Here is a 54488-nt window from a genome sequence, read left to right on the forward strand (position 1 = left end):
GATGCTCCGTGAGGTTATGTACCTAAAGGAAATCAATATAGCTGAAAATGGCCGCGATCGCCTTGGGATTCGTCTTATTTTGACAAGTATTGCGTGTCCTGGCCGCCCTGCCCCGGGGGCGTGGAAATGAGGAACAGGCCAGCCAGCACCAGGGCGCCGTTCAGGATCAGCAGTTCCAGGCCGATGCGGTAATGCTCGAACAGCCGCGCCTGCTCCCCTTCGATCAGCGCGCACAGCAGCGGCCCGGCCAAGGCCACCAGCGGCACCCAGCGGTCGCGCACGCCACGCCGGCTCAGCAGGCCGAAAGCGAACAGACCCAGCAGCGGACCATAGGTATAGCTGGCCAGCTTCAGGATCACGCCTATCATGCTGGGGTCGTCCAGCCATTTGAAGGCCATGATCAATATCAGGAACAGCACGGCGAACCCCAGGTGCACACGGCGGCGCCAGCGCATCTGCGCGGCCGCGCTCAAATCCTGCCTGCGCTGCACGCCCAAAATATCGATGCAGAAGGTGGACGTGAGCGCCGTCAATGCCCCATCCACGCTGGGAAACAGGGCGGAAATGAGCGCGATGAAAAAAATCAGCTGCACCACGGCGGGAAAGTGCCCCAGCACGACGGCGGGAAACAGTTTATCGCCTGTCGCGCTGATGCCGGCCAGCGGCGCATACAGGTGCAGCAAGCCGCCGAGGAAGAGGAACAGCAGCAGCACGCCCGTCAGCACCACGGTCAGGCTGAGCATGTTCTTTTGCGAATCGCGCAAGGTGCGCACGGAAATGTTCTTTTGCATCATTTCCTGGTCCATGCCCGTCATGGCGATCGTGATGAACATGCCGGCAAGAATGTGCTTCCACACATAGGCGGGGCTGTCCGGATCGACGGTGAAGATGCGCGTGAGGCCTTGCGCGCGCATGCGCTCGAGGCTGTCGATGAGGGACAGGTCCATTGCGCGCAGCAAAAACACGCTGCAGATGACGAGGCCGGCCAGCATGCACGCCGTTTGCAGGGTATCGGTCCAGACGATGGTCTTCACGCCGCCCTCGTACGTGTAGAGCAGGATCAGCAGCAGCACGACGCACGACGTCAGCCAGAACGGCACGCCCAGGCTGTCGAGTATGGTGGCTTGCAGGATATTGACTACCAGATACAGCCGCGCCGTGGCGCCCAGCAGGCGCGAGACGATGAAAAACGCCGCCCCGCTCTGGTAGGAGCGCCGGCCAAGGCGCACTTCCAGGTAGAGGTAAATGGAAGTGAGCTGCAGCCGGTAGTACAGCGGCAGCAAAATAAACGTGATAGCCAGGTAGCCGAGCACGTAGCCGATCATCAGCTGGATGTAGCCGAAACCGTTGCTGCCCACGGCGCCGGGCACGCTGATGAAGGTCACGCCCGTGAGCGTGGTGCCGACCATGCCGAAGGCCACCAGCATCCAGTTGCTGTCCTTGTTGCCGATGAAGAAACTCTCATTGGTGGCGTGGCGCGAGGTGCGCCATGCCACGCCCAGCAGGATCAGGAAATACGCGAGGACGACGGCAAACAGGATCGCTGGGGACATGGCAGATACGGTACTGAGCTAAGGTGGGCGGCAATATACACCGGATTGCCGCGCCCGTTGCTGGAGGCGGCTAAAAGCGCCCCCCCCCCCCAGCCAGCCGCCACACTAGCCGCCCGAGGCGCGCCGCGCGGCATGCAGCGCGGCCAGCGCCGTTCTGAAGTGCACATTCGGCGTTTCCTGGCAGAAGTTGTCCGCCGCGCCGCTGCCGCCCAGCAGCGGGCTCACCAGCGGCGCATAATGCATGCCCTGGCGCAATGGGCCAAGCTGGCTTTCGACGGCCTGCAGGCGACGCGCATCGACCAGGGCAAAGCGTTCGGTCAGCACCTGTGCAAACAGTTCCTGTGCGCTATGCGCAAGCACGAACGATTCGAAGGTATCGATGGCGAACAGCAAATAGAGCACGCTGTCGCCATCATGGCGGTAGCCGAGCTGATCGCCAAAGCAGGTTTCGGCAAAGAACACGGGACCGCCCTCTGCCGGGCACGGGAAAATCTCCGTCCAGAAATCTTGACGGTTCCACTCCTGCAGGCAATCGCGCGGCGCCGGCGTTGCGCCGTCACCAAAAAAGTACAGATCGTTGCGGCCGAAATAGCCGCCGCCCACCTGCCGCAGAAATGCCGCGAGGTCGTCGGGCAAGGCCACGCCCAGTACGTGCTCCGTAAAGGCAGCCAGCTTGCCGGCATCGGCGCTCACGCGCTGCGCCGGGGGAAACGCGTGTAAAAACGCCTGGTACTCGACATCCATGCACATTGCTCCATTAGTTTTCGGTACGGTCATTGACGGTGGATAACTCAGCAGCCGGTCGGTTTGACTTTCTCCACTTCCAGGCCGAACCACGGGCGCAAGCGCGTGCCGATGACGTTGCCCAGGAAAGCGCAGACCAGCCACAGCCAGCCGTGCAGGCTGCCCGAGATGATACCGCTGAAATAGGCGCCGATGTTGCAGCCGTAGGCCAGGCGCGCGCCGTAGCCGAGCAGCAAGCCGCCGACGACGGCGGCGATGATCGAGCGGCGCGGGATGCGCCACACGGGCGCGTAGCGGCCGGCCAGGGCCGCCGCCAGCATGGCGCCCAGCACGATGCCGATGTCCATCACGGAAGTCTTGTCCTGCGTCAATGGCGCGGCCAGCGCGGCCGCGTTGGCCTTGGACGACCAATAGGCCCAGCTGGCAGTATCGATGCCGATCGCGGATGCCGCTTTCGCGCCCCACAGGGCGAACGCGGACGTCACGCCCCACGGACGGCCCGACAGCGCCAGGGTGATGAAATTGAGTACGACGAGCGCGATGGCGCCCGCCACCAGCGGCCAGGGGCCGTGCAGCCAGGGCGACGCCTGCGACGGGCGCAGCGGTGTCGCGACGAGCTTGCCATGACGGCGTTTTTCCACCAGCACCGTGATGCTGGCGATCATTGCAAAAACGAGCCAGTTCAGCGCCAGCGCGGGTACCAGGCCCAGGCTTGTGACGAGGGAAATGGGTTTCAATTGCGGCAATGCCGTCCAGAACGGCATGTGCGCCGTGCCGATCACGGAGCCGACGATGAAGGCGGCCAAGGTGATGAGCATGCGCGTGCTGCCCCCGCCCACCGTGTACAGGGTGCCGGAGGCGCAGCCGCCGCCCAGCTGCATGCCGATGCCGAAGATGAAGGCGCCGAAGATGACGGACGTGCCGGCGGGAGACACCAGGCCCGCCACGGGCGTGCCGAACAGGGTACCGGCCGACAGCGCGGGGAAGAACAGCGCCACGCCCACGGCCAGCATCAGCATTTGCGCGCGCAAGCCGTCGCCGCGGCCATCGGCAATGAAGACGCGCCAGGCCGATGTAAAACCGAAGGCCGCGTGATACAGGGTGATGCCGAGCAAGGCGCCCACCACGTACAGCGCGGACTGGGTGGCGCCCACCGTCAGCGCCAGGTACCAGGCGCCTAGCACGATGAGCAACAGGGCGACGCCCAGCGGTTTCGGGTTGATGGCGGCGCGCAGGCGCAGCGGTGACATTGCGGTATCGGACATGGGGAATATGGGCGAGAGAAAGGGAAACACCATTGTAAACCCTGCTCTCGCCCGTGCCAGCAACTTGCTTGCAGATCAAGCAGGCTTAGTGCCCCACCGCATGCAGCGATTTCTCGCCGCCGCTGCGCACGGGAATCGGGTTCAAACGGTCCATCCGGCCGCTCAAGGCCGTCAAGCCGAAGGCGCCCAGCACGACCAGCGCGCCGATCCAGCCCGTGTGCACGAGACCCAGGTGTTCCACGATCAAGCCGCCGCCCCAGGCGCCGCCGGCGATGCCCAGATTAAAAGCGGCGATATTCAGGCCGGAAGCGACGTCCACGGCGCGGGGCGTGAAGTGTTCCGCTTGCTGCACGACATACACTTGCAAACCGGCCACGTTACCGAAGGCCACGGCCCCCCACAGCAGCACGGTGATGACGACGAGCACGGGATGCGGCGCCGTGAAGGTCAGCAGCAGCAAGACGGCGGACAGCAGCAAGAAGATCAGTTTCAGGGCGCGCACTGGCCCCTTCTTGTCGGCCAGCTTGCCGCCCCAGATATTGCCGAACGCCACGGACACGCCATACACAAGCATCACCGCACCCACGGCGCCGGCGCTGAAACCCGACACTTGCTGCAGGATCGGCGCCAGATAGGTAAAGGCGATGAAGGAACCGCCATAGCCGACGGCCGTCATGGCGTACACCAGCAGCAGCCGGGGCTGGCCCAGCACCTGCACTTGCTGCAGCAGCGAGGCGGGCTTGCTGTGCTTGATGGTCGACGGCACGTACAGCAGGCTGCCGATGAACGCCACCAGACCCAGGGCCGAGACGGCGAGGAAGGTTTCGCGCCAGCCGAAATGCTGGCCGATGAAGGTGCCCAGCGGCACGCCCGTCACCAGGGCCACGGTCAAGCCCGTAAACATGATGGCGATCGCGCTGGCCGCCTTGTCCTTCGGCACCAGCGAGGTGGCGATGGTCGAGCCGATGGAAAAGAACACGCCATGCGCCAGCCCCGTCAGGATGCGGGCGACGACGAGGGTTGCATAGCCCGGTGATTTCCACGCCAGCAAATTGCCCAGGGTGAACAAGACCATCAACGACAGCAACAGGGTTTTGCGCGGAATCTTGCCCGTCAGGGCAGTCAGCACGGGCGCGCCGACGGCGACGCCCAGCGCATACAGGCTGACCAGCAGGCCGGCCGACGGCAGGTTGACGCCCAGGTCCGCGGCGATGGTGGGCAACAGTCCCACGATGACAAACTCGGTGGTTCCGATGGCAAAGGCGCTGAGGGTCAGCGCGAGCAAGGCAATGGGCATGGCAAACTCCGATAAATGATGTTGGCATGCAGTATCGGGGTTTTCTTTATTCCGAAAAATACCTGATCGGGAAGAAGATAATTGCGCCCAACTCAACAATGCAATGGTCTGCTACACTGGCCGCATCAACACGGGGTCACCACCATGAATTCAGAAAAACTGGCGCTGCTGGTCACGCGCGAAATGCCATACGGGAAATATCAGGGACGCTTGCTGGCCGACTTGCCGGGACATTACCTCGGCTGGTTCGCGCGCGAGGGCTTTCCCTCGGGCGAACTGGGCAGTTTAATCGCGTTGATGTACGAACTCGACCACAACGATTTACGCAGCTTGCTCGACCCCTTGCGCACGCGCAAGTCGCCGTGGCGGCCGGGCGAGTAAGGAACAGGTCAGAACTGGCGCAGCTTCTTCGCCAGCATGGCGCTGAACTCGCCATTTTCCACGAGCTTTTGCAGCTCGCTGGCGCCGCCGATGAGCACGCCGTTGACGAAAATCATGGGAAACGTGGGCCAGCCCGTCCACATTTTCAAGGCATTGCGGCAGTGCCACTGGTTCAGATAGCTGCCGTATTGCAGGTACTGATAAGGCGTGCCCAGCACGTCGAGTATCTTGCGCGCCTTGCGCGGGAACGGGTTGAGCGCCATGCCGACCACCACTACCTGGTGCGCGGCGATGGCCGCCTGCACCTCGCGCACGATGTCCTGGTGCTTGCTGCCGATCAAAGGGCGGGCGGCGGGATGGATCTGGGCTTCGTCGAGGATGGCGCGGGTCATGAAAGTCCTGGGGTCAGTGGCACGTGGCGTGCGGATCACGCATTGTGCCACGCACACGGACTGGCGTGGGCTACACTGCGCTTCTTCTCCCCTACACGTCAATATATGCAAGCAATCCCTCCCATGGCTGAGTGGCGCCGCACCCGCCGCCTGATCGGCTCGCTTTTTCTCGCCGCCTGCGCCTCCAGCGCCCTGGCCGCTGCCGATCCCGGGCTTGAAAGCGGTCTGATCCAGGCGCTGCACCTGAAAAAGGGCACGACGCAAAGAGTGGGCACCTCCGGCAAGGCCATCGCCGCCTACATGCGCGAAGGCTACATCGGCAAGCACCCGGACCAGCGCTTCGACTACACCGATTATTACCTGTTGAAAAAGCCGGCCGGCTTCATGGGGCATGCACTGGTGCTGATCGAGGAAGAATACATCACGCAATACATCGGCTGCTGCGTCAGCCCCGGGGCGGGCGTGACGCTCAAGGTGCAGGGCAGCACGCAGAAGCTGCAGGAGTTCGCCATCGCCCAGCGCTGCACCTTGACCGACCCCGTCGATATCGGGCATGCACTGAGCGAGGTTGCCATCCAGGCCCGTCTGCCCCAAGGCCATTACGCGTCCTTGAGCTGCCGCGAACGCGATGCGGAGCGCGAAAAGCCTTGATGGCTGACAACCGTCAAAACAGCTCGTCGAGCAGCAAATGGAATGCCAGCTTGCCTTGATCGATATCAAGGAGCCCATATTGCTCAACAAACCTTTGCTGTAGCGCGGGATCCAACTCACCGAGAGCACGCCAGGCGATGGCCAGGTCCTGATAACGGTCGGCAATGCCCGCCCGTCCCACGTCGAGGCAGCCGAAGACCTGTTCTTCGTGCAGGAGGATATTTTCCAGCGAGAAGTCGCCATGCGTGACGACGAGGTCGGGCGCGACGGGCTGGCAAACCTGCAGCGCCGCCCACACCTGCTCCGCCGTCCAGCCTTTCCGTTCAGCATCGAAATCATCGGTGTCGACCAGGCCCGCATCGATGCGCTGGCGCGCCTGGGCCAGCCGGACGGCAGGGCTGGCGTCGAACGGGCAGGCATCGACGGGCAGCGCATGCAGGCGGCGCAGGAAGGCTGCCAGCGCGTCGGCCACGGCGGGGCCAATCTCGGGATTGGCTTCCAGTAATTCGTGCGCCGTCTTGCCCGGCAGCGCCGCCGTCAGCAGCCATGCCTGCTGCGGGTCTGCCGCCTGGGCGAACTGGAGCACGACCGGCACGGGCAGGTATTGCGCCAGCCAGCGCAGCCGCGCCAGTTCATCGGCCAGCTCGGCGGCGGCAACACCCTTGCCATGCTTCAAAAACAGGTCCGGCGCGCCGTCCCTGCCCTGCAGCCTATAGACGGCAGCGTCCGATTCACCGGCGCTGTCGCGCACCCATCGATAGCCGGCCACGGCGGCGCGCAGGCTGGCGGGCATGGCTGCCGTCACGGCCGCTTGCTTCTTGTTGGAGATCGTCATCCGCCCGATCCTATGCCAGCGGCACGTGCAAGCCCATCTTGAGGCAGGTCAGCGCCACCGAGGTACGGTAGCGCCGGATATTGTCGTCGCCGCCGAACAGGCGTTCCGTCAGTGCCTCGTATTCGGCCATGCTGCTGGCGGTAATGATCAGCAGGTAATCGGCCTCGCCCGTGATGCCGTAGCACTGCTGGATGGCAGGCTCGGCCATGATGCGCGCGCGCATGCCGGCCGTGCGCTGCGGGTGCTCGTCGTGCAAATGCACTTCCACCGTCAAGATCAAGGGACGGCCCAGGCGGCTTGCGTCGAGCACGGCCACTTCATGACGGATCACCCCGCTCTCGCGCAGGCGGCGGATGCGCCGCTGCACGGCCGGCGCCGACAAATGCACGGCCTGGGCGATTTCACGCTGCGAAGTCGTGTTATCGCGCTGCAGGATGTCGAGTATCGCTAGGTCGAAGGCATCGAGGTCGGGCGAAGGCGTGAGCGAAAGTTGCGTCATGGAGGTCAAAATGCAGTGCAAATATCGGAGCAGACACAATAAACTTTCACCATTCCGATATCAAGCCTTTTATCACCATGCCATTACGCCGCTATTCCTCGTTCATTCCCCTGCTCGCCATCCTCGGCTCCGTCACCGCGCTGGGGCTGGGCACCTCATGGGCCAAGCACAGCCTGTTCCCGCTGGTCGGTGCGCAAGGCACGACGGCCGTGCGTGTGGGCTTTTCCGCGCTGCTGCTGTTGCTGTTCTGGCGCCCGTGGCGCTGGCAGCTGAGCCGCGCCGACCTGCGCACGGTGGCCCTGTACGGCGCGGCGCTGGGCTTGACCAACCTGTGCTTCTACATGGCCTTGCGCACGATCCCGTTCGGCATCGCCGTGGCCATCGAGTTTTCCGGCCCGCTGGCCGTGGCGCTGCTGGCCTCGCGCCGCCCGCTCGACTTCGTCTGGGTGGCGCTGGCCGTGGCGGGACTGGCGCTGCTGTTGCCGCTCGGCCACGACATCAGCAATCTCGATCCCACGGGCGTGCTGTTCGCCCTGGGCGCGGCCGTCTGCTGGGCCTCGTACATCGTCTTCGGCAAGCGCGCCAGCCATCTGCATGCGGGCCATTCCGTCTCGCTGGGCCTGGCCATGGCCGCGCTGGTGGTCGTGCCCGTGGGCGTGATGCACAGCGGCACCGCCCTGCTCTCGCCCGCCGTGCTGGGCATCGGCCTGGGCGTGGCCCTCATTTCCAGCGCCATCCCGATTTCGCTGGAAATGGTGGCCCTGAAGCGGCTGACGCCGCAAGCGTTCGGCATCATGAGCAGCATGGAACCGGCCGTGGCCGCCATGCTGGCCTACATCCTGCTCGACGAGCGGCTCGGTGCCGGGCAGTGGCTGGCGATTGCCATGATCATGGCCGCGTCCATGGGCAGCTCGTACATGGCGCAGCGGCAGAGACGCGGCGCGGCAGCGCTCAGGCCCGAATACAAATCGTGAAGCGCGCGCCGCCCAGCGGCGAATCGTCGATGGCGATGGCGCCGCCGTGCAGCGCGACGGCCCTGGCGGCGATGGCCAGCCCCAGGCCGTGGCCTGCGGCCGCATGGTCCTGCTCGCGCTCCAGGCGGTAGAACGGGGCGAACACCCGTTCGCGCTGGTCGGCGGGAATGCCGGGACCATCGTCCTCGATAACGATGCGCAGCGCCTCGCCATCGCGGAAGGCCGACAGCGCCACGCGCGCCACGGCATATTTGGCCGCATTGCCCAGCAGGTTGCCGACGGCGCGCGCCAGCAGGCGGGGGTCGCCGCGCAGCTCGCCCAGGTCGGTGGCGATGCCGGCGTCCACCTGGCGCGGCAAGGCCGCCGCCAGGCAGGCGTGCAGCAGGGGCGCCAGGGGGAACGACTGGCGCGGCAGCGCCTGCGCATGATCGAGCTGCATCAGGCCCAACAGCTCATTGACGAGGGTTTTCAGTTCATCGACATCGGCGCCCATGGCGTCGACGCGCCGCTGCAGGTCGGGCTGGCCGTCCGCATGCCGCGCGGCCAGCAGTTCCAGGCCGAATTCCAGCCGGGCGATCGGCGTGCGTAGCTCGTGCGAGACCGACAGCAGCAAATGCTTGCGCGCCTCCAGCAGGGAGCCGATGCGCCCGGCCATGTCGTTGATGCGGCCCGCCAGCGGCGCGATGCTCGACGCGGGGCTGACCCGCGCCCGCGCGGCCAGGTCGCCCTGCCCGAAATCGTCGGCCATGCGCGACAGCGCCGCCAGGCTGCGGCCGTGTGCGCGCGTACACCATCCGAGCGGCAGCAGCAGGCATAGCGCGATGACGGCGAAACGGATCGCTTCCATGCGCAGCGCCTGGCCCACGTCGATGGGCAGCTTCTGCGCGTGGAGCACGTCGTCGTCGCTGCCGGCATAGCGCGCGCCCGTGACGTCGACGCGGCGGTAAAAGCCCTTGCCGCCCACGTCCATCACGACAGCGCCTTGCAGCAGCGGCGCGCGCCGGGCCGCCGGCAGCGCCGCCAATACCGTGGCCAGCGGCTGCAGTTCCAGCGTGACGTCCGACACTTCGCGCACCTTGTTCAGGCGCGGCAGCCATTCGTCGGCGGGTGCCTGGTCGATGTACTGCTCCAGCAGGAAGATCTGGCCGGCCGCCTGGTCGCGCGCGATGTGCTCGAGCGGATCGCCGAACAGGCGGCTGAAGGTGAAGTAAATGACGCCGCTGCCCAGCGCGATGGCCAGCAGCACCAGCAGCGCGAAACGCCAGAACAGGCGGTTCATTCCCAGGCCGAGGGCGTGAGCAGGTAGCCTTCGCCCCACACCGTCTTGATGCGCTCGGCGGCGGTGTCGTCGAACTTGCGGCGCAGGCGCGAGATGCAGTTGTCGATGCTGCGGTCGAGGCCATCGAATTCGATGCCGCGCATCTTGACGAGGATGTCGTTGCGCGACATGACCTTGCCCGCGGCATCGGCCAGGATGGCGAACAGCTTGAATTCGGCGCTGTTCATGGCGATTTCCTGACCGCGCCAGTGCACGGCGCGGTTCTCGCGCGACACGCGCAGCTGGCCGATGACGATATCGCTGCCGGCCGCCGCGCTGCCGCGCCGCTGCAGCGCGCGCAAGCGGGCCAGCAGCACGCGCGGCTGGATCGGCTTGTTCACGTAGTCGTCGGCGCCCTGCTCCAGGCCCGAGACTTCGTCGAAGGTGTCTTCGCGCGCCGTCAGTATCAGGATGGGCACGGCGCTGAGCTGGCGCAGCTGGCGGCACACCACCAGGCCGTCGACGCCGGGCAGGGTCAGGTCGAGTATCACCAGCTCGGGCTGGGTATCGCGAAAACGCGCCAGGGCCTGGTCGCCGCGCGTGACCACGTCGACCGCATAGTCGTATTGCTCCAGGTATTCCTTGACCAGCGCGGCCAGCCGCGCATCGTCCTCCACCAGCATGACACCTTGCATCGCTCCTCCGCGCCGCCATTTTTGTGGCGTATTGTAGTGGAGCGCGGCGCGCCTGTGGCAAATTCGACAATCCGGTACACATTGCTACACTTTCTATACAAATGCGGCCTACAAATTGAGGACAATTCGAAGACAAACACGGGCGGATTCCGGGACGCTGTTTGCCTAACATTCATGGCTCTTACCTCAACCGGAATCCGAACATGAAAAAATTTGCATGCAGCACCCTGCTCGCCGTCGCCGCCACCTCGCTCGTCCACGCCGAAGGCCTGTACGTGGGTGCCAACATCAGCCCGGCCAGCGACGGCAAGATCCAGTATGCGGCTGGCGGCGCGACAAGCCAGCGCGACGCGAGCGGCAAGGCGCTGCCTTTCGGCGTCTTCGCCGGCTATGAACTGACGCCGGCCTGGGCGCTGGAGGGCGGCTACCGCGCCAGCGGCGGCGCGACCCGCTTCGACCTCGACCCCGGCTACCGGCTCAGGGTGCGCCCCAGCGCCGCCTACCTGGCGGCGCGCGGCACCTGGCGTCTGGACGAGGACTGGTCGCTGTTCGCCAAGGCGGGCATGGCGCGCAGCCGCGTCAAATTCTCCATCGACGGCAGGAATGCGCCGCCCGGTGAATCGGCCGGCAAGACGGGCCTGTACGCGAGCGCGGGAGCGGCTTACCAGATCAACAAGGACGTGGCGCTGCAGCTCGAATGGGAGCACGCCCCGACAGTCAGATACGAAGGACTCGACAGCACGATGAACCGCATCGCGCTCGGTGTCCGTTTCGGTTTTTAAAGGATGGCATGCACAAGTTCGCTCCCCGTTTTTCTCCCCGGTTTTCTCCCCGGCTGTTGCTGCCGGCGCTGCTGCTGGCCGGCGGCGCCGGCGCGCAGATGATGCCCGACGGGAGCCGGGACATGTACGTGGGCGCGGCCGTCACGGGCAGCTCCGCGACGGACGATGGCGCGCCGCGCGCCGCCGTCCTGCGGCCGCTGCTGCAGGTCCAGTGGAGCAATGGCGTGTTCGTCTCGGCCAGCGGCGTGGCGGGCATGCACCTGTCGGCCACGCCGGGCATTGAATACGGCCCGCTGCTGGCCGCCAGCAATGCGCGCGATCCGGAAGATGGCTGGCGCCTGCGCGGCACGCGGAGCATCAAGGGCTCGCCCGACGTGGGCGGCTTTTATGGCTATTACCTGGGCGAGCAGATGCGCGTCACGTCGAACCTGGTGTACGACACGAGCGCGCACGGCTGGCGCGCGCAGCTCGCCGTGCAAAAGACCCTGCCCTCGCTGGCGGCCCATCATACGGTGACCCTGTCGGCCGGCGTGTCGCTGGCCAGCGGCGCCGTGATGGAGGAGCGCTACGCCGTCAGCGTTGCTGCCGGCGGCGCGCGCGACTACCGCCCGGCCGGCGGCGTCACCGCCATCGAGGCAGGCGTCAACTGGAACTGGGCGCTGAGCAGCAAGTGGCTGCTCAACAGCGCCGTCACGGGCACGCGGCTGGGCAGCGGGCCGGCCGGCAGTCCCGTCATCGAACGGCGCAACGTCATCAGCTGGTCCACCGGCCTCGGTTACCGGTTTTAAGCGGCATGCGCACATCCCTGCTTCTCGGCCTGGCATTGCTGCCCGCGTTCGCAGGCGCCCAGGAAGGCGGCGACTGGATCGCGTATCGCGACGCCTACCGCCACATGATCTGGTTCGAGAAGTACGGCAAGCCCAAGCAATTGCTGCAGCAGCATCTGCGCTTGCGTCCGCGCGACGCCAGCGTGTCCACGGATGGCTTGCGCCTGACCTTGCACGGCAAGGACGCGCAGCTGGCGCTGCCGCTCGATGCTTTGGGGCGCGCCGTTTTCCCGTTTTCCAAGGCTGCCTATGACGACAACGCGGAGCTGACCTGGAACCGCAAGCCGGGGCAGATCTCGTCAAGCGCCTGGGTCTCCATCGTCACGCGGCCCGATGGCGTGTATGCGGCGGCCGACCTGCGCGCCGCCTGCGAACAATTCCTCGCCTATACGCGCTACGCCGGCAGCGCTGGCGGCAAGCGCTGCGCCGGCGTGCAGTTTGCGTATGCGAGGACGGATGCGGCGCAAGTGCGCTATCAGGGCGGAGATGGCGCGGCGTTCCCGCTGGCGGCGCAGGACGGCCCCGCCTTTCCCGGCGACGCCGCCAGCGGCTTTCGCGTCTACGCCTTCCGTTTCCATGCGCATCCGGACGGGGGCCAGGTACTCACCGGCGGCACGCCGCTGGCGATCGCCGCCCTGCTGGAATAAGGCGGACCGCGCTCAGTGCGCGGCCGCCCCCGCCACGTGGGCGGCCCGGTTCCTGCGCGCCAGCCACGCCAGCGGCAACAGGGCCAGCAAGGCAGCCGCCACCCCGGCCCATGGCGACGACGCCATCAACTGGCGCGACACCATCAGCGCACCGAGCATGGAACCGAAGGAAATGCCGAGGTTGAACGCGGAAATATTCAGGCCCGAGGCAAAATCGACGGCTTGCGGCGTGTAGCGCTCGGCCGTGGCCAGCATGCCCGCCTGCAGGGCCGGCGACAGGCCGAAGGCGAACACGCCCCAGACGAACAGCATCACCGTCATCAGCCACTGGGACGTGATGGCCAGCGCCACGCCCACTTGCGTGGCGGCCAGCAACAGCAGCATCGATCGCAGGGCGTTTTGCCAGCCCAGGTGGCTCGTCAGGTAGCCGCCCGCCAGGTTGCCGGCAAAGGTGGCGACGCCGAACACGATCAGCAGGGCGCTGGCCATGGTGGCGGAAAAGCCCGTCACATCCGTCAGGATGGGCGTAATAAACGTGAACGCAGCAAAGCTGCTGCCGAAGCCGAAGGTGGTGACCGCCATCATCGTCAGGATGGGGCCGCTGCCGAGGGCCGCCAGCTGCGTCATGGCCTTGCCGCCCTTGCCCTGCTGCAAACCGGCCGGCAGCCAGCGCGCCATGGCGCCCAAACCCAGCGCAGCCAACACCACCACGGCAAAGAAGGGCAAGCGCCAGCCCATCAGGTTGCCGAGGAAGCTGCCGAACGGCACGCCGATCACCATGGCCAGCGTCAGTCCCGCAAACATCACGGAAATCGCCCTGCCCGCCTGCGCCTTGTTCACCAGGCTGGCGGCCACGGTGGCGCCGATGGCAAAAAAGGTGCCGTGCGCCACGGCCGTGATGACCCGTCCCGCCAGCAACAATTCGAACGTGTGGGAAAAGGCGGCCAGCAAATTACCGGCCAGGAACACGCTCATCAGCCCCAGCAAGGCCGCCTTGCGCGGCAAACGCGACATCAGCAGCACCAGCAGCGGCGTGCCGATGGCCAGCGCCAGCGCGTACAGGCTCACCAGCGAGCCGGCCGATTCGATGGAAATGTGCAAATCTTTTGCAATGGCGGGCAAGATGCCGACGACGATGAATTCGGTCACGCCGATGGCAAAGGCGCCGACGGCCAGCGCCAGCACGCCGGGCGGCATGGTGCTGGCTGAAGGGGAAACAGGGTGTGCGGTGGTCATGATGGCTCCAAAAAATAGTTCAAGCGGGCCAGTGTATCGAGATAAATACTTTTGATATAGACTCTAATAATGGAAACACCTGTGAAATGGATTCAATAATGGCCAGGCAAGACATCAACCGCGCGTTCGAGATGGCCGTGTTCGTGGCCGTGGTGGAAACGGGTGCCTTTTCCGCCGCCGCGCGCCGCCTGGCCCTGACGCCGTCGGCCGTCAGCAAGCTCGTCAATCGCCTGGAAGCGCGGCTCGGCGCCCGTTTGCTCCAGCGCAGCACACGCCAGCTGCATACGACGCCCGAGGGCGACGCCTTCTTCGTGCAGTGCAAGCGCATCCTCGACGATATCGATGGCGCCGAGCGCGAAGCATCGCAGGGCGCCGCGCCGCGCGGACGCCTGCGCATCAACTGTTTCGTGCCGTTCGGCGTGCGCCACCTGCTGCCCATCCTGCCCGAGTTCGCGCAGCGCTATCCCGACATCGTGCTCGACGTCGTCGTCAGCGACGCCATCGTCGACCTGCTGGAAGACCGCACCGACATCGCCATCCGCACGGGCACGCTGAAGGCATCGAACCTGGTGGCGCGCAAACTGGGCGAAGACACGATGGTCGTCGTCGCCTCGCCAGCCTACGTGGCGCGCCACGGCCTGCCGCGCACGCCGCAGGAATTATCTGAACACAATTTATTGGCCTTCAACTTCCGCTGCCAGAACGAAACGTGGCCCTTCCTCGACGGGAGCGGCGGCACCTTGCAGGTGGCGCCGCAGGGCAATACCTGCGTCAGCGATGGCGAAAGCATGCGCCAGCTGGTGCTGGCGGGCATGGGTCTCGGGCGCTTTTCGCGCCAGCACGTGCAGCGCGACATCGAGCAAGGCCGACTCATGCCAGTGCTGCAGGACTACAATCCCGGCGACAAGGAACTCGTGCACGCCGTCTTCGTGGGACCGGGCCTGCAAGTGCCGGCCAGGGTGCGCGTGATGCTCGATTATCTGCTGGAAAAAGTGCAGCTGGGATGAGCGCCGCCCGCCGGCATCGCGTCTTATAATCGGCCATATCGCTGAACTTCCAGGGAGCCGCGCCATGCATGATGACTTGATCCGCACCTTGCAAACCCGCTTCAGCCGGCACATGCACCGCCATCCGGGATGGACCTGGGACAAGGTGCTGGCGCGCTTGAACGCCGCTCCCGCCAGCCTGGTGGCATTGCAGAAAATGGAAGACACGGGCGGCGAACCGGACGTCATCGGGCACGCCGGCGAGACGGACGCCGTCACGTTTTGCGATTGCTCAACAGAAAGCCCGATCGGCCGGCGCAGCCTGTGTTTCGACGCGGCGGCCCTGGCTGCGCGCAAGGCCAACAAGCCGGCCGGCAGCGCGCTCGCCATGGCGCAGGCGATGGGCATCGCCTTGCTGACGCAGGCGCAGTACCGGCAGCTGCAAGAGCTGGAACCGTTCGACCGCAAGACCTCGAGCTGGATCGCCACGCCGGACAGCATCCGGGCGTTGGGCGGCGCCCTGTTTGGCGACCGCCGCTATGACCAGGTCTTCGTCTATCACAACGGCGCCGAATCGTATTATGCGAGCCGGGGCTTTCGCGGACTGCTGCGCGTCTGAGCGACGCCGGTTCAGACCGCCTCTTCCAGGCGCAATTGCCGGCCTTCATCGAGCATCAGCTCGAATTCGGCCGCCGGCACGGCCGGGCTGAACAGATAGCCTTGCAGCTGGTCGCAGCCGAGTTCGCGCAGGAAGCGCATCTGCTCGGCCGTTTCCACCCCTTCGGCGACGATTTCCTGGCGCAGCTGCTGCGCCATGGTGACGATGGCGCGGGCGATGGCGCAATCGTTTTCCTCGAAGGGCAAGCCGATGACGAAGGAGCGGTCGATTTTCAATGTGCTGATGGGGAATTTCTTCAGGTAGGCGAGGCTGGAATAGCCGGTGCCGAAGTCGTCCAGCGCCAGCGCCAGTCCCATGGCCACCAGCTGGTTCATGATGCCGATGACCTTGTCGGCGCCGCGCATCAGCAGGCTTTCCGTGATTTCCAGCATGATCTGGTCGGGCCGCACCTGGTAGCGCTCGAGTACGGCCGCTATGCGCGCCGGCAACTGTTCATCGAACTGGCGCGCCGACAGGTTGACGGCGATGGCCGGCATGTGCAGGCCACGGTCTTCCCAGCTGCGGATCTGGCGGCACGCCTCGTCCAGCACCCAGGTGCCCAGCTCCAGAATCAGACTGGTTTCCTCGGCGACGGGGATGAAGACGCCGGGCGAAACCATGCCGCGCATCGGATGCTTCCAGCGCAGCAAGGCTTCCGCGCCTACGATGCGTCCGCTGGCCAGGCTCACTTTCGGCTGGTAATGCAATTCCAGCTCCTTGTCGCCGAGCGCCAGCCGCATTTCGCTTTCCAGGCGCAGATGCTCCTTGGCCCTGCGGTTCATGTCTTCGCGGTAGAACAGGAAGGTCGATTCGATGGTCTGCCCCGCCTTGGCCACGGCCACGTCGGCAAAGCGGAACAGGGCCGGCGCTTCCAGGCCGTCTTCCGGATACACGGTGATGCCGATGCTGGCGCCCACGTGCAGCGCGTGCGCGTCGATATTGATCGGCGCCTCGAGCAGGTTGAGCAGCTTTTGCGCCACGTTGGCCGCGTGTTCGCGCTTTTCGATGTGCAGCAGGGCCACGACGAATTTGCTGTTGTCGACGCGGGCCAGGATGTCCGCGTCGCGCAGGGCGCCGCGGAACAGCTGGCCGATGGCGATCACCAGCTGGTCGCCCACTTCATGGCCCAGCGTGTCGCTGATGGAACCGATGCGGCTGATGTCGATGACCATCAGCGCGCCATGCGTGCCTTGCCGTTTCGCTTCGGCCAGACCCTGGTCGACCAGCTGGTTCAGCAGGCAGCGGTTGGGCAAGCCCGTCAGGCTGTCGTAGTTGGCCATGCGCTGCATGCGCGCCTCGGCATCCTTGTGCACCGAGATATCGGAAAACAGGGAAAATACATGGCTGATTTCGCCGAATTCGTCGCGCACGACGCTGATGGTGACGTCTTGCGGGAACAGTTCGCCATTCTTGCGCTTGCCGATGATTTCGCCGCGCCAGGAGCCGTGACCGCGCATGGCGGCGCGCACCTTGGCGCGGAAATCCGGATCGTGCACGCCCGAGCGCAGCAAGTCCGGCGTGCGGCCGATGGCTTCGGCCGGCGAATAGCCGGTGATGCGGGAAAACGAGCTGTTGATCGAGACGATGCGCTCTTCCGCATCCGTGATCAGCACGGCTTGCTCGCTGTCTTCGATGATGCGGGCGTGCAACCGGACCTTGTCCACGTCGGACAGCGGCTCGCTCATGGCCGACAGGCGCACGGCCATGCCGCAGCCCTTGCCCGCCTGGTCGTGGATCACATGGCGGTGCATGCGCAGCCATGTCACCATGCCCGACTTCTTGCGCCGGCGCACATCGGTGGCCACGTCGCCCTGCGTGAAATGCAGTTCCAGCACGCTCGCTTCCGCGTCGTCTTCCGGATACAAAAACAGGATGTGCTGGCCCAGGGCTTCCAGTTCGGAATAGCCGAACATCTGTTCGGCGCCATGGTTCCAGCCGATCAAAAAGCCGTCGGGATCGATTTCCAGCAAGGCGTCGGGGGGCGCCACGCGCACCACGGGCCGGCTGGCGCCGCGCAGCCGCTCCAGCTCTTCCTCCAGCCGCGCCAGGGTGGCGGCCTGCTGCGGGCCCGCCTGTTCACGGGCATCCTGGGCCAGGCGCAGGCACAGCGCGACCTTCGCCTCAAGCATGGCAACCCCACTCTTGGACCAGGTCAGGGGAAGGTATCAGGGGCGCTGCGGTGTGTGTAATCATCAAAATCCCACTGTGGGGCGTGGAGGTCGGGCGGGAAATACTGTGAATATGGTAACTTAAAAGTGTTGGCGTATGTCAACATTTTAAGGCCTACGCCGAATGGCCGGGCAGATGTTGCGCCAGGCGAGCAAACACATCAGGTTCGCGCATGCGCGCCATCCACCAGCGCAGCGCGGCGCCATCCTCGCCCACTCTCCAGGCCAGGTAAAACGTTTCCGACGGTTTCGGCTCTTCCACGGCCTTTTCCACCAGCAAGCCACGCGCGATGGCGGCGCGCGCGCACGGCCCCGGCAGGAAGCCAAAGCCCAGCCCCAGCACCTGGTAATCGAACTTGACCTGCATGTTCGGCACGCTCAAGGCATCTTGCCCCAGCAGCAGCCCCACCGTGCGCGGCGCCATCTGGCGCGCCGAATCGGCCACCACCACGGCCCGGTGCTGCTGCAAATGGCCGCGCGACAAGGGTTCGGCCACCTGCGCCAGCGGATGCGTGGGCGCCACGGTAAAGACGAAGTCGAGCATGCCGATCGGCTGCGCGATATAGCCGCCGCCCGCCGGCCCGTCGCCTGGCGCGCCCACCAGCAAATCGGCGCGCCGGTCCAGCAACGCCTCCCAGGTACCCGACAGGGTGTCTTGCGACAGGCGCAAGCGCGTCTGCTGCGCCACGTCGTAAAAGGCGCGCACGTCGTCGGCCAGGGCCACGGCGGAAAACATGGAATCGATGCCGATGGACAATTCCGTTTCCCAGCCGGACGCCACCCTGCGCACGCGGTGTTCGAGGTCCTGCGCCGCCTTCAGCAAATACCTGCCCTCTTTCAGCAATTCCTGGCCAGCCGCCGTCAACATGACTTTCGGGCCATTGCGCTGGAACACCTGCACGCCCAGGTCGTCCTCGAGCTTGGCCACCGTATAGGAAATGGTGGACGGGACTTTATGCAACTCCTTGCCGGCCGACGAGAACGATCCACGGCGGTCGATGGCGTCGACGATTTGCAGCGCTTCCAGGCTCAGTCTTAACATTCGATTTTTTCGATCATAGGTCGCAAGATTTTCCGTTTTTCTTTCTCTTCTGAGGCGCCTATACTTTGTTCATCGTACAGCGAAGGGCAGAGAGAAGCCAAGGCATAGCGCCAGGCAACGGTCCTTCGAAATTATCGCACATTAACCTTTAGAAACGGAGTTCACCATGTTACAGATTCGTCATAGCGAAGAACGCGGCGCCGCCAACCACGGCTGGCTCAATTCCCACCACAGCTTTTCCTTCGGCAGCTACCACGATCCGCTGCACATGGGCTTTGGCCCCCTTCTGGTGATCAATGAAGACCGGGTCACGCCAGGCCAGGGTTTCGGCACGCACGGCCACCGCGACATGGAAATCATTTCGTATGTGCTCGACGGCGCGCTCGAGCACAAGGACAGCATGGGCACCGGTTCCGTGCTGCACTACGGCGATGTGCAGCGCATGAGCGCCGGCAGCGGCGTGCGCCACAGCGAGTTCAACCATTCAAACACGGATGGCTTGCACTTCCTGCAGATCTGGATCCAGCCGAACGTGACGGGCATTCCCCCCAGCTATGAAGAGAAACACTTCACGCCGGAAAGCAAACGGGGCAAGCTGCGCTTGATCGCCTCGTCCGACGGCCGCCAGGGTTCCGTGCTGATCCACCAGGATGCGGCCATCTACGCCAGCATCCTGCAGGAAGGCGAGCAAGCCGAACATGCGCTGGAAGAAGGCCGCCTCGCCTACGTGCACCTGATCCGCGGCAGCCTGGTCGTCAACGGCACGCCCTTGAAAGCGGGCGATGCGCTGAAACTGACGCAGGAAGCGGCCGTGATCCTCACGCAAGCAGAGGACGCAGAGTTTCTGGTCTTCGATTTACCGAAATAATTGATAAATACAAAGAAAGAGAAAATCATGGAAAACAGAACCAACGTATTGCTGCCCCTCGGCCGTGCCGCCCTTGGCGTGCTGTTCTTTGTCTCGGGCCTGCTGAAAATCGGCGGCTTTGCGGGGGTGGCCGGCTACATGGCCAGCCAGGGCTTGCCGATCGCCAATATCTTGCTGGTGGGCGTGATCGCCCTGGAAGTGGGCGGCGGCCTGCTGCTGATCACGGGGTGGCAGGCGCGCTGGGCGGCGCTGGCCCTGGCGCTGTTCCTGATTCCGACCACCGTGATCTTCCACGCCTTCTGGAGCGCCGATGCGGCCCACTTCCAGGACCAGCTGACGAATTTCCTGAAGAACCTGTCCATCTTCGGCGGCATGCTCTTGCTGGTGGAGCGCGGCTTTCGCCAGGCCAAGTGAGGCCAAGGCTGCCTGACCGGACGGACCCGTCATCGACGCGTCCGGTCCGGCCGGCAGCCTGTCATCGTTTTGTCATCAAGCTGACATGGCGCTGTCACATACGCTGACTATCATGCGGTTGCCTTTAAATCACGCAACCACAGGACATCGCAGCCCATGAACAAGCCCAACGATCTGGCCATCCGCGCCACCGATCTGAACGACATCGACAGCAACGCGTCCCACGACAACCATTTCAACAGCATCCTGAACGCCCGCCTGAGCCGCCGCAACTGGCTGCGCGGCAGCGCCGTCACGGCCGCTACCGCCGTCATGGGTTCGATGGGTCTGTCCGCCTGTGGCGGCGGCAGCGATGCGGCGGCCGTCACACCGACGCCAACGCCGGCACCCGAAAAACTGCTGGCCTTCACGGCCGTGCCGAAAAGCCTGGCCGACGTCGTGTCGGTGCCGGCCGGCTACACGGCCACCGCGCTGTATGCGCTGGGCGACTCGCTGCGCGCGGCCACGCCAGCCTACAAGAATGACGGCAGCGATACCGATTTCGACAACCGCGCCGGCGACCACCACGACGGCATGGAATACTACGGCCTGTCCGCCGCCGGCGCGCCGCTGGCCTCCGGCGCCGAACGGGGCTTGCTGGCGATGAACCACGAAGCGACCACGGACGAAAAACTGTCCTCGCACTTCCTGCACGTGAATGGCGGCACCACCACGCTGCCGCGCCCCGCCGCCGAAGTCGACAAGGAAGTGGCCGTCCACGGCCTGAGCGTGGTGGAAGTCAAAAAGACGGGCAGCGCCTGGGCCACCGTCAACGATTCCGCCTTCAACCGCCGCGTCACGCCGCTGACGGACATCGAGCTTGCCGGCCCCGTGCGCGGCAACGCCCTCGTGGTGACCAAGTATTCGCCGACCGGCACCAAGACGCGCGGCACCATCAACAACTGCGGCACGGGCAAGTCGCCATGGGGCAGCTACCTCTCCGGCGAAGAAAACTGGGCCGGCTACTTCACGCGCTCGGCCACCGACAACGCGGCGCGCGGCGACAAGTCCGTGGTGTCGCTGAACCGCTATGGCCGCAGCCAGGGCGGCGCCTCGCGCCACGGCTGGGAAACGGGCGGCAGCGACGACAAATACGCGCGCTGGAACCTGAGCAAGATCGGCGCATCAGCCGACGGCAGCGACGATTACCGCAATGAATTGAACGGCATGGGCTACATCGTCGAGATGGACCCGTACGACAAGACCAAGGCGATCCGCAAGCGCACGGCGCTGGGCCGCTACGCGCACGAAAGCGCCGCCTTCAGCGTGCCAACCGTGGGCCAGCAGCTGGCCGTCTACATGGGCGACGATTCGCGCAACGAATACATCTACAAATTCGTCACGACGGCCGTCTGGGCCGCCGCGGATGCGACGCCTGCGGACCGTATCGCCACCGGCGACAAATACCTCGATTCGGGCAAGCTGTACGTGGCCAAGCTGGCCGCCGACGGCACGGGCCAGTGGATCGAGTTGTCCCTGTCGAACGCGCAGATCCAGGCGTACGGCGCCTACAAGTTCGCCGACCTGGCCGACGTGCTGGTCAATGCCCGCCTGGCGGCCGACGCCGTGGGCGCGACGAAGATGGACCGTCCGGAATGGTGCTCGGTCAACCCGGCCAATGGCGAGATCTATTACACGCTGACCAACAACTCGAACCGCACCGTCAATCCGAGCGGCTCGTCGCAGCTGGCGCCCGACAGCGCCAACCCGCGCGCCTACACGGACATGAAGGGCAGCAGCGCGCAGAACGGCAATCCGAACGGCCACATCATCCGCTTCAAGGAAGGCACGGGCGCGGCCGCGGCCACCAGCTTTACGTGGGATGTCTACCTGTTTGGCGCCGAGAGCGGCGCCGACGCCAGCAAGATCAACCTGTCGAACCTGACGGCCGACCAGGATTTCTCGAGCCCGGACGGCCTGGCCTTCAGCCCCTACACGGGCATCTGCTGGATCCAGACGGACGATGGCGCGTACACGGACGTGACCAACTGCATGATGCTCGCGGCCATTCCCGGCAAAGTGGGCGACGGCGCCAAGTCCACCCTGAACTACGCCACGGCGGCCGGCGGCAACCTGGCGGTCGACACCTTCATCGGCAAGAAACCCACGGCCGACACGCTCAAGCGCTTCCTGGTGGGGCCGGTCGGCTCGGAAATCACGGGCATCAGCGAAACGCCCGACGGCAAGACCATGTTCATCAATATCCAGCATCCGGGCGAAAACACCGCGCTGGCCAACATCGGCGATCCGTCCAAGTACACGAGCCAATGGCCGGCCAACGCCGGTTACGGCGCCGGCAAGCGCCCCCGCTCGGCCACCATCGTGATTACCAAGAACGACGGCGGCCGCATCGGCAGTTGATGTGACGTGCCTGGCGGCGGCATCCGCCAGGCATAGCCCGCCATCGACCTTGTAAAAGGAGGAAGTGCCCCTAAGTAAGGTTCATCACCAGACATTGCAACGACCGAATGGCAGCCAGGGAAAACGTTTCCCTGCTTTTTGGTATGATGGCAAGGCGCGCCGGCACCGGAGTGGTGTCGCGCGCCTTTTATTTTTGACAATTACTTATATGAGCACAACCATGCAAAGCGGCGCAGACCTCCTGGCGACAGGCGAATTGGATTACACGACTTCCTGCGCACTGCCGACGCCGTGGGCCCAGTTCACCCTGCACGCCTTTGTCGAGCACGCCACGGGCAAGGAACACCTGGCCATGGTGCTGGGCGATATCGGCAACGGCGAACCGGTGCTGGCGCGCGTGCATTCCGAGTGCCTGACGGGCGACGTGCTGTTTTCGCAGCGCTGCGACTGCGGTGCCCAGCTCGAGGGTGCCTTGAAACGCATCGCCGAGGAAGGCCGCGGCATCTTGCTGTACCTGCGCCAGGAAGGGCGCGGCATTGGCCTGATCAATAAAATCCGCGCCTACCGCCTGCAAGAAGCAGGCGCCGACACGGTGCAGGCGAATGAACAGCTGGGCTTCAAGGCTGACGCGCGCAACTACACCTTGTGCAAACCCATGTTTGCGCAATTCGGCATCCACAGCCTGCGTTTGATGACGAACAATCCGCGCAAGATCGCGGCCATGGAAGCGCTGGGCATCACGGTGGCCGAACGGGTGCCGCTGCTGGTCAACCGCAATGCGTTCAACCAGCACTACCTGAATACCAAGCAAAGCAAACTGGGCCACATGATGACGCCGGAAACGGCGCCGGCGCTGGAAGACGGCGCCCTGTAATTGCCAACCGGCTTGCCGCGCCGGCGCGGCAGCGCGCCCCCCGTTTCGCTCCTGCTCACGCACAAAGGATGCATGAAATTCTCTGACTACGCCTGCTTGCTGGCCAGCCTGTGCGCTGGCGCAGGCGCCCACGCGGCCCCGGCCCCGGCGCCGGCGCCAGCCGCGGCCACCGCCGCTTCGACTCCCCCCGCCAAGCCGCCGCCGGCCACCGCCGCGCCTGCCGCCACCGAACATGCGGCCCTGCCGCCGCCCTCGTCGGCCGCGCAAAAACTGTACACGGCCGCGCGCGCCGACATCCTGCAAGTGCGCGTGCTGCTGAAAAACGGCCGCACGCAATCGTCCGTCGGCTCGGGCTTTTTGATCGGCACGGGCGACTTGGTGGTGAGCAACTATCACGTCGTGTCGCAATTCGCCCTCGACCCGGACACCTATGTGGGCGAATGGGTCGACACGAGCGGCCAGCGGGGCAATGTGGAATTGCTGGCCGTCGACGTGCTGCACGACCTGGCCGTGCTGCGCGTGAACCGCCATGGCACGGGCTTTTTCAAGATGCCGGAAGCGCTGGCACCCCTGACGCAGGGCCAGTACCTGTACTCGATGGGCAACCCGCTGGACCTGGGTTTCGCCATTTCGGAAGGCTCGTACAACGGCGTCGTCACGCGCAGCTTCTACGACCAGCTGATGTTTACGGGACCGATCAATTCCGGCATGAGCGGCGGCCCCAGCGTCACTGCGAATGGCGACGTCGCGGGCGTGAACGTGTCGAAACGCCTCGACGGCGAACTCGTCAGTTTTCTCGTGCCGGCCCGCTATGCCCAGCAATTGCTGGCCAAGGTCGCGCAGCAAGGCAAGCCGCCGAAAGACTTCAAGCCGCTGGTGACGGCGCAACTGCTGGCGCACCAGGACGTCATGCTGGCGCGCCTGCTCGACACGCGGTTGAGCTTGAAAGCCATGGGCCCGTACCGCGTGCCCGTGCGCGAGTCCGACCAGATGCGCTGCTGGGGGCGCTCCAACGTCAAGTCCGACAAGCCTTATTTGCTCGACAACACCAGTTGCGCCATGGAGTCGGCCATCTTCATTTCCGGCGCCCTGCAGACGGGGCAGGTGTCGATGCGCCACGAATTCCTGCGCAGCAGCGAACTGGGCCCGCTGCGCTTTTCCGAGCTGGCCAGCGCCTCGTTCAAGAATGAAAGTTTCGGCAGCTACAAGAGCGCGCACCTGACAGGCCCCCATTGCACCGAACAGTTCGTCAAGAACAAGACCCTGCCCCTGCGCGCCGTGCTGTGCGTGCGCGCCTACCGCAAGTTTACGGGCCTGTACGACTTTGCCCTGCTGGCCGCCAGCACCGATGAGCCACTGATGAGCCTGCAAAGCCGCATCGACGCGCGCGGCGTGTCCTACGCCAACGGCATGCGCGTCACGCGCACCTTCCTCGAAGCGCTGTCGCGGGAAAGCAGCCGCAAGCCATGAAGCCGCCCTATTACCTTGAAATCCTCGCCGAGAATGGCGAAGTGCAGCGGCGCCAGCGGATGGAGTCCCTGCCGATCCGCATCGGCCGCGGCTATGACAACGACTTCATCCTCGACGATCCGCATACGGCGGCCGAGCACGCCATTGTCGAGGACGATGGCGCAGGCGGCCTGCTGCTGCGCGACTTGGGCAGCCATAACGGCGTGATCCACCGGGGACAGCGTCAAGCGCAAGTGGCCCTGAACGGCAACAGCATCGTGCGCCTGGGCCACACGCGCCTGCGCGTGCGCGCCAGCGACCATCCGGTGGCGCCCGAACTGGGCGACACGACCAGGCATGACTGGGAAGGCTTGCGCCCGGCCGTCGCCGGCCTGGCCATGATCGGCGCTTCGGCCGCCTTCAGCAACTGGCTCAGCGATGCCGATGCCTTCGATCCGATTTCCTACCTGATGATCATCGCCACCGCGCTGGCCGGCGGCCTCGTGTGGTCGTCGATCTGGGCCGTGGCGAACCGTCTGTTCGGCCATGTGGCGCGCTTCGGCCGCCACCTGTTCATCATCGGTTGCGGCTTGCTGGCCATGGAAGTGTGGGAACTGGGCAGCAAGGTGGCGGCGTATGCGTTCTCGCTGGAAGCGCTGACGCGCTACGGACGGCATGTGTTCATCGTCATCGTCTGCGCCATGATCTACTACCATTTGTGCACGATCAAGCCCCAGCATCCGCGCCGCTTCGGCCTCGTCGCCGTCGTGCTGGCCATCCTTGGCTCGACCCTGATTTTGCTGAGCAACCTGCAGATCAGCGGCCGCCTGGCCGACGAGGCGTACATGTCGGCGATCTACCCGCCGGCCTTGCGCCTGAGCCCGAATCACACGACGGATGCCTTCTTCCGCGACGCGGCCAGCCTGCAGCGCGCCGTCGACGCCGAACGGGGCAAGGCGGCCAAGGGCGCCGACGAAGACGAAGACAGCGGCGATTGACGATGCAAGCGCCGCCAGGCAAAAAGCCCGCCGAGTCCTGACAGACCGGCGGGCTTTTTTTAAGTGCGCCGCGAGGCGCGCAGCGTATCGCTGTTTAGAACTTGGCTTCCTGCTTGCGGCGCGCCGTAAAGCCCAGCAAGCCCAGGCCGACCAGCAGCATGGCGTAGGTGGTTGGCTCAGGGACGGCCGAGATCAAGCCATCGTTGGCGCCGAAGCTGACGAAATTGCTGTTGCCCGCCTTGAACTGCGCTTGCTGGCCGCCATCGCAGCAACCTTCCAGGCCATAAATGCTCAGGGTATGGTTACCGGCCGACAAGGCGCTCGAACCGCTGAGGAACTGGCTGCCATTGTTGTAGTTGCCTGCCCACCACATGTCATTGCTCTTGAAGTCCAGCGCCACGCCGTCCAGGAACAGGGCGCCGCCCTTGCCGAAGTCAACGCCGCTGCGGAAGCTCCAGGCGCCCGCATCGGCCGCGCTGACGCCAAAGTTGATGACGGATTTGAAAGCGATGTTCGAGCCGCTGCCGAACAAGCCGCTGTTGTTGACGTTATCGTAGCTGGCAATCGTCGTCGAGCCATAGCCGGCGCCTGGCGTGGCCACGGCGGCGTTCACTGCGGATTCATAGGCGGCGGCGGAGCTTTGCGCGCCAGCGTTCGAATAGCCGGTGGACACGGTGATGGTGCTGGCGTTCGCGTGGGCAAACGCACCGACAACGATCAGGGACAGGGCGATTTTAGGCAAGTTTTTCATGATGGTATCCAGTAAGTAAGTATTCAGTGGGCGCAGCAAGGGGCACTGGAGCTGAATACACGCTGCATTGAGGCGTGTCGGCATAGCGCCAGGAATTGCAAGGATGAGCGGTCGGGGGCGTGAACTTCCGCGTGACAATGCGGACTTGCGGCGTGCCATGGCGGCACTGCAAGCGTCCTGGAAAGGGTTCGGGTTCCCGGGACAAGGCCAGACAATTGACGGGTCAGGTAAGACGATGGAGCTATTCTAGCGTAAATTCCCCAGAAGAAAAGTATTTTTCTTTTGACCATGAAAGATATTTTTCTGACAATCACCTGCCCAGCGGCAGAAAAGCGCCAGCTTCCACTCTGGCGCGACGGCCATCTGCGGCGCGCGGCATGTCGCGGCGGCACCACAGATCAGGCCGTCAGTGTCGCATCGCGCGCATTTCTTTTCGCATGCCGCTGCACCACGGGGCGAAACAGCATGGCAAAATGTAGTCACGCTGCTATCTGTCCGATGAGGGGGAAAGAGGAATGGTCGACCTGGAAGAACTACGCTATCTGGCACTGTCGTTTCCCGACACGAGCGAGGAAGAACACCACGACCGTCCAGCCTTCCGCGTGGGCGGGAAGATCTTTGCCACCCTGCCCGATGACGAGCACATCAACGTGCTGCTCGATGCGGAAGCGGCGCATATCGCCACCGTCATCACGCCATCGGGCTGCGAGAAACTCTGGTGGGGCGAACGGCTGGCCGGCATCACGGTATGCCTGGCGGACGCGGAGCTGGACATGCTGGCCGCCGCCCTGACAGCCGCCTGGCGGCGCAAGGCACCGAGCGACCTGGCCAAAACCATCGCCCCGACGGGATAGCTACATCGGCCAATTGCGCAGCAGCAAACCCACCATTTGCTGCAATTGCTCGCGCGAGACACCGGCGGCCGCCTGGATGGCCATGCCCTGCGACAAGGTCACGACAAAGCGCGCCTGCTGCTCCGGGCAGGAATCGGGCGGCAAATCCCCCTCCTCCTTGGCACGCCGCAAGCGGTCGCGCAATTTGATTTCACCGCGCAGCCGGCGCGCGAACAATTCATCGCGGATCGGCAAGGCGTCGTCGCTGCAGGCCAGCGCCGCATTGACGCCCATGCAGCCGTGCGGGCCGTCCGGCATGGTTTGCGCGTCGACATACTGCGTCAGCAGGGCTTCCACCACCTGGCGCGCCGTCGGCTGTTCCAGTGCCGCATCGAAAAACCGCATGCGCGTGTCGCTGTAGCGCTCGAGCGCCTTGTGGAACAATTGCTCCTTGTTGCCGAAGACGGCATACAGGCTGGGCCGGTTCATGCCCATGGCCTTCGTCAATTCCGGCAAGGAACTGCCCTCATAGCCCTTTTCCCAGAACACTTTCATGGCGCAATCGAGCGCCTCGTCCGCGTCGAACGTGCGTGGCCGCCCCGTTTTCGCCTTGACGACTTCCTTTTTTTTATCTTGTTTCATACCGTTCGGTAAAAAATTATTGACAACACTGTCTGCCTGCCCTGATTATATACCGACCGGTTAAAAACCTCCCGGCTTTTCAGGAACCCTATGCACACACCTTCCAACACCTCTGCCGACGATACCACCGTGGCGCCGTGGCTCGCCGTCTTATCGGTCGGCATCGGCGCCTTCGCCCTCGTCACCTCCGAATTCCTGCCCGTCGGGCTGCTGCCGGCCATGGCCGCCGAACTGACCATCAGCAAGGGCCAGGCGGGGCTGATGATCACCACGCCCGGCATCGTTGCCGCGTTCGCCGCCATCTTCGTCACCGTCGGCTCGGGCCGGCTGGACCGCCGCATCGTGCTGCTGGCGCTCACCGCCCTGCTCGTCGCCTCGAACCTGCTGGTGGCGCTGGCGCCCTCGTATGCGTGGATACTGCTGGGCCGCGCCATGCTGGGCGTGGGCGTGGGGGGGTTCTGGGCCATCGGCAGCGCCATCGGACCGCGCCTGGTGGCGCCGCAACATGCCTCGCGCGCCATGTCCATCATCTTCGCCGGCGTCTCGCTGGGCACGGTGGCGGGCGTGCCGGCCGGCGCGCTCGTGGGCGAGCTGGTGGGCTGGCGCGTGGCCTTCGGCGCGGCCAGCGCCATTGCCGTGCTGGTCTTCATCGGCCAGCTCTTGCTGCTGCCCAAGCTGCCGCCGACGCAGGCCATCCGCCTGCGCCAGTTGCCGATGATTTTCGGCATCCGCAAGGCCAGGCTGGGCCTGATCGCCACGGCCATGCTCTTCACGGGCCAGTTCGCCGCCTACACGTATATCGCGCCCTTCCTCACGCAAATCTCGCATCTGGCGGCCGGCACGGTCAGCGCCATGCTGCTCGTGTACGGCGCTTCCGGCTTCATCGGCAACCTCGTGGGGGGCTGGGGCGCCGGCCGCTACGAACGGGCCGCGCTGATGGTCACAGGCGCCGTGCTGGGCCTGTCCACCCTCGCCCTGGCCGCGTTCGGCAGCCACTCGGTGACGGCCATGCTGCTGGTGGCCGTCTGGGGCTTCGGTTTCGGCGCCATGCCGATCGCCGTCCAGACGTGGATGTTCAAGGCGGCGCCCCATTTGATGGAAGGCAGCAGCGCGCTGTTCGTTGCGATCGTGCAAGTGTCGCTGGCATCGGGCGCCTTGCTCGGCGGCATGGCCGTCGACCGGCTGGGCGTGTCGAGCGCGATGGTGGTGGGCGGCCTGTTCGCCCTCGGCTGCGCCTTGACGATCGCGCTGTTCGGAAAACCGCAGGCCGCCGCCAAGGCCGGCGCGGCGTGCCCAGCGTCGTAGGACCGTGCCTTCAGATGCGGCCGCGGCGGAATTCGCCGAGGAATTTCGTCACTTCGGCCGGCGTCATGGGCACGTCCGCATCGCCGTGATAGGCATACAGGAAGGGCGTGCCACCCAGGCGGTCCGTCAGCTTGGCAAAGAGCAAGAAGCGGCTGCCCAGCGGATAGCGCTGCAGGTCAACCAGGCGGCGCGAGCACTGCACGGCCAGTTCGGGAGAGAAGGCCTGGCCCGGCACGGGGCGGATTTCCACGCGGCTATGAATCGCGCGCGATTCGACGGCAACATGCCGGTATGCATAAGTATCACGGGCCATGCCGCCACCTTGAATGAAATAAAGGCGCCATCTTAAGCGAAGATGGCGCCTGGCGTATTACCGCGGCACGATGCGCAGCAGTCGGCCATTGTCTTCGTCCGTCAGCGCATACAGGTAGCCATCCGGTCCCTGGCGCACGTCGCGCACGCGCGCGCCGATGTCCAGGCGGTCCTGGCCCGTCACCTTGCCGTTCGCATCGACGGCGATGCGGCGGATATCCTTGGCCGCCAGGCCGCCGCTGAAGATGCTGCCGCGCCAGGCGGCGATCTTGTCGCCCGTATAGACGGCCAGCCCGGACGGGGCCGGCGACGGCACCCAGGCCACGCTGGGATTGAGCATGCCGGGCACCTCATGCTTGCCGACGGGTTCATGCGTCTTGTAGTCGGCGCCGTAGCTTTGCAGGGGCCAGCCATAGTTGCCGCCCGCCACCACCAGGTTCAGCTCGTCGCCGCCATACGGACCGTGTTCCGTGGCCCACACGCGGCCGGAAACAGGGTCGAGTGCCAGGCCCTGCACGTTGCGGTGGCCGTACGACCAGATTTCCGGCAAGCCCCCCTTGGCGGCCAGCGGATTGCCGGGCGCCGGTTTGCCGTCTTGCGTCAGGCGCAGGATGGAGCCCTGGTGCGTGGCGAGGTTTTGCGCCTGCTCGCGCGCCAGGCGGTCGCCGATGCGCAGCGGCGGATTGCCGCCGTCGGCCACGCTCATCAGCAAAGTGCCGTCCGGCAGCCACAGCAGGCGCGAACCGAAATGCTGGCCGCCGCTCTTGTCGGTCGCCACCTTGAACAGGGTCTCGATGCCCGTCACCTTCTTGCCGTCGAACACGCCGCGCACGAGCGTCGTGCGGTTCGCGTCATTGTTGCCCGTTGACACCGTCATGTAGACGCGCGGGTTCGGCTTGCCCGCATCCTGCGGATGCAGCACGATATCGAGCAGGCCGCCCTGCCCGCCCGTAAACACCGTGGGCATGCCTTCCAGTGCCACGTCCTCGAATGTCTTGCCAGTGAGCAGATGCAAGGTCCCCTGCTTGCTGGTGACGAGCGCGCGGCCCTCGCCCAGCCAGGCGATGCCCCACGGCTGGCGCACGCCCTGCGCGACGGTCTCGGCCTTCCAACCCTGTCTGGCGGCGGGCGGCTCGCCCGTGGCTTGCAGTTCGGCCCAGGCCGCTGGCGCGGCAGTCAATGCCAGTGCAAGCGCGATACCGGTACGGCGTAACTGGAACATGGCGACTCCTGTCGTTAATCGATCAATGGTTGGCGTCTCAGGCGCGCAGCAGCAGGGCCACGGCTTCTGCCGCGATGCCCTCTTCCCGCCCAAGGTAGCCCAGTTTTTCATTCGTCTTGGCCTTGATATTGACCTGGCCCACGGTCACACCGAGGTCTTCGGCCACGTTCGCGCACATGGCGGCGATGTGCGGCGCCATTTTCGGGCGCTGGGCGATGATGGTGGCGTCGATATTGCCGATGATATAACCGGTCGCTTGCACGCGGCGCACGGCTTCGCGCAGCAGGGTGCGCGAATCGGCGCCCTTGAATTGCGCGTCCGTGTCGGGGAAGTGGCGGCCGATGTCGCCCAGCGCGGCGGCGCCGAAGATGGCGTCCGTAATCGCGTGCAGCAGCACGTCCGCGTCGGAGTGGCCGAGCAAACCGAGGTGATGGGGAATTTTCACGCCGCCGATGATCAGGTCGCGGTGCTCCACCAGCGCGTGGCAGTCATAGCCCTGGCCGATGCGGAAAGGGAGGTCGGGAGTCGTTGTGTGCATGCAGGTCTTTCTGGAGTCAAGGATGGGCCAAATACAGCTCGGCCGTGTGGATGTCGCGCGGCAGGGTCACCTTCAGGTTGCGCGGGTGGCCTTCGACCAGTTTCGGTGCCAGGCCCAGCGCTTCGATGGCGCTGGCGTCGTCCGTGATCGCCAGCGGATCGGGCGCTTCGGATAGTGCCCGGTGCAGCAAGGCATAGCTGAACATTTGCGGCGTCTGCGCCAGCCAAAGATGATCGCGCGGCACCGTCTGCGCCGATACATGGGCGGGGCCGGCCCGCTTGACGGTATCGACCACGGGCAAGGCCAGCAAGCCGCCGGCCGGGTGGTCGCCCACTTCCATGATCAGCTTTTCGATCAGCGCCGGCGTCAGGCCGGGCCGGGCCGCGTCGTGCACCAGCACCTGGTCATTGGCATCGATGCTGCCGTGCAAGGCTTGCAGCCCGTTCAGGATGCTGTCCATGCGCGTGGCGCCGCCGCAGCGCAGCACGGTGACGCCATGCCCCGCGCCCTGCTCCGGCACGACGGCGTCGATCTGGCCATCCTCGGCGCTGACGACGACATAGGTGTGCGCGATCAGGGGGCTGGCGAGAAAGGCGTCGAGCGCGTGGCGCAGCATGGGTTTGCCGGCGATGGCCAAATATTGCTTGGGACTGCCCGCTTCCATGCGCGCACCCACGCCGGCGGCGGGGATCAGGGCAAAATAACGGACGGTGTTCGATGCTGCGGTCATGCCATTCCTTGTCTAGTTGGCGGGCGCTGTCTTGCCCGACAGGATGTTCTGGATTTCGCCCTTGCACGCCTTGCCCAGGCGCGCATATTCTTGCGGCGAATCGATGGCGGCCTGCAAGGTTTCCACCTTGCGCATTTCCGCCTTAATGTAGGGCAACCAGCCCGTATCGATTTCGCGCGCCAGCGCCGCCTTGGCCGTGCCGCTGGGCGCGTACAGGGGCCGCGCCTCGAAGCGTCTGGCCAGCGCGGCGCGCACGGTCTTTTCCACGCGCGGCAAGTGTTCCATATAGGTTTTCATGTGCCGCAGCTCGTGCGCGAGTATCTCATCATACGCGCACGTGCCGGGGGCAAATTCGCGGCCGATATAGATCACTACGGGCGCATATGTCAGGCTCACGGTAATCTGCGGCGCCACGCATTCATAGCCGCTGGCCGGGTCTTGCAGCATGGGACCGGCCAGCGCGATGGCCACGCGCGAATCCGTCTTCGTCAGGCCCAGCACCCAGGTGTTCGCGCGCGCCGTGCCCTTCATCACCGTCAGCGCCTTATACGGCAGATGCGTGTCGATGCTGTAGCCGTTCTGCTGCACCGTCAGCACGGACACCGTCTTGCTGATCGTGTCTTCGCAGCGCACCTGAAACGGCGTGCGCGCCTGCGCCTGCGCACCCCAGGTGACACAGGCCAGCAGCAGAAAAAGCGCCGCGCGCATGTGCGGAATCAGGCCGCTTGCCAGGCGCCGCTGGTAATCTTGTCGAGCCAGAAGATACCGATGACGGTCTTCACGTCCGTGATGGTGCCATCCCTGACCCAGTCGAGCAGCTGCGGCACGGTGGCCGTAAACGTTTCCAGGAATTCGCCCTCGTCGAGCTGGCGTTCGCCGGCCACGAGTCCCCGCGCCAGAAACAGTTCCAGGTGTTCGTCGGAATAGGCGATGGCGTTGTGGATGGTGGACACGAATTGCCAGTCGCTGGCCGTGTAGCCCGTTTCTTCCAGCAGTTCGCGCTGGGCGCAGGCCAGGTGCGACTCGCCCGCATCGATTTTACCAGCAGGAAATTCGATGAAGACCCGGTCCAGCGGATAGCGGTACTGGCGTTCCATCAGCACCGTGCCGTCGTCGAGCAGCGGCAGGATCACGACGGCGCCCGGATGCAGGACGAATTCGCGCGCCGTGATCTTGCCGTCCGGCAGTGCAACACGGTCGCGCTGCACGCGCAGGAAGCCGCCCTGGTAGACGAGCTCGCCGTCGACCTTGGTTTCAATCAATTGCGTATCAGTGGCTTGGGTATCCATACATTTCCTTATGTTCAATAAAAAACGGCGCCAGAGGCGCCGCTTTCGGAGGATGGTGCCTAGCGGCGTTTACGCAGATAACGAGTCACGAAACCTGGGAAAGCCAGCACCAGGAACAGGCATCCCGTAATGGCATAAAACTCCCACGTCTGCGGGAAACCGTTGCCGATGCGCGCTTCCAGCGCGAACGCCACGGCGCCGACGATGAAGTACAGAATCACCATCTCCAGCAGGCGCAGCGCCAGCGGCTTGCGCCAGCCCTGCTCCGCTTGCGCCGCCTTTTTCAGCGGCACGGCGGCAAACAGTTTCTCGTTCAGGAAAGGCAGGTTGGCGCCCAGGATGCCCAGGGCGATCACCAGCCAGCTCGAGGCGGTGACATCCATCGGTCAGGACGCCAGGGTCTTGGTGATGGCGGTCGCGCAGGCAGCCAGGATGCTGTTAGGCATCACACCGAGGGCCAGAACGAACACGCCGTTCAGTGCCAGCACGACGCGCATGTCGCCATGCACGACCAGCGCATTGCTGTCGGTCGGCTCGTCGAACCACATCATTTTCACGACGCGCAGGTAGTAGAAGGCGCCGATCAGCGAGAACAGCACGGCGGCGATGGTCAGCCACAGCTGGCCCGTCGCCAATACCGAAGCGAGCACCGAGTACTTGGCCATGAAGCCCATCAGCGGCGGCACGCCGGCCAGCGAGAACATGAACAGGGTCATCACCAACGCGAAGATCGGGCTGCGTTTGCCCAGGCCTTTGAAGTCGGCCAGTTCTTCAGCTTCGAAACCGTTACGTGCCAGCAACATGATCACGCCGAAGGTACCCAGGGTGGTAAACACGTAGGTGATGACGTAGTACATCGAGGCGCCGTAGGCGGTGGCTGCGCCGGCCGCGTTGAGCGTGTTGTTCGGCGCGTCGACGGTGCCCGACAGCAAGCCCAGCAGCACGAAGCCCATTTGCGCGATGGTCGAGTACGCCAACATGCGCTTCAAATTCGTTTGCGCGATGGCGGTGAAGTTACCGATCGCCAGCGACATCACGGCCAGCACCAGCAGCATCTGCTGCCAGTCATGCGCCATCGGCAGCAAGCCTTCGGCCAGCAAGCGCAGGGTGATGGCGAAAGCAGCCAGTTTCGGCGCCGCGCCCAGCAGCAGGGTCACGGCCGTCGGCGAACCTTGATACACGTCAGGCACCCACATGTGGAATGGCACGACGCCCAGTTTGAAGGCCAGGCCCGCGACCAGGAACACCAGGCCGAAGACCATGATGGTGCCGTTGGTCTTGCTGTTTTCCAGCGCCACGCGCAATTCGCCCAGGTCCAGCGTGCCGGATGCGCCGTACAGCATCGAGATACCGTACAACATGAAACCGGAAGCCAGCGCGCCCAGGATGAAGTATTTCATGGCCGCTTCCGTGGCCTTGGCATTGTCACGGCGCAGAGCGATCAGCGCGTACAGCGACAGCGACATCAGTTCCAGACCCAGGTAGATGATCAGGAAGTTGTTGGCCGAGATCATGATCATCTGGCCCAGCAGTGCAAACAGGGCCAGCACGTAGAACTCGCCGCCCAGGTTGCCCGACAGCATGCTGCGGTCGGTGGCATAGGCGCGCGAGTAGATCAGGGTCAGCGCCACGGCGCCGTACGAGAACAGTTTCAGCAACTGCGACATCGGGTCCGACACGAACATATTGTGGAACGTGTAGACGGTGGTGCCCGCGTTGAAGTCGCCCACGGTCAGCAAGGCGCAGCCGGCCAGGGTCAGCAAGGACAGCGCATAGGTGATCGAACGCTTCGCCGCAGGCAAGAACATATCGATCAGCAAGAGCGCCGACGTGGCGATCAGCAGAAAGATTTCCGCGTACAGCGGTACCAGATTAGGTGCATTAGTCATGTTATCGGTCTTCTATTTAAGGCAACTTGCTGATGGCGACATGCTGCAGCAGGTCGGCAACCGAAGTTTGCATCGTGTCGGTGAACGGGGCTGGGTACAGACCCATCACGAGCACGGCGATGGCCAGCACAGCAAGCATGAAGAATTCACGTTTGTTGATGTCGGTCAATTCGGCCACGTGCTTGTTCTTGATCTTGCCGAACACCACGCGCTTGGCCATCCACAGCGAGTACGCCGCGCCCCAGATCAATGCCGTTGCAGCCAGCAAACCGATCCAGAAGTTGTATTGCACCGCGCCCAGGATCACCATGAACTCGCCGACGAAGCCGGACGTCGCTGGCAGACCGCAGTTGGCCATCGAGAACAGCACGAAGAAGGCGGCAAATTTCGGCATGCGGTTCACGACGCCGCCGTAGTCGGCGATGTTGCGGGTATGCATGCGGTCATACAGCACGCCGATGCACAGGAACATCGCGCCGGAGATGAAGCCGTGCGAAACCATCTGCACGATACCGCCCTGCACCGAAATGTCGTTGAACATGAAGAAGCCCAGGGTGACGAAACCCATGTGCGCGATCGACGAATAGGCGACCAGTTTTTTCATGTCGGTTTGCACCAGGGCAACCAGACCGATGTAGATGACGGCGATCAGCGACAAGGCGATCATGAAGCCCGACAGGTAGTGGCTGGCGTCCGGCGTGATCGGCAGCGAAAAACGCAGGAAACCATACGCGCCCAGTTTCAGCATGATGGCGGCCAGCACGGCGGAACCGCCCGTCGGCGCTTCCACGTGGACGTCCGGCAACCACGTATGGACGGGGAACATCGGCACTTTCACGGCAAACGCCATCAGGAAGGCCAGGAAGATGAATATCTGTTCATTCATCGACAGCTTGAACGCATGCCAGGCCAGGATATCGAAGGTGCCCGACACATTGCGCAGGTAGATGATGGCAACCAGGGTCAGCAGCGAACCGAAGAAGGTGTACAGGAAGAACTTGAACGACGCGTACACGCGGTTCGAACCGCCCCAGATACCGATGATGATGAACATCGGGATCAGGGTTGCTTCAAAGAAGAAGTAGAACAGCAAGCCGTCCAGTGCGCAGAACACGCCGATCATCAGGCCCGACAGGATCAAAAACGAGCCCATGTACTGGGCGATGCGCTTCTCGATCACTTGCCAAGCCGAAATGACGACGATGACCGTGATGAAGGCCGTCAGCGGCACGAACCACAGCGACAGGCCGTCGATACCCAGCGAGTACCAGATATTGAAGGTTGCTATCCACGGCGCTTTTTCGACGAATTGCATGCCGTGCGCGGCGTTGTCGAAATGCTGGATCAGCGGCAAGGTGCACAGCATGCTGAGCACGGCGCCAGCCAGCGACAGCCAGCGGGTAAAGCCCGCTTTGCTGTCACGGCCAAGAGCCAGGATCAGGACGCCGCAAATGATCGGCACCCAGATCGACAGACTCAGGTAAGGAGGTAGTGTAGAAATCGTAGACTGCATCATGGTTCTCAGTATTCTTTTATCAGGTCAGCTTACTTAGCGGGCCAGAATGGCAGGAAATAGATCAGGAAGCCCAGCACGCCCAGGATCATCACGAATGCATAGTGATAGATGTAGCCGGTCTGCAACACTCGCGACAGCGAGGACAGCCAGGCGACAACCTTGGCGCTGCCATTGACGACGAAACCGTCGATCAGCTTCTTGTCACCGAAGTTCCACAGGCCATTACCCAGCAAGCGGGCACCGCCGGCGAACACGACTTCATTGAACTTGTCCATGTAGTACTTGTTGTCCAGCAGGGTGTGGATCGCGTGGAACTTGGCAAAGAACCAGGCCGGTACGCGCGGGTTGACCATGTAGCAGTAGTAGGCTGCCACCACGCCGGACAATGCCAGCCAGAACGGTGCCGTCGACAGGCCGTGGATCGCCATCGCCATCGCGCCGTGGAATTCATGCGACAACTCTTCCATTGCCGGATGGTTTTCGCCAACGAAGATCACGCCCTTGAAGAAATCGCCATGCAGCATCGGGCCGATCGTCAGGTAACCGATGATCAAGGAAGGGATCGCCAGCATCACCAGCGGGAACCACACGACGAACGGCGATTCATGCGGCTTCTGGCCAGGTTCCAGGCCGTGGTGCGCGTGGTCGTCTTCCTCTTCTTCATGGTGGTCGTCATGTACATCGCCGTGCGCGCCATGGGCCGCTTTCGGTGCGTGGTGGTCGTCATGACCGTGCGCGTTTGGCTGGCCGAAACGTTCCTTGCCGTGGAAGACGAGGAAATACATGCGGAACGAGTAGAAGGCGGTGACGAACACGCCAGCCAGCACGGCGAACTGGGCAAAGCCAGCGCCCCAGATGTGCGTCGCTTCGACGGCTTCGATGATGCTGTCTTTCGAGTAGAAACCGGAGAACAGCGGCGTGCCGATCAGGGCCAGCGAACCGACCAGGGAAGTGATCCAGGTGATCGGCATGTACTTGCGCAGGCCGCCCATGTTGCGGATGTCCTGGTCATGGTGCATGCCGATGATGACGGAACCGGCGCCCAGGAACAGCAGTGCCTTGAAGAATGCGTGCGTCATCAGGTGGAACACGGCCACGGAGTATGCGGACGAACCGAGCGCCACGGTCATGTAGCCGAGCTGCGACAGGGTCGAGTAAGCGACGACGCGCTTGATGTCGTTCTGGATGATGCCCAAAAAGCCCATGAACAGCGCCGTGATGGAACCGATCACCAGGATGAAGGACAGTGCCGTGTCGGACAGTTCGAACAGCGGCGACATGCGCGAGACCATGAAGATACCGGCCGTCACCATCGTTGCGGCGTGGATCAGTGCCGAAATCGGGGTAGGACCTTCCATCGAGTCAGGCAGCCACACGTGCAGCGGGAACTGCGCCGACTTGCCCATCGCGCCGATGAACAGGCAGATGCAGGCAACGGTCAGCAGGGCCCAGTCGGTGCCCGGCATCGTCAGCAGCGCCAGTTCGTCTTTCTTGGCGAACACTTCCTGGTAGTTCATGGTGCCGGCGAATGCCAGCAGCAGGCCGATGCCCAGGATGAAGCCGAAGTCGCCCACGCGGTTGACGAGGAAAGCCTTCATGTTGGCCACGATGGCCGTCGGACGCTGGTACCAGAAACCGATCAGCAGATAAGAGACCAGGCCCACGGCTTCCCAACCGAAGAACAGTTGCAGGAAGTTGTTGGCCATGACCAGCATCAGCATCGAGAACGTGAACAGCGAGATGTAGGCGAAGAAGCGGTTGTAGCCTTCGTCGTCCTTCATGTAGCCGATCGTGTAGATATGCACCATCAGGGAGACGAAGGTGACCACGCACATCATCATCGCCGACAGCGAATCGATCTGGAAGCCCACTTCCATCTTCAGGGTGCCGATCGTCATCCAGTTATAGATCGTGCCATTGAATGTCGCGCCATCCATCACTGCCAGCAGTGTCTGCACGGACAGGATGAACGCAATCAGTACGCCCAGGATCGTCGCGGTATGCGACGTCTTGCGTCCGACCAAATTACCCAGGAACTGGGTGCCAAGCAAGCCTGCAATCGCGGCACCGGCCAGCGGCGCCAGCGGTACGGCAAGAAGGAGGTTAGGGTTGAGGAGTTGCCCCGCCATGATGAACCTTAATCGTTATTATTCGAGAGATCGAGTCTGAAAAACATCAGCCTTTGAGGCTGTCCAGGTCTTCGACGTTGATGGTATCCAGATTACGGAACATCACCACCAGAATAGCCAGACCGATAGCCGACTCAGCGGCGGCAACCGTCAGGATGAAGAAAACGAAGATCTGACCGGCCGCGTCGCCCATGAAATGGGAGAACGCGATGAAATTCATATTCACCGCCAGCAGCATCAATTCGATTGCCATCAGCAATACGATGATGTTCTTGCGGTTCAGGAAAATACCGACGATCGAGATTGCGAACAGGATCGCGCCCAGGACCAGAAAATGTGTGAGCGATAATGTCATGGTGCCTCCTTAACTTCCGGCTCAGCCGCAGGACGCTCGACGACCGCGTCCATCTTGATGATCTTCAGGCGGTCGTTGCGCTTGACGCGCACGGCATCGCCTGGAGCAAAATGCTTGGTGTCCTTGCGTTTGCGCAGGGTCAGTGCGACCGCGGCAACGATGGCCACCAGCAGCACGACGGCGGCGATCTCGAAGGCGAACACGTATTTCGTGTAGATCAGCAGGCCCAGTTCCTTGGTGCCGCCCAGGTTGACGTTCACCGGTGCGACGCTAGGCGCAAAGTTGCGGAAACCGTGCCACAGGACGGCGGCCATTTCCAGCACGATGATCACGCCCACCGTCACCGACAATGGCAGATAGCCCCAGAAGCCTTCGCGCATGCGGTCGATATTGATATCGAGCATCATGACCACGAACAGGAACAGCACCATCACGGCGCCGACATACACCAACACCAGCACGATGGCCAGGAATTCAGCTTGCAGCAGCATCCAGATGCCCGCTGCCGAGAAGAAGGACAGTACCAGGAACAGTACTGCGTGGACCGGATTACGGGCCGTGATGACGCGCGTCGCTGCCAGAATCAAGATCAGCGCGAAGGCGTAAAACAAAATTGTTTTAAAGTCCATAAAAAACCCAATAGACGTACAGATGAACGAGGGGCGCGCCGCAGCTTTGGGGCTGCGGCGCATCCATCAGCGATAAGGTGCGTCGGCGGCGCGCGCAGCGGCAATGTCATTTTCATAACGATCACCTACGGCCAGCAACATCTCTTTCGTGTAATACAAATCCCCGCGTTTCTCGCCGTGGTATTCCAGGATTTGCGTCTCGACGATCGAATCGACCGGGCAGGACTCTTCGCAGAAACCGCAGAAGATGCACTTGGTCAAGTCGATATCGTAACGCGTGGTACGGCGCGAACCGTCGTCACGCTGTTCCGATTCGATCGTGATGGCCATCGCCGGGCAAACCGCTTCGCACAGTTTGCAGGCGATGCAACGTTCCTCGCCGTTCGGGTAGCGGCGCAGCGCGTGCAAGCCACGGAAACGGGGCGAGATCGGTGTCTTCTCTTCCGGGAATTGCACCGTGATCTTGCGCGAAAACATGTACTTGCCTGTCAGCGCCATGCCCTTGATCAGCTCGCCTAACAAGAGGCTGCTGAAGAAATCTTTTACCTTATCCATTCGTATGCACTCTCTTACTTCCAAATATTCCAGGATGTCTGCATCCAGGCAGCGACGAAGACCAGGTAGACCAGCGTCAACGGGATAAACACTTTCCAGCCGAGGCGCATGATCTGGTCATAACGGTAGCGTGGGAACGTACCGCGTACCCAGATGAACACCGACACGATGAAGAAGGTCTTGGCGAACAGCCAGAAGAAGCCGCCGAAACCACCCCAGAACTCAAGGAAAGCAAATGGTGCGGACCAGCCACCGAGGAACATGATCGAAGCCAGGGCGCCGATCAGGATCATGTTGGCGTATTCGGCCAGCATGAACATGGCGTAGGCCATGCCCGAGTACTCGACCATGTGGCCGGCCACGATTTCCGACTCGCCTTCGACGACGTCGAACGGGTGACGGTTGGCTTCAGCCAGGCCCGACACCAGGTAGATGACGAACATCGGCAGCAGCGGCAGCCAGTTCCACGACATGAAATTGACGCCCTTGTCGGCGAAGAAGCCGATCTGCTGGCCGCCGACGATGTCGATGAAGTTCAGGCTGCCCGAGACCATCAGCACGATGACCATCACGAAGCCCATCGGGATTTCATACGAAATCATCTGTGCCGAAGCGCGCATGGCGCCCATGAACGAGTACTTCGAGTTCGAGGCCCAGCCGGCGATGATGATGCCGTAGACTTCCATCGAGGTAATCGCCAGCAGCATCAGCAAGCCGGCGTTGACGTTGGCCAGCACGGCTTGCGGGCCGAACGGCACGACCGACCAGGCGGCCAGGGCCGGCATGATGGTCATGATCGGGCCGATCACGAACAGGCCTTTGGCGGCCTTGGACGGGATGATGATCTCTTTGAACAAGAGTTTCAGCGCATCGGCGATCGGCTGCAGCAAGCCCAGCGGACCCACGCGGTTCGGGCCCACGCGGATCTGGATCCAGCCGATCAGCTTGCGTTCCCACAAGGTCAGGTAGGCAACCAGGCCCATCAGCGGCAACAGCACGCACAGGATCTTGATCAGGGTCCAGAAGAACGGCCACGAGCCGCCCAGCAGATCCTGACCGCTGCTGTTGATGACGTTTACAAATTCAGGCAGAGCCATCAGATTTTCCCCTCTGCTGTTTCAACTGTGATGTCACCGAACATGCCGCCCAGGCTGGCCGTCGAGGCATGCGCCGCCGACACTTTGACCACATTGGCTGGCAGGCCGGCATGAAGTGCCGCCACCAGGATGGCGCTGCCGGAGCCTTGCGCCACTTTGACCTTGTCGCCCGCCTTGATGCCCAGCTTCTCGGCCAATGCTGGCGACAGATGGGCTTGCGGCACGGCGCCGTCGACCGTGCGCAGCAGCGGTTCGGAGCGGCGGACCAGCGCGTCGGCGAAGTAGATCGGCACGTCGGCGATGCGTTGCAGCGCAGGCGATGCCGGTGCGTAGCTTGCCGCTTCCGGTACGTTCTTGGCGATATTGTTCAGCTGTGCCGACAGATCGGTCACGCCAGCGCCGAACGCTTCGTCGCGGATCGCTTCCGAGGTGTCGTAGTCGAAACCGGCCAGGCCCAGGATGTTGCCCAGGACGCGCAGCACTTTCCAGGCTGGACGGGTTTCCGCCAGCGGTTTCACGGTGCCGTTGAAGCTTTGCGCGCGGCCTTCGCAGTTGACGAAGGTGCCCGAGGTTTCAGCGAACGGAGCGATCGGCAGCAAGACATCGGCGTAATCCATGCCGTGCTTGAAGGCCGACATCGCCACGACCATGTCGGCGCCATCGAGGGCGGCGCGGGCCGCTTGCGGATTGGCGGCATCGAGTTCCGGCTCGGCGTGCAGCAGCACGTAGGCTTTTTTCGGAGCAGCAAAGGCGGCTTGCACGTTGGCGCGCGGCTTGGCGACCAGGTGCGCGCCTACCGTGTTGGCCGCTTCCGTCAGGTAACCGAGCTTGGCGCCCGTCTGTTCGGCGATCCATTGCGCGACAGCATGCAGTTGCGACGCTTGGGGGTGTTGCGTTGCCGCGTTACCCAGCAGCACGGCACCGTGGTCGCCGGCCATCAGGCTGGCGGCGATGGCGACGGCCACGTCCGAAGCAACAACTGCTTCAAAACCGGCTGGCGCGGTGATTTCTTTCGCTTTAGCAACAGCGACGACCACTTCCGACAAGGCCGCCAGCCAATCACTTGGCGCGACGATCATCTTGTTGGCGATGGTGATCAGTTGATCATCGTCGGAGGCGTGCAGGATCGACAGCTTGGCGCCGCCCTTGACGGACGCGCGCAAACGCGTGGCCAGCAATGGGTGATCCTTGCGCAGGAACGAGCCGATGACGAAGGCGCGCTTGATCTGGCCAAATTCGTTGATCGGCATGCCCAGCCATGGCTTAACGCCGGCGTCCAGCGCGAAATCGGTCTGGCGCAGGCGGAAGTCGACGTGCTCGGAACCGAGGCCGTGGGCGACTTTTTGCAGCAGGACCAGCTCTTCGACGGTCGAATGCGGGGTGGCCAGCGCGGCGATGGCGTCAGCGCCATGCTCGTGCTTGATATTTTTCAAACCGTGCGCCACGTATTCCAGCGCGGTCTGCCAATCGACTTCTTTCCACTCGTTGCCTTGTTTCAGCATCGGGGACGTCAGGCGTTCGGCGCTGTCCAGCGCTTCGTACGAGAAACGGTCCTTGTCCGAGATCCAGCACTCGTTGACGGCTTCGTTTTCCAGCGGCAGTACGCGCTTGACCTTGCCAGCTTTCACTTGCACGATCAGGTTCGAACCGAGGCCGTCATGCGGGCTGACCGATTTGCGGCGCGACAGTTCCCACGTACGGGCGCTGTAGCGGAACGGCTTCGAGGTCAGTGCGCCGACCGGGCACAGGTCGATCATGTTGCCCGACAGTTCGGAGTCGACCGTCTGGCCGACAAACGACACGATTTCCGAGTGCTCGCCGCGGCCGATCATGCCCAGCTCCATCACGCCGGCCACTTCCTGGCCAAAGCGTACGCAGCGGGTGCACTGGATGCAGCGCGACATCTCTTGCATGGAGACCAGCGGACCGGCTTCCTTCGGCGTGACGACGCGCTTGTCTTCCTTGTAGCGCGATTCGCTCTTGCCGTAACCGACGGCCAAGTCTTGCAACTGGCATTCGCCGCCCTGATCGCAGATAGGGCAATCGAGCGGGTGGTTAATCAGCAAGAATTCCATGACCGACTTTTGCGCCTGCACAGCTTTATCGCTGGCGGAGCGCACGATCATGCCGGCACTGACCGGGGTCGCACAAGCGGGCAAAGGCTTGGGCGCCTTTTCCACTTCGACCAGGCACATGCGGCAGTTCGCTGCGATCGACAATTTCTTGTGATAGCAGAAGTGCGGAATGTAGGTTCCCAATTTGTTGGCGGCGTCCATCACCATGCTACCAGCAGGGACTTCGACTTTTTTGCCGTCTATTTCGATTTCAACCATGGTGATCGTTACCTGACGCAGCTTAGATATATGCGGGCACTAAGCAATGCTTGTGCTCGATATGATATTCAAATTCTTCACGGAAATTCTTAATGAAGGCCCGTACCGGCATGGCAGCCGCATCGCCCAGCGCGCAAATGGTGCGGCCCTGGATGTTGTCGGCGATCGAGTTGAGCATGTCCAGGTCGTCTGGACGACCCTGCCCCTGCTCGATGCGGTGCACCATGCGGTACATCCAGCCTGTGCCTTCACGGCAAGGCGTACACTGGCCGCACGATTCTTCAAAGTAGAAGTAGGACAGGCGTTCCAGCGCCTTCACCATGCAGCGTGTTTCGTCCATCACGATGACGGCGCCCGAACCCAACATCGAACCGGCTTTCGCGATCGAGTCATAGTCCAGGTCGGTCTGCATCATGATGTCGCCGCGGATCACCGGCGCGGACGAGCCGCCAGGAATCACGGCCTTGATCTTTTTGCCACCGCGCATGCCGCCTGCCAGTTCCAGCAGGGTCGCAAACGGGGTGCCGAGCGGCACTTCGTAGTTGCCCGGTTTTTCCACGTCGCCCGAGATCGAGAAGATCTTCGAACCGCCGTTGTTCGGCTTGCCCATGGCCAGGTATTTCTCTGGACCGATGTTCAGCACGAAAGGCACGGCCGCGAAGGTTTCCGTGTTGTTGATCGTCGTCGGCTTGCCGTACAGGCCGAACGAGGCGGGGAAAGGCGGCTTGAAGCGCGGCTGGCCTTTCTTGCCTTCCAGCGATTCGAGCAGGGCCGTTTCTTCGCCGCAGATGTAGGCGCCATAACCATGGTGCGCGTGCAACTGGAACGAGAACTCGCTGCCCATGATCTTGTCGCCCAGGAAACCGGCGGCGCGCGCCTCTTCCAGCGCTTCTTCGAAACGCAGGTATTCCTGGAAGATTTCACCGTGGATATAGTTATAACCGACGGTGATGCCCATCGCATAAGCGCCAATGGCCATGCCTTCGATCAGGGCATGGGGATTGTAACGAATGATGTCGCGGTCCTTGAAAGTGCCCGGTTCGCCTTCATCTGTATTGCAGACGAGGTATTTCTGGCCAGGGAACTGGCGCGGCATGAAGCTCCACTTCAAGCCGGTAGGGAAACCCGCGCCGCCACGGCCGCGCAAGGACGAGGCCTTGAGGTCGGCGATGATCTGTTCCGGCGTGATTTTCTCTTCCAGGATACGCCGCAGGGCCGAATAGCCGCCGCGGTTCACATAATCTTGCAAATGCCAGTTCTTGCCATCCAGATCCTTCAGGATCAATGGATCGATATGGCGGTTGTGGAGTGACGTCATTTCTTGAGTTCCTCCAGCATGGCGTCGATTTTCTCGTTCGACATCCAGCTGCACATGGTTTTATTACTGACCAGCAAGACCGGCGCATCGCCGCAAGCACCCATGCACTCGCCTTCAACCAGGGTGAACTGGCCGTCTGCGGTGGTTTCGCGGAAATCGATACCCAGTTTCTGCTTCAGGTACTCTGCAGCGCGCACGCCGCCCGACAGGGCGCATGGCAGGTTGGTGCACACGGTGATCTTGTGCTTGCCCACGGGTTTCACGTTGTACATATTGTAGAACGTGGCCACTTCCTGCACGGCAATCGCCGGCATGCCGATGTAGTCGGCCAGTTCCTTCATGGTTTCCGGCGCCAGCCAGCCCAGTTCATCCTGGGCATGGGCCAGCGCGGCCATGACGGCCGACTGACGCTGGTCGGCCGGGTACTTGGCCAGCTCGCGGTCAATTTTCTTATAGCATTGCTCTGATAACAACATACTTTTTGCCTCTTAGCGGTCAATACTGCCGAACACGATATCTTGCGTCCCGATGATGGTCACGGCGTCGGCAAGCATGTGCCCACGCGCCATCTCGTCGAGCGACTGCAAGTGGGCGTAGTCTGGCGCGCGCAGTTTCATGCGGTACGGCTTGTTGGCGCCATCGGACACCAGGTACACGCCGAACTCGCCCTTCGGATGCTCCACGGCGCTGTAGGCCTCGCCCGGCGGCACGTGGAAACCTTCCGTGAACAGCTTGAAGTGGTGAATCAGCGATTCCATGTTGGTCTTCATGTCGACGCGGCCCGGAGGCGCCACCTTGCGGTTGCTGGTCATGACAGGACCTTCATTGTTGCGCAGCCACTCCACGCATTGCTTGATGATGCGGTTCGACTGGCGCAGCTCTTCCACGCGGACCAGATAGCGGTCGTAGCAATCGCCGTTGGTGCCGATAGGAATGTCGAAATCCATCAGGTCGTACACTTCGTACGGCTGTTTCTTGCGCAAATCCCACTGCACGCCCGAGCCGCGCAGCATGGCACCCGTAAAGCCCATGGCCAGCGCATCTTCCGGCGAAACGACGCCGATGCCGACGGTACGCTGTTTCCAGATACGGTTGTCGGTCAGCAGGGTTTCGTACTCGTCCACCGAGTTCGGGAAACGGCGCGCGAAGTCTTCGATGAAGTCCAGCAGCGAACCCTGGCGGTTTTCGTTGAGCTTGCCGATGGCCTTGGCGTTGCGGATGATCGACGCCTTGTGCTGCGGCATCGCGTCCGGCAGGTCGCGGTACACGCCGCCCGGACGGTAGTAGGCCGCGTGCATGCGCGCGCCCGAGACTGCCTCGTAGGCGTCGAACAAGTCTTCGCGGTCGCGGAAGCAATACAGGAACGGGCCCATGGCGCCGACGTCCAGCGCGTGGGTGCCGAGCCACATCAGGTGATTCAGGATGCGCGTCATCTCGTCGAACATGACGCGGATGTATTGCGCGCGCAGCGGCACTTCCAGACCCAGCATCTTTTCGATGGCCATCACGTACGCATGTTCATTGCACATCATCGACACATAGTCGAGACGGTCCATGTACGGCACGGATTGCAGGTAGGTCTTCTGTTCGGCCAGCTTTTCGGTGGCGCGGTGCAGCAGGCCGATATGCGGGTCGGCGCGCTGGATGACTTCGCCATCCATCTCCAGCACCAGGCGCAGCACACCGTGCGCGGCCGGATGCTGCGGCCCAAAGTTCAGGGTGTAGTTCTTAATCTCAGCCATTATTTCATCCCGTAATGTTCTTCGCGGATCACGCGCGGCACGTTTTCCCGCGGCTCGATCGTCACGGGCTGGTAAATCACGCGCTTTTGTTCCGGATCGTAACGCATCTCGACATAGCCGGAGACGGGGAAATCCTTGCGGAACGGATGGCCGATGAAACCGTAGTCGGTCAGCAGGCGGCGCAAGTCGTTGTGGCCTTCGAAGAGGATGCCCAGCAGGTCGAATGCTTCGCGCTCGTACCAGTTGACGGCGCGCCAGATGCCGACCACGGAGGGCAGCAGCGGCATGTCGTCGTCGGGCGCGAACACGCGCACGCGCACGCGCCAGTTGTGCTTGACCGACAGCAAGTGCGAGACGGCCGCGAAACGCAGGCCATCCCAGCTGCCGTCGCCATAGGTCGAGTAGTCGACGCCGCACAGGTCGAGCAATTGCTCGAAATGCAGGCTCGGATCATCGCGCAAGGTCTGCATCACGGCCAGGTAGTCCTCGGCCTTGACCTGCAAGGTGACTTCGCCCAGCGCAACCGTCGTGCTAACGCGATCGCCCAAGGCAGTGCCGAGGGCGTTTTGCAATACTTCTAAATGTGTTGTCATAATCTGAAGCGGCCCGGTTAGCGTGCGATCGTGCTGGTACGCTTGATCTTGTTCTGCAACTGCATGATGCCGTACAGCAAGGCTTCAGCGGTCGGTGGACAGCCAGGCACATACACGTCGACGGGCACGATGCGATCGCAACCGCGCACCACGGAATAGGAGTAATGGTAGTACCCGCCGCCATTGGCGCAGGAACCCATCGAGATGACCCAGCGTGGCTCTGCCATCTGGTCGTAGACCTTGCGCAGGGCCGGCGCCATCTTGTTGCACAGGGTACCGGCAACGATCATGACGTCGGACTGACGCGGCGACGGACGGAACACGACGCCGAAACGGTCCATATCGTAGCGGGCTGCGCCCACATGCATCATTTCGACCGCACAGCAGGCCAGACCGAACGTCATCGGGAACATAGACCCGGTGCGCGCCCAGTTGATCAGCTTGTCGGCCGAGGTGGTGATGAAACCTTCGCTTAATACGCCTTCAATAGCCATGGCTTATTCCCAGTCAAGGGCACCTTTCTTCCAAATGTACCAAAATCCGACCACGAATTCAGCGATGAACACCATCATCGTGACGAAACCGGCCCAGCCCAGGTCGCGCATTGCAACGCCCCATGGGAAAAAGAATGCCGTTTCCAGATCGAACAAAATAAACAGGATTGCGACCAGATAGTAGCGCACATCGAATTTCATGCGCGCGTCTTCGAATGCTTCAAAACCACATTCGTACGGGGAGAGTTTTGCTGCGTCAGGCTTGTTAGGGCCTAACAGGCGCCCCAGGAGCTGGGGAGCGATACCGACACCGAGGCCGATAATAATGAACAGCAGGACGGGGAAGTAATTTTCGAGGTTCACGATTGATAAGCTTATATTGAACGATCGGTTAAATGAGGACGCTGCGATCATTTGCAGCGTATCTAACGCACGACCCCAATCAAAGCTAAGACCAGGATCGAACGACACATCCTCGTAAAAAAAGCCAGCAACTTTGTACGAGCCATGGCTCGTGCGCCGTTGCTGGCTTCTGATTTCTGGTGCCGACGACGAGACTCGAACTCGTACAGCTTGCGCCACTACCCCCTCAAGATAGCGTGTCTACCAATTTCACCACGTCGGCGGTAAGGCCCGTATTCTACTCTGCTTTGCCGCTAAAGTTAATGCACAAATGCATCAAAACACAGATAAAAACGATAAATTTTTACATCTTCCAGCGCGTCACGATTTTTTCCTGCCGCACTGCTGAAACATTGAGCAATAATCTGCCCGTAATGAGAATTACTCTCGATGAGGTATCGAGCTGCTACAGAATTACTTCGGAATCGCGCCTGCCGGGGTGCTGGCAACCGGTGCGGCCGCTGCCGGAGCACTGGCCGCCGGAGCTGCCGCAGGTACCGTCGTCGGGATCGCGCCCGCGCCAGTGACCGGCACTGGCTTGACGACTTTGTCCATCACGCCGCCGCCCACCGTGGTGGCGCGCTGATTGGCCATCAGCGACAGGGCCAGCGTGGCGCCGAAGAAGATCGCGGCGGCAACGCCCGTCGATTTCGACATGAAGTTCGACGAACCCGTCGCACCGAACAGGCTGCCCGAGGCGCCCGAACCGAAGGCGGCACCCATGTCGGCGCCCTTGCCGTGCTGCAGCAACACCAGCGCGATAATCGACAATGCCGAAATAACCTGTACTACCACTACCAGATTGAACATCATGTTCATTGCAATTCCATTCTTAGTTTAAATTAATTCAATCGGCGGCGTGAATAATCGCCAGGAAATCCGCCGCCTTCAATGCTGCTCCACCGATCAGACCGCCATCGATATCCGGCATCGCCATCAATTCTTTTGCGTTCTCCGGCTTCATGCTGCCGCCGTACAGGATCTGCACGCCGGCGGCCGCTACCGCATTCTTTTCTGCCAGCTGGGCGCGCAATACCTGATGCACGTCCTGCGCCATCTGCGGCGTGGCCGTCTTGCCCGTGCCGATGGCCCAGACCGGCTCGTAGGCCAGCACCAGCTTTGCCACGTCGTCGGCGGAAATGGCCGCCAGCACGGCACCCAGCTGCTGCGCCACGACCGCGTCGGTCTGGCCCGCTTCGCGCTGCGCCAGCGTCTCGCCGATGCAGACGATAGGCGTGATGCCTGCCGCCAGCGCTGCAACCGTCTTGGCCGCCACCTGCGCATCGCTCTCGCCATGGTAGGCGCGGCGCTCGGAATGCCCAATCACCACATAGCCGCAGCCGAAATCCTGCAGCATGGCGGCCGAGATTTCGCCCGTGTAGGCGCCGCTGGCGTGCGCGGACACATCCTGCGCGCCCCAGCCCAGCGCCGTGCCTGCCAATTGCGCCTGGCACTGCGCCAGATACGGCGCAGGCACACAGACGGCGCTGGCGGCGCCAGAAGCAGCCAGGCCAGCAACTATTTCAGACAATAACACCGCGTTCGAGGTGCGACTGCCGTTCATTTTCCAATTTCCGACGACGAGTTTGCGACGCATAGTAGCCTAAATTCTTAATAACCCGTCATTCTAACTCCGGCACCGATGCCGGTCAAACAGGCAGTGCCCCGTTTCAGGCAACTTGCAACATGATCTTGCCCACGTGCGTGCTCGCTTCCATCAAGGCATGCGCCTCGTTGGCCTTTTCCAACGGGAAAGTTTGATAGATCACGGGCTTGATCTTGCCCGCCTCGATCAGCGGCCAGACGGTCGTGCGCAGGTGGTGCGCGATGGCCGCCTTGAAGGCGACGGAACGGGGGCGCAAGGTGGAACCTGTCACTGTCAGGCGACGGCGCAGCAAGGCGCCCAGGTCCAGTTCCGCCTTGGTGCCGCCCTGCACGGCGATCAGGCCGATGCGGCCATCATCGGCCAGGCAGTCGATTTCGCGCGGCAGGTAGTCGCCGCCCACCATGTCGAGGATGACGTCGACGCCTTTGCCATCGGTCAACTCCTTGACGACGGCAACGAAATCTTCCGTGCGGTAATTGATACCGCGTTCGGCGCCCAGCGCCTCGCAGGCGCGCGCCTTCTCGTCGCTGCCCGCCGTGGCAAACACGCGGTGGCCGAGCGCGGCCGCCAACTGAATGGCCGCCACGCCGATGCCGGACGTGCCGCCCTGCACCAATAACGTTTCGCCATCGGCCAGCGCGCAGCGGTCGAACACATTGCTCCAGACGGTAAAGAAGTTTTCCGGCAGGGACGCGCCTTCCAGCGCCGTCAAGCCTTTCGGCAAGGGCAGGCACTGGCCGGCGGGTGCGGCGCAGTATTCGGCATAGCCGCCGCCCTGCACCAGCGCGCAGACGAGGTCGCCCTTCTTGAATGCCGTGTTGGTGAAATCGCCATCGACGACTTCGCCCGCCACTTCCAGGCCCGGCAAGTCGGAGGCGCCCGCAGGCGGCGCATACTTGCCCAGGCGCTGCAGCACGTCGGGGCGGTTGATGCCGGCCGCATGCACCTTGATCAACAGTTCGCCCGCCTTATATTGCGGCGTGGGACGTTCGGCGATCTGCAAAACGTCGGCGGGACCTGGCTGGCTGATGGCAACTGCACGCATGGCGGGACTCTTTCAAGGGAAAACGGCGATTGTACGCCAAGCCGTCCACCCTTGCAGGCCGCTACATGGCCTCTCAGCCACCGCCCGTTTTCGACTGGCGCGGCAAGGGCGTGCCCGGCTTCCATTGGGCCGACAGGGCCTGCCCTTCCTCGACCTGCTCATGCGTCATCTTGCGCACCACGGCGGCGCGCTGGTCGGCCGCATTCGCGCTGCCATTCGCGGCCGCCAGGTTCCACAGCATGTAGGCGATGACATTGTCCTGCTGCACGCCGCCCATGTGATAGCGGTACATCAGGCCCAGCACCTGCTGCGCCTCGGCATGGTTCTGCTCGGCCGCCTTGCGGAACCAGCCGACGGCCTGCTTGTGGTCCTGCAGCACGGCGTTGCCCGTGTAATACATGGCGCCCACCACGTACTGGGCGTCGGCCTTGCCCTGCTCGGCCGCCTTGCGGTGCCAGAACATGGCTTGCTTGTAATCCTGCGGCAAGCCCCGCCCCATGTAATACATCAAACCCAGCAAATGCTGGGCATCGGCATTGCCGGTCTTAGCAAGGGGCAATATTTCTTTGTAAGCCAGCGCGTAATTCTTGTTGTTGTAGGCGCTGGCGCCTTCGGCGAAGCCGGCCCGCGCGGGTAGCTGTATCGTCAACAGCATGAGTAATGTAATGATCAGTTTTTTCATCGGAATGGGATGTGGTCTGACAACTTATTCTTGTCCTGCAGAAGGCCTGCGGCAGGATGCTTTTACTTCCAGCTAACTTTGCCCAGGCCCTCGACGCTGACATCGCGATTGGCCGGCTTGCCGTACACCACCACCGAACCGAGTCCGCTCAGGTTCAGCTTGGCATTCGTATGGGCATTCACCGTAGCATTACCCAGGCCGCTCAATTCCAGGTTGACGGCATCGACTTCAAACTGCTGCGCGTTCAGGCTGCCCAGGCCGCCCAGGCTCGCTTTCAGCAGGCGTCCGCGTCCGCCCAGCACCACGGAACCGGCGCCCTGCAAGTCCAGCTCGGCGCGCTCATTGTTGCCGATCCAGAGCTGCATGCTGCCCACGCCGCCCAGGCTGGCATTGAGCTTGCGGTAATCGCCCACCAGCTTGATGCTGCCCGCCCCTTCCAGCGACAAGGTCAGCTCCTCGCCCTTGAAACCCGTGATGTCGGTGCTGCCGAAACCTTCCGAGCTCAGTTCGCGCAAGTTCGGCAAGACCAGGTCGGCGCGGATCGACGAAGGGCCGAGCTTGAAGCCGCGCACTTCCGTTTCGATGTGCAGGGTGTCGCCGCTTTGCGCCGTGCTGACATCGGCGATGTAGCGCTTGTCGGCCGTGATGCTCAGCGAAGGCACGTTGCCCTGGCGGATGCGCACCTCCATCACGCCGTCGAGCTTGACCCGCACCACGCGGGCGTCGACGTTGCGCATCTCCAGCAAGCGGGTCTCGGCGGCCACGCCGCGCACCAGGCCCAGTGTCGCCAGGAACAGCAGCGCCAGTTGCAGTATCTTTTTCATGTAGTGCATCCTCGGTATCTTGTTTTTATGTCTTGCGGCGCCCGCGTCGGGCGGCCGGCATTGCATCGCGCCTTGCACTCTAGCAGCGCGGAAAATGACTGGCAATCAATTATGCGAAACGGGCTTTTTCGGCCGCGTTCAGGCGCCTGGCCTTGACGATCACCACTTGCATGGCAGCCTTGTTTGCTGGCGCAGCCACGGTGGCCGTGGAACTGGCCACTTGCAGGGCCGGGGCGGCCGGAGCGATGGCGTAGCAGCCGGCGCCGAGCACGATGGCGGCGGCAACGGCGATGATTTCCATGTTTTTAGCGACGTTCATGTTGTTCTCCTCGGGTGTCTGGCAGTGGGCTTGCGGTATGGTGTCACTATAGCCATACCACCCCCGCCAGACACGCCGATTGCGACGAACTGCGCTTTTGGCAGGCTGGCCTGACAAAAACGCGGATGAACGCGCAGATCGCTGCGCTTGCAGCTTAAAACTCTTCCCACTCGTCGGCGCCGGACTTGGCCGCCTTGACGGGCTTGGCCGGCGACAGCGCACGGGCCGGCGCGCGCGGCGCTGGCGCGGCCGGTTTCGCCTTGAGGCGCGCCACCGGTGCGGATGCCGCAGCAGGGCCAGCATCGCCCAGGCGGAACATGCCGACGGCTTGCGCCAGGTCCACGGCCTGTTCCTGCAGGCTTTCCGCGGCGGCCGCCGCTTGCTCGACGAGGGCCGCGTTCTGCTGCGTCATGGTGTCCATGTGCGTGACGGCCGTATTGATCTCGCCGATGCCGGCGCTCTGTTCGCGGCTGGCCACCGTGATCTCGCTCATGATGGTCGTCAGTTGCTGCACCGAGGCCACCACCTGGTCCATGGTCTGGCCCGCTTCATTGACGAGGCGGCCGCCCGCATCGACCTTCTCCACCGAATCGCCGATCAATTCCTTGATTTCCTTCGCCGCGCCAGCGGAGCGTTGCGCCAGGTTGCGCACTTCGGACGCGACCACGGCAAAGCCCCTGCCCTGCTCGCCCGCGCGTGCCGCCTCGACGGCCGCGTTCAGGGCCAGGATATTCGTCTGGAAGGCGATGCCGTCGATCACGCCGATGATGTCGACGATCTTGCGCGAGCTTTCCTGGATGCCGGCCATGGTGCCCACCACCTGCTGCACTACGCGGCCGCCCTTGGCCGCCACTTCCGAAGCGGACACGGCCAGCTCGTTGGCCGCATGCGCGTTTTCCGCATTCTGCTTGACGGTCGAGGTCAGCTCATCCATGGAGCTGGCTGTTTCCTCCAGCGCGCCCGCCTGCGCTTCCGTGCGCGAGGACAGGTCGGCATTGCCGGCGGCGATATCGGCCGATTCGCTGCGCACCAGGGTGCTGATGCTGCGGATCTGTACCAGCACGGTGGCGATCTTTTCGACGAACAAATTAAAGGCCTTGGCGATCTGCGCCAGCTCGTCCGAACCTTCCGCGTCGAGGCGGCTGGTCAGGTCGCCGTCGCCCGTGGCGATCGCTTCCATCGCATCACGGACCAGACCGAGGCGGCGCAAGGCGCGCGCGACCAGCACGCTCAAGACGGTGGCGGCCAGGGCCAGCACCAGCAAGGCCGTCAGGACCGAGGCGCGCAGCATGGAAGTCAATGCCTGCGTCGCTTCCGCCCGGTCGAGCACGGTAGCCAGCAGCCAGTCGCTGCCTGGCACTTTACTCACATGCAAGATGCCGTTACGGTCGCCCAGGCGGATGGCGGCGCCGTCGCCGCTCTTTTCGATATCGGCCAGCGCCTGC

General features: G+C 63.3%; 58 protein-coding genes and 1 tRNA gene (1 of these 59 only partly in view). 16 read left to right on the top strand and 43 right to left on the bottom strand.

Annotated features, from left to right (window positions below; translation table 11 throughout):
• Positions 1-74: 74 nt before the first annotated feature.
• The 4 genes from AC1RBA_RS07065 to AC1RBA_RS07080 all read right to left on the bottom strand — a co-directional run bounded on the left by AC1RBA_RS07065 (position 75) and on the right by AC1RBA_RS07080 (position 4859).
• Entirely contained in the window at positions 75-1553 is a 1479-nt protein-coding gene (locus tag AC1RBA_RS07065; protein WP_492417390.1) for a sodium:solute symporter, read from the bottom strand.
• A 105-nt stretch (positions 1554-1658) separates the two neighbouring features.
• On the bottom strand, positions 1659-2297 hold the full coding sequence (locus AC1RBA_RS07070) for an SMI1/KNR4 family protein (RefSeq protein WP_070288728.1): 639 nt from the start codon (positions 2295-2297) through the stop codon (positions 1659-1661).
• A gap of 47 nt (positions 2298-2344) precedes the next feature.
• Complete coding sequence (locus AC1RBA_RS07075; protein WP_492417392.1) at positions 2345-3562, bottom strand: YeeE/YedE family protein; 1218 nt, start codon at positions 3560-3562, stop codon at positions 2345-2347.
• An 85-nt stretch (positions 3563-3647) separates the two neighbouring features.
• On the bottom strand, positions 3648-4859 hold the full coding sequence (locus tag AC1RBA_RS07080) for an MFS transporter (protein WP_492417394.1): 1212 nt from the start codon (positions 4857-4859) through the stop codon (positions 3648-3650).
• A 144-nt stretch (positions 4860-5003) separates the two neighbouring features.
• Between AC1RBA_RS07080 and AC1RBA_RS07085 the strand changes: the two genes are divergently transcribed.
• Complete coding sequence (locus AC1RBA_RS07085) at positions 5004-5240, top strand: DUF3820 family protein (RefSeq protein WP_034749909.1); 237 nt, start codon at positions 5004-5006, stop codon at positions 5238-5240.
• 8 nt (positions 5241-5248) lie between these two features.
• Here the strand turns inward: AC1RBA_RS07085 and AC1RBA_RS07090 are convergent, their stop codons facing one another.
• Complete coding sequence (locus AC1RBA_RS07090) at positions 5249-5632, bottom strand: glutaredoxin domain-containing protein (protein WP_492417396.1); 384 nt, start codon at positions 5630-5632, stop codon at positions 5249-5251.
• Between the two features lie 123 nt (positions 5633-5755).
• Between AC1RBA_RS07090 and AC1RBA_RS07095 the strand changes: the two genes are divergently transcribed.
• On the top strand, positions 5756-6283 hold the full coding sequence (locus AC1RBA_RS07095; protein WP_492417398.1) for a hypothetical protein: 528 nt from the start codon (positions 5756-5758) through the stop codon (positions 6281-6283).
• A gap of 13 nt (positions 6284-6296) precedes the next feature.
• Here the strand turns inward: AC1RBA_RS07095 and AC1RBA_RS07100 are convergent, their stop codons facing one another.
• Positions 6297-7118, bottom strand: coding sequence for an APH(3') family aminoglycoside O-phosphotransferase (locus tag AC1RBA_RS07100; protein WP_492417400.1), 822 nt, complete (start codon positions 7116-7118; stop codon positions 6297-6299).
• 10 nt (positions 7119-7128) lie between these two features.
• Entirely contained in the window at positions 7129-7617 is a 489-nt protein-coding gene (locus AC1RBA_RS07105) for an Lrp/AsnC family transcriptional regulator (protein ID WP_070288813.1), read from the bottom strand.
• A 77-nt stretch (positions 7618-7694) separates the two neighbouring features.
• Between AC1RBA_RS07105 and AC1RBA_RS07110 the strand changes: the two genes are divergently transcribed.
• Positions 7695-8591 (top strand): EamA family transporter, encoded by an 897-nt coding sequence (locus AC1RBA_RS07110; RefSeq protein ID WP_492417402.1) that lies wholly within the window; start codon positions 7695-7697, stop codon positions 8589-8591.
• Here AC1RBA_RS07110 and AC1RBA_RS07115 read toward each other — a convergent pair.
• Positions 8569-9870 carry an ATP-binding protein gene (locus AC1RBA_RS07115; protein WP_492417404.1) on the bottom strand — a complete coding sequence of 434 codons (1302 nt, stop codon included), beginning with the start codon at positions 9868-9870 and terminating at the stop codon, positions 8569-8571. The genes AC1RBA_RS07110 and AC1RBA_RS07115 overlap by 23 nt on opposite strands.
• On the bottom strand, positions 9867-10544 hold the full coding sequence (locus AC1RBA_RS07120) for a response regulator (RefSeq protein ID WP_070224073.1): 678 nt from the start codon (positions 10542-10544) through the stop codon (positions 9867-9869). The genes AC1RBA_RS07115 and AC1RBA_RS07120 overlap by 4 nt, the downstream gene beginning before the upstream one ends.
• 203 nt (positions 10545-10747) lie before the next feature.
• On the opposite strand from AC1RBA_RS07120, the gene AC1RBA_RS07125 reads away from it, so the two are divergent.
• The 3 genes from AC1RBA_RS07125 to AC1RBA_RS07135 are packed head-to-tail and all read left to right on the top strand — an operon-like array spanning position 10748 to position 12800.
• Positions 10748-11326, top strand: coding sequence for a porin family protein (locus AC1RBA_RS07125; protein WP_492417406.1), 579 nt, complete (start codon positions 10748-10750; stop codon positions 11324-11326).
• 8 nt (positions 11327-11334) lie between these two features.
• Positions 11335-12114: a MipA/OmpV family protein gene (locus AC1RBA_RS07130; protein WP_492417408.1), complete on the top strand. Its 780-nt coding sequence runs from the start codon at positions 11335-11337 to the stop codon at positions 12112-12114.
• A gap of 5 nt (positions 12115-12119) precedes the next feature.
• On the top strand, positions 12120-12800 hold the full coding sequence (locus tag AC1RBA_RS07135; protein ID WP_492403178.1) for a hypothetical protein: 681 nt from the start codon (positions 12120-12122) through the stop codon (positions 12798-12800).
• A gap of 12 nt (positions 12801-12812) precedes the next feature.
• Here the strand turns inward: AC1RBA_RS07135 and AC1RBA_RS07140 are convergent, their stop codons facing one another.
• Positions 12813-14036, bottom strand: coding sequence for an MFS transporter (locus tag AC1RBA_RS07140; RefSeq protein ID WP_492417410.1), 1224 nt, complete (start codon positions 14034-14036; stop codon positions 12813-12815).
• Between the two features lie 86 nt (positions 14037-14122).
• Between AC1RBA_RS07140 and AC1RBA_RS07145 the strand changes: the two genes are divergently transcribed.
• Complete coding sequence (locus AC1RBA_RS07145; RefSeq protein ID WP_492417412.1) at positions 14123-15043, top strand: LysR family transcriptional regulator; 921 nt, start codon at positions 14123-14125, stop codon at positions 15041-15043.
• 64 nt (positions 15044-15107) lie between these two features.
• On the top strand, positions 15108-15641 hold the full coding sequence (locus AC1RBA_RS07150) for a DUF4256 domain-containing protein (protein WP_070224084.1): 534 nt from the start codon (positions 15108-15110) through the stop codon (positions 15639-15641).
• A gap of 11 nt (positions 15642-15652) precedes the next feature.
• Here the strand turns inward: AC1RBA_RS07150 and AC1RBA_RS07155 are convergent, their stop codons facing one another.
• Together AC1RBA_RS07155 and AC1RBA_RS07160 are read right to left on the bottom strand one after the other, a co-directional pair.
• Positions 15653-17809, bottom strand: a complete 2157-nt coding sequence (locus AC1RBA_RS07155) for a putative bifunctional diguanylate cyclase/phosphodiesterase (RefSeq protein ID WP_070288739.1) — start codon at positions 17807-17809, stop codon at positions 15653-15655.
• Between the two features lie 154 nt (positions 17810-17963).
• Positions 17964-18890 (bottom strand): LysR family transcriptional regulator, encoded by a 927-nt coding sequence (locus AC1RBA_RS07160; protein ID WP_070224088.1) that lies wholly within the window; start codon positions 18888-18890, stop codon positions 17964-17966.
• 166 nt (positions 18891-19056) lie between these two features.
• Here AC1RBA_RS07160 and AC1RBA_RS07165 point away from each other — a divergent pair, with 166 nt between their 5' ends.
• The 6 genes from AC1RBA_RS07165 to AC1RBA_RS07190 all read left to right on the top strand — a co-directional run bounded on the left by AC1RBA_RS07165 (position 19057) and on the right by AC1RBA_RS07190 (position 25893).
• Entirely contained in the window at positions 19057-19758 is a 702-nt protein-coding gene (locus tag AC1RBA_RS07165) for a pirin family protein (RefSeq protein WP_070311375.1), read from the top strand.
• A gap of 27 nt (positions 19759-19785) precedes the next feature.
• Positions 19786-20172 carry a DoxX family protein gene (locus tag AC1RBA_RS07170; protein ID WP_492417414.1) on the top strand — a complete coding sequence of 129 codons (387 nt, stop codon included), beginning with the start codon at positions 19786-19788 and terminating at the stop codon, positions 20170-20172.
• A 156-nt stretch (positions 20173-20328) separates the two neighbouring features.
• Entirely contained in the window at positions 20329-22572 is a 2244-nt protein-coding gene (locus AC1RBA_RS07175; protein WP_492417416.1) for a PhoX family protein, read from the top strand.
• A 220-nt stretch (positions 22573-22792) separates the two neighbouring features.
• Entirely contained in the window at positions 22793-23446 is a 654-nt protein-coding gene (ribA, locus tag AC1RBA_RS07180; RefSeq protein ID WP_070224093.1) for a GTP cyclohydrolase II, read from the top strand.
• 72 nt (positions 23447-23518) lie between these two features.
• A complete protein-coding gene (locus AC1RBA_RS07185; protein ID WP_492417418.1) occupies positions 23519-24916 on the top strand; it encodes a S1 family peptidase in 1398 nt (465 codons plus the stop codon).
• Positions 24913-25893, top strand: coding sequence for an FHA domain-containing protein (locus AC1RBA_RS07190; RefSeq protein WP_492417420.1), 981 nt, complete (start codon positions 24913-24915; stop codon positions 25891-25893). The genes AC1RBA_RS07185 and AC1RBA_RS07190 overlap by 4 nt, the downstream gene beginning before the upstream one ends.
• A 94-nt stretch (positions 25894-25987) precedes the next feature.
• Here AC1RBA_RS07190 and AC1RBA_RS07195 read toward each other — a convergent pair whose 3' ends face one another.
• Positions 25988-26644 carry a CCXG family PEP-CTERM protein gene (locus AC1RBA_RS07195; protein ID WP_070311446.1) on the bottom strand — a complete coding sequence of 219 codons (657 nt, stop codon included), beginning with the start codon at positions 26642-26644 and terminating at the stop codon, positions 25988-25990.
• 515 nt (positions 26645-27159) lie between these two features.
• On the opposite strand from AC1RBA_RS07195, the gene AC1RBA_RS07200 reads away from it, so the two are divergent.
• On the top strand, positions 27160-27498 hold the full coding sequence (locus tag AC1RBA_RS07200; RefSeq protein WP_046683867.1) for an MmcQ/YjbR family DNA-binding protein: 339 nt from the start codon (positions 27160-27162) through the stop codon (positions 27496-27498).
• Here the strand turns inward: AC1RBA_RS07200 and AC1RBA_RS07205 are convergent, their stop codons facing one another.
• Positions 27499-28119, bottom strand: a complete 621-nt coding sequence (locus AC1RBA_RS07205; protein ID WP_492417422.1) for a TetR/AcrR family transcriptional regulator — start codon at positions 28117-28119, stop codon at positions 27499-27501.
• A gap of 90 nt (positions 28120-28209) precedes the next feature.
• Between AC1RBA_RS07205 and AC1RBA_RS07210 the strand changes: the two genes are divergently transcribed.
• Positions 28210-29424: an MFS transporter gene (locus AC1RBA_RS07210; RefSeq protein WP_492417424.1), complete on the top strand. Its 1215-nt coding sequence runs from the start codon at positions 28210-28212 to the stop codon at positions 29422-29424.
• A 10-nt stretch (positions 29425-29434) separates the two neighbouring features.
• On the opposite strand, the gene AC1RBA_RS07215 is transcribed toward AC1RBA_RS07210, so the two are convergent.
• From AC1RBA_RS07215 to AC1RBA_RS07355, 29 genes are all read right to left on the bottom strand, one after another.
• Positions 29435-29737: a hypothetical protein gene (locus AC1RBA_RS07215; RefSeq protein ID WP_492417426.1), complete on the bottom strand. Its 303-nt coding sequence runs from the start codon at positions 29735-29737 to the stop codon at positions 29435-29437.
• 57 nt (positions 29738-29794) lie between these two features.
• Positions 29795-30958: a PQQ-dependent sugar dehydrogenase gene (locus AC1RBA_RS07220; RefSeq protein WP_492417428.1), complete on the bottom strand. Its 1164-nt coding sequence runs from the start codon at positions 30956-30958 to the stop codon at positions 29795-29797.
• Between the two features lie 37 nt (positions 30959-30995).
• On the bottom strand, positions 30996-31496 hold the full coding sequence (ispF, locus tag AC1RBA_RS07225) for a 2-C-methyl-D-erythritol 2,4-cyclodiphosphate synthase (protein ID WP_070224100.1): 501 nt from the start codon (positions 31494-31496) through the stop codon (positions 30996-30998).
• A gap of 16 nt (positions 31497-31512) precedes the next feature.
• On the bottom strand, positions 31513-32226 hold the full coding sequence (gene ispD / locus AC1RBA_RS07230; RefSeq protein WP_492417430.1) for a 2-C-methyl-D-erythritol 4-phosphate cytidylyltransferase: 714 nt from the start codon (positions 32224-32226) through the stop codon (positions 31513-31515).
• Between the two features lie 12 nt (positions 32227-32238).
• Entirely contained in the window at positions 32239-32934 is a 696-nt protein-coding gene (locus AC1RBA_RS07235) for a hypothetical protein (RefSeq protein WP_492417432.1), read from the bottom strand.
• Positions 32935-32942: 8 nt separating this feature from the next.
• Positions 32943-33515 carry an NUDIX domain-containing protein gene (locus tag AC1RBA_RS07240; RefSeq protein WP_219307126.1) on the bottom strand — a complete coding sequence of 191 codons (573 nt, stop codon included), beginning with the start codon at positions 33513-33515 and terminating at the stop codon, positions 32943-32945.
• Between the two features lie 59 nt (positions 33516-33574).
• Complete coding sequence (locus AC1RBA_RS07245) at positions 33575-33898, bottom strand: DUF2818 family protein (protein ID WP_070288753.1); 324 nt, start codon at positions 33896-33898, stop codon at positions 33575-33577.
• Positions 33899-33901: 3 nt separating this feature from the next.
• Positions 33902-35404 (bottom strand): NADH-quinone oxidoreductase subunit NuoN, encoded by a 1503-nt coding sequence (nuoN, locus tag AC1RBA_RS07250; protein ID WP_070311353.1) that lies wholly within the window; start codon positions 35402-35404, stop codon positions 33902-33904.
• A gap of 16 nt (positions 35405-35420) precedes the next feature.
• Positions 35421-36920 (bottom strand): NADH-quinone oxidoreductase subunit M, encoded by a 1500-nt coding sequence (locus tag AC1RBA_RS07255; protein ID WP_070288755.1) that lies wholly within the window; start codon positions 36918-36920, stop codon positions 35421-35423.
• A gap of 29 nt (positions 36921-36949) precedes the next feature.
• Positions 36950-39049 carry an NADH-quinone oxidoreductase subunit L gene (gene nuoL / locus AC1RBA_RS07260; RefSeq protein WP_492417434.1) on the bottom strand — a complete coding sequence of 700 codons (2100 nt, stop codon included), beginning with the start codon at positions 39047-39049 and terminating at the stop codon, positions 36950-36952.
• A gap of 46 nt (positions 39050-39095) precedes the next feature.
• Positions 39096-39404, bottom strand: a complete 309-nt coding sequence (nuoK, locus tag AC1RBA_RS07265) for an NADH-quinone oxidoreductase subunit NuoK (protein ID WP_010399724.1) — start codon at positions 39402-39404, stop codon at positions 39096-39098.
• Positions 39401-40033, bottom strand: coding sequence for an NADH-quinone oxidoreductase subunit J (locus tag AC1RBA_RS07270; RefSeq protein ID WP_070224108.1), 633 nt, complete (start codon positions 40031-40033; stop codon positions 39401-39403). Before AC1RBA_RS07270 ends, nuoK begins: the two co-directional genes overlap by 4 nt.
• Before the next feature lie 66 nt (positions 40034-40099).
• Positions 40100-40588 (bottom strand): NADH-quinone oxidoreductase subunit NuoI, encoded by a 489-nt coding sequence (gene nuoI / locus AC1RBA_RS07275; RefSeq protein ID WP_010399726.1) that lies wholly within the window; start codon positions 40586-40588, stop codon positions 40100-40102.
• A gap of 14 nt (positions 40589-40602) precedes the next feature.
• Positions 40603-41685, bottom strand: a complete 1083-nt coding sequence (gene nuoH, locus AC1RBA_RS07280; RefSeq protein WP_070224109.1) for an NADH-quinone oxidoreductase subunit NuoH — start codon at positions 41683-41685, stop codon at positions 40603-40605.
• Entirely contained in the window at positions 41685-44018 is a 2334-nt protein-coding gene (gene nuoG, locus AC1RBA_RS07285) for an NADH-quinone oxidoreductase subunit NuoG (protein WP_492417437.1), read from the bottom strand. Before nuoG ends, nuoH begins: the two co-directional genes overlap by 1 nt.
• Positions 44019-44040: 22 nt before the next feature.
• Positions 44041-45336 carry an NADH-quinone oxidoreductase subunit NuoF gene (nuoF, locus tag AC1RBA_RS07290; protein WP_010399729.1) on the bottom strand — a complete coding sequence of 432 codons (1296 nt, stop codon included), beginning with the start codon at positions 45334-45336 and terminating at the stop codon, positions 44041-44043.
• A complete protein-coding gene (nuoE, locus tag AC1RBA_RS07295) occupies positions 45333-45812 on the bottom strand; it encodes an NADH-quinone oxidoreductase subunit NuoE (RefSeq protein WP_035820520.1) in 480 nt (159 codons plus the stop codon). The genes nuoF and nuoE overlap by 4 nt, the downstream gene beginning before the upstream one ends.
• A gap of 12 nt (positions 45813-45824) precedes the next feature.
• Positions 45825-47078: an NADH-quinone oxidoreductase subunit D gene (locus tag AC1RBA_RS07300; RefSeq protein ID WP_034749992.1), complete on the bottom strand. Its 1254-nt coding sequence runs from the start codon at positions 47076-47078 to the stop codon at positions 45825-45827.
• Entirely contained in the window at positions 47078-47671 is a 594-nt protein-coding gene (locus AC1RBA_RS07305) for an NADH-quinone oxidoreductase subunit C (RefSeq protein ID WP_070224111.1), read from the bottom strand. Before AC1RBA_RS07305 ends, AC1RBA_RS07300 begins: the two co-directional genes overlap by 1 nt.
• Before the next feature lie 17 nt (positions 47672-47688).
• On the bottom strand, positions 47689-48165 hold the full coding sequence (locus AC1RBA_RS07310; RefSeq protein WP_010399733.1) for a NuoB/complex I 20 kDa subunit family protein: 477 nt from the start codon (positions 48163-48165) through the stop codon (positions 47689-47691).
• Between the two features lie 3 nt (positions 48166-48168).
• Positions 48169-48528, bottom strand: a complete 360-nt coding sequence (locus AC1RBA_RS07315; RefSeq protein ID WP_010399734.1) for an NADH-quinone oxidoreductase subunit A — start codon at positions 48526-48528, stop codon at positions 48169-48171.
• A gap of 177 nt (positions 48529-48705) precedes the next feature.
• Positions 48706-48790: transfer RNA gene (locus AC1RBA_RS07320), tRNA-Leu, on the bottom strand.
• Positions 48791-48981: 191 nt separating this feature from the next.
• The gene (secG, locus tag AC1RBA_RS07325; protein ID WP_034749996.1) at positions 48982-49386 is read right to left on the bottom strand and encodes a preprotein translocase subunit SecG; all 405 of its coding nucleotides are present in this window, start codon (positions 49384-49386) and stop codon (positions 48982-48984) included.
• Positions 49387-49414: 28 nt separating this feature from the next.
• Positions 49415-50164: a triose-phosphate isomerase gene (tpiA, locus tag AC1RBA_RS07330; RefSeq protein WP_230505129.1), complete on the bottom strand. Its 750-nt coding sequence runs from the start codon at positions 50162-50164 to the stop codon at positions 49415-49417.
• A gap of 73 nt (positions 50165-50237) precedes the next feature.
• Positions 50238-51218: an NAD(P)H-quinone oxidoreductase gene (locus AC1RBA_RS07335; protein WP_492403222.1), complete on the bottom strand. Its 981-nt coding sequence runs from the start codon at positions 51216-51218 to the stop codon at positions 50238-50240.
• 73 nt (positions 51219-51291) lie between these two features.
• Entirely contained in the window at positions 51292-51900 is a 609-nt protein-coding gene (locus tag AC1RBA_RS07340) for a tetratricopeptide repeat protein (RefSeq protein ID WP_492417441.1), read from the bottom strand.
• A 62-nt stretch (positions 51901-51962) separates the two neighbouring features.
• Positions 51963-52724, bottom strand: a complete 762-nt coding sequence (locus AC1RBA_RS07345) for a GIN domain-containing protein (RefSeq protein ID WP_070224115.1) — start codon at positions 52722-52724, stop codon at positions 51963-51965.
• A 109-nt stretch (positions 52725-52833) separates the two neighbouring features.
• Positions 52834-53043 carry a hypothetical protein gene (locus tag AC1RBA_RS07350; protein WP_230505125.1) on the bottom strand — a complete coding sequence of 70 codons (210 nt, stop codon included), beginning with the start codon at positions 53041-53043 and terminating at the stop codon, positions 52834-52836.
• 154 nt (positions 53044-53197) lie between these two features.
• A protein-coding gene (locus AC1RBA_RS07355; protein WP_070224117.1) for a methyl-accepting chemotaxis protein crosses the window boundary here: on the bottom strand, positions 53198-54488 show its 3' portion. It continues 656 nt past the right edge of the window; only the last 1291 of its 1947 coding nucleotides appear in the window; its start codon lies off the right edge, out of view; the stop codon is at positions 53198-53200.

Source organism: Janthinobacterium sp. GW823-FHT03B06 (genome assembly GCF_058796955.1).

Excerpts from the sequence above, each read along its gene's own strand:
- AC1RBA_RS07125 (WP_492417406.1), top strand. The coding sequence starts at position 10,748 with ATGAAAAAATTTGCATGCAGCACCCTGCTCGCCGTCGCCGCCACCTCG.
- AC1RBA_RS07200 (WP_046683867.1), top strand. The coding sequence starts at position 27,160 with ATGGTCGACCTGGAAGAACTACGCTATCTGGCACTGTCGTTTCCCGAC.
- secG (WP_034749996.1), bottom strand. The coding sequence starts at position 49,386 with ATGAACATGATGTTCAATCTGGTAGTGGTAGTACAGGTTATTTCGGCA.
- nuoN (WP_070311353.1), bottom strand. The coding sequence starts at position 35,404 with ATGACTAATGCACCTAATCTGGTACCGCTGTACGCGGAAATCTTTCTG.
- AC1RBA_RS07090 (WP_492417396.1), bottom strand. The coding sequence starts at position 5,632 with ATGACCCGCGCCATCCTCGACGAAGCCCAGATCCATCCCGCCGCCCGC.
- AC1RBA_RS07075 (WP_492417392.1), bottom strand. The coding sequence starts at position 3,562 with ATGTCCGATACCGCAATGTCACCGCTGCGCCTGCGCGCCGCCATCAAC.
- AC1RBA_RS07255 (WP_070288755.1), bottom strand. The coding sequence starts at position 36,920 with ATGATGCAGTCTACGATTTCTACACTACCTCCTTACCTGAGTCTGTCG.
- AC1RBA_RS07300 (WP_034749992.1), bottom strand. The coding sequence starts at position 47,078 with ATGGCTGAGATTAAGAACTACACCCTGAACTTTGGGCCGCAGCATCCG.
- AC1RBA_RS07140 (WP_492417410.1), bottom strand. The coding sequence starts at position 14,036 with ATGACCACCGCACACCCTGTTTCCCCTTCAGCCAGCACCATGCCGCCC.
- AC1RBA_RS07175 (WP_492417416.1), top strand. The coding sequence starts at position 20,329 with ATGAACAAGCCCAACGATCTGGCCATCCGCGCCACCGATCTGAACGAC.
- AC1RBA_RS07270 (WP_070224108.1), bottom strand. The coding sequence starts at position 40,033 with ATGGACTTTAAAACAATTTTGTTTTACGCCTTCGCGCTGATCTTGATT.
- AC1RBA_RS07350 (WP_230505125.1), bottom strand. The coding sequence starts at position 53,043 with ATGAACGTCGCTAAAAACATGGAAATCATCGCCGTTGCCGCCGCCATC.
- ribA (WP_070224093.1), top strand. The coding sequence starts at position 22,793 with ATGCAAAGCGGCGCAGACCTCCTGGCGACAGGCGAATTGGATTACACG.
- AC1RBA_RS07310 (WP_010399733.1), bottom strand. The coding sequence starts at position 48,165 with ATGGCTATTGAAGGCGTATTAAGCGAAGGTTTCATCACCACCTCGGCC.
- AC1RBA_RS07165 (WP_070311375.1), top strand. The coding sequence starts at position 19,057 with ATGTTACAGATTCGTCATAGCGAAGAACGCGGCGCCGCCAACCACGGC.
- AC1RBA_RS07130 (WP_492417408.1), top strand. The coding sequence starts at position 11,335 with ATGCACAAGTTCGCTCCCCGTTTTTCTCCCCGGTTTTCTCCCCGGCTG.
- nuoK (WP_010399724.1), bottom strand. The coding sequence starts at position 39,404 with ATGACATTATCGCTCACACATTTTCTGGTCCTGGGCGCGATCCTGTTC.
- AC1RBA_RS07120 (WP_070224073.1), bottom strand. The coding sequence starts at position 10,544 with ATGCAAGGTGTCATGCTGGTGGAGGACGATGCGCGGCTGGCCGCGCTG.
- AC1RBA_RS07215 (WP_492417426.1), bottom strand. The coding sequence starts at position 29,737 with ATGGCCCGTGATACTTATGCATACCGGCATGTTGCCGTCGAATCGCGC.
- nuoH (WP_070224109.1), bottom strand. The coding sequence starts at position 41,685 with ATGGCTCTGCCTGAATTTGTAAACGTCATCAACAGCAGCGGTCAGGAT.
- AC1RBA_RS07160 (WP_070224088.1), bottom strand. The coding sequence starts at position 18,890 with ATGTTAAGACTGAGCCTGGAAGCGCTGCAAATCGTCGACGCCATCGAC.
- AC1RBA_RS07305 (WP_070224111.1), bottom strand. The coding sequence starts at position 47,671 with ATGACAACACATTTAGAAGTATTGCAAAACGCCCTCGGCACTGCCTTG.
- AC1RBA_RS07095 (WP_492417398.1), top strand. The coding sequence starts at position 5,756 with ATGGCTGAGTGGCGCCGCACCCGCCGCCTGATCGGCTCGCTTTTTCTC.
- AC1RBA_RS07170 (WP_492417414.1), top strand. The coding sequence starts at position 19,786 with ATGGAAAACAGAACCAACGTATTGCTGCCCCTCGGCCGTGCCGCCCTT.
- AC1RBA_RS07345 (WP_070224115.1), bottom strand. The coding sequence starts at position 52,724 with ATGAAAAAGATACTGCAACTGGCGCTGCTGTTCCTGGCGACACTGGGC.
- AC1RBA_RS07335 (WP_492403222.1), bottom strand. The coding sequence starts at position 51,218 with ATGCGTGCAGTTGCCATCAGCCAGCCAGGTCCCGCCGACGTTTTGCAG.
- nuoI (WP_010399726.1), bottom strand. The coding sequence starts at position 40,588 with ATGGATAAGGTAAAAGATTTCTTCAGCAGCCTCTTGTTAGGCGAGCTG.
- AC1RBA_RS07155 (WP_070288739.1), bottom strand. The coding sequence starts at position 17,809 with ATGCTTGAGGCGAAGGTCGCGCTGTGCCTGCGCCTGGCCCAGGATGCC.
- AC1RBA_RS07080 (WP_492417394.1), bottom strand. The coding sequence starts at position 4,859 with ATGCCCATTGCCTTGCTCGCGCTGACCCTCAGCGCCTTTGCCATCGGA.
- ispD (WP_492417430.1), bottom strand. The coding sequence starts at position 32,226 with ATGACCGCAGCATCGAACACCGTCCGTTATTTTGCCCTGATCCCCGCC.
- nuoE (WP_035820520.1), bottom strand. The coding sequence starts at position 45,812 with ATGTTGTTATCAGAGCAATGCTATAAGAAAATTGACCGCGAGCTGGCC.
- AC1RBA_RS07190 (WP_492417420.1), top strand. The coding sequence starts at position 24,913 with ATGAAGCCGCCCTATTACCTTGAAATCCTCGCCGAGAATGGCGAAGTG.
- AC1RBA_RS07240 (WP_219307126.1), bottom strand. The coding sequence starts at position 33,515 with ATGGATACCCAAGCCACTGATACGCAATTGATTGAAACCAAGGTCGAC.
- AC1RBA_RS07220 (WP_492417428.1), bottom strand. The coding sequence starts at position 30,958 with ATGTTCCAGTTACGCCGTACCGGTATCGCGCTTGCACTGGCATTGACT.
- tpiA (WP_230505129.1), bottom strand. The coding sequence starts at position 50,164 with ATGCGTCGCAAACTCGTCGTCGGAAATTGGAAAATGAACGGCAGTCGC.
- AC1RBA_RS07205 (WP_492417422.1), bottom strand. The coding sequence starts at position 28,119 with ATGAAACAAGATAAAAAAAAGGAAGTCGTCAAGGCGAAAACGGGGCGG.
- AC1RBA_RS07245 (WP_070288753.1), bottom strand. The coding sequence starts at position 33,898 with ATGGATGTCACCGCCTCGAGCTGGCTGGTGATCGCCCTGGGCATCCTG.
- nuoG (WP_492417437.1), bottom strand. The coding sequence starts at position 44,018 with ATGGTTGAAATCGAAATAGACGGCAAAAAAGTCGAAGTCCCTGCTGGT.
- AC1RBA_RS07100 (WP_492417400.1), bottom strand. The coding sequence starts at position 7,118 with ATGACGATCTCCAACAAGAAGCAAGCGGCCGTGACGGCAGCCATGCCC.
- AC1RBA_RS07070 (WP_070288728.1), bottom strand. The coding sequence starts at position 2,297 with ATGGATGTCGAGTACCAGGCGTTTTTACACGCGTTTCCCCCGGCGCAG.
- nuoF (WP_010399729.1), bottom strand. The coding sequence starts at position 45,336 with ATGACGTCACTCCACAACCGCCATATCGATCCATTGATCCTGAAGGAT.
- AC1RBA_RS07340 (WP_492417441.1), bottom strand. The coding sequence starts at position 51,900 with ATGAAAAAACTGATCATTACATTACTCATGCTGTTGACGATACAGCTA.
- AC1RBA_RS07065 (WP_492417390.1), bottom strand. The coding sequence starts at position 1,553 with ATGTCCCCAGCGATCCTGTTTGCCGTCGTCCTCGCGTATTTCCTGATC.
- AC1RBA_RS07085 (WP_034749909.1), top strand. The coding sequence starts at position 5,004 with ATGAATTCAGAAAAACTGGCGCTGCTGGTCACGCGCGAAATGCCATAC.
- AC1RBA_RS07135 (WP_492403178.1), top strand. The coding sequence starts at position 12,120 with ATGCGCACATCCCTGCTTCTCGGCCTGGCATTGCTGCCCGCGTTCGCA.
- ispF (WP_070224100.1), bottom strand. The coding sequence starts at position 31,496 with ATGCACACAACGACTCCCGACCTCCCTTTCCGCATCGGCCAGGGCTAT.
- AC1RBA_RS07185 (WP_492417418.1), top strand. The coding sequence starts at position 23,519 with ATGAAATTCTCTGACTACGCCTGCTTGCTGGCCAGCCTGTGCGCTGGC.
- AC1RBA_RS07110 (WP_492417402.1), top strand. The coding sequence starts at position 7,695 with ATGCCATTACGCCGCTATTCCTCGTTCATTCCCCTGCTCGCCATCCTC.
- AC1RBA_RS07235 (WP_492417432.1), bottom strand. The coding sequence starts at position 32,934 with ATGCGCGCGGCGCTTTTTCTGCTGCTGGCCTGTGTCACCTGGGGTGCG.
- AC1RBA_RS07195 (WP_070311446.1), bottom strand. The coding sequence starts at position 26,644 with ATGAAAAACTTGCCTAAAATCGCCCTGTCCCTGATCGTTGTCGGTGCG.
- AC1RBA_RS07210 (WP_492417424.1), top strand. The coding sequence starts at position 28,210 with ATGCACACACCTTCCAACACCTCTGCCGACGATACCACCGTGGCGCCG.
- AC1RBA_RS07145 (WP_492417412.1), top strand. The coding sequence starts at position 14,123 with ATGGATTCAATAATGGCCAGGCAAGACATCAACCGCGCGTTCGAGATG.
- AC1RBA_RS07150 (WP_070224084.1), top strand. The coding sequence starts at position 15,108 with ATGCATGATGACTTGATCCGCACCTTGCAAACCCGCTTCAGCCGGCAC.
- AC1RBA_RS07115 (WP_492417404.1), bottom strand. The coding sequence starts at position 9,870 with ATGAACCGCCTGTTCTGGCGTTTCGCGCTGCTGGTGCTGCTGGCCATC.
- AC1RBA_RS07105 (WP_070288813.1), bottom strand. The coding sequence starts at position 7,617 with ATGACGCAACTTTCGCTCACGCCTTCGCCCGACCTCGATGCCTTCGAC.
- nuoL (WP_492417434.1), bottom strand. The coding sequence starts at position 39,049 with ATGGCGGGGCAACTCCTCAACCCTAACCTCCTTCTTGCCGTACCGCTG.